This is a genomic window from Longimicrobium sp. (assembly GCA_036389135.1).
Lineage (GTDB): Bacteria > Gemmatimonadota > Gemmatimonadetes > Longimicrobiales > Longimicrobiaceae > Longimicrobium.
On record DASVQP010000070.1, the window covers coordinates 57,205 to 114,875 of the forward strand.

The window sequence follows — 57,671 nt, forward strand, 5'->3', positions numbered from 1 at the left end:
ACCCGCGCAAGCCGATCGGCTCCTTCCTCTTCACCGGCCCCACCGGCGTCGGAAAGACGGAAGTGGCCCGCTCCCTCGCCGAGGTGATGGGGATCGAGCTGATCCGCTTCGACATGAGCGAGTACATGGAGCGCCACACCGTGTCGCGGCTGATCGGCGCGCCGCCGGGGTACGTGGGGTTCGACCAGGCGGGGCTGCTCACCGAAGCGGTGCGGCGCACCCCCCACGCGGTGGTGCTGCTGGACGAGGTGGAGAAGGCGCACCCGGACGTCTTCAACCTGCTGCTGCAGGTGATGGACTACGGCCGCCTGACCGACAACAACGGGAAGCAGGCCGACTTCAGGAACGTGGTGCTGGTGATGACCAGCAACGTGGGGGCGGAGGAGCTCTCCAGGCGCCGTCCCGGCTTCGCCGGCGCCGACGTGGCCCCCAACGACGACGCGCGGGCGTTCGAGCGAACCTTTTCTCCCGAGTTCCGCAACCGGCTGGACGCCCGCATCGCCTTCGCGCCGCTCGGGCTGGAGGTGATGGAGCGGATCGTGGAGCGGATGGTGGCGGAAGTGGGCGCGCGGCTCGCCGCGCGCGGGGTGGAGCTGGAGCTGACCCCGGCGGCGCGGGCCTGGCTGGCCGAGCACGGTCTGGACCCGGCCAACGGCGCCCGCCCGCTGGCCCGCCTGATCGAGGAGCAAATCCTCCGTCCGCTGGGCGACGAGCTCCTCTTCGGGATGCTGGAGCACGGCGGCGTCGCACGGGTGGACGCGCAGGACGGCCGGATCGTCCTGTCCCCTGAGGGACGCCCGAAAACCGCCGCCACGGTTGCCGGAGGACGGGAAGGAAACGGTGTAGACGCTGGCGGGTACTGATAACTGTCAGCACCTGCCAGAGATGTGCAATCGTGGTGCGCCCGGACTCGCTCTGTACAACACGCGTCGGATTCTAAACCGGATCGTCGGGAATTTCGACGGTTCGAGTGCTAAAAATCTGGCGCACGCGAGCCGCGTTGCGTATCGTATACGGAAAGTTTACAGACAGAGCACCCAATGAAGGCACAAGGAGACCGTATAATGAGAGCCACCCGCGCCAAGACCAACGTGCGCGAGCCCCGCCGCTGGCGGACGCCGCCCCCCCTGATCCGCGGTTCGGAGACGCTGGAAGGGATGGACATCCTGCGCGAAGTCGGCAGCGAGGCGGGGGTCCTGCTCTGGCAGTCGTACCGCAACGTGATGTTCTGGGCCACGGCGGAGCCCGGCGAGCGCGCCGGCCTGTTCTCGGCCGAAGCGAGCCGCAAGCGCCTCGCCGAGGTGGGGGCCGCGCGCCTGCCGCACGAGATCACCGAACCGCTGAACGTCATCGGCCGCCTGCTCGCCGCGCCCGAGGACACCCCCGGCGATGCGGTGGCCGCGGCGTGCACGGCAGTTGGGGAGTGGGCCGAAGCTGAGCAGCATGGTGCCACAGCGCTTGCGTTCGCGCAGGCGGCGGCGCTCGCCATGCCGCGCAGCGCGGCCCTGGCGCTCAAGGTGGGGCAGGTGGCGCGCGAACGTGCCGAGATGGCCCGTGCCGAGACCTGGTTCCGGCACGCCATCATGATCTCACGCCAGGTGGGTGACTGGGAGACCTACGCCCGCGCCTACATCGCGCTGGGGAACATGGCCATCAAGCGCGGCAGCTTCCCCGTCGCGCACCGCATGCACATCAAGGCGCTCCGGGCCGCACGCAGGAAGGGCCTTCCGGCGCTGCAGGGTATGGCGGCGCACGACCTGTTCGTGGTTGCCCTGGAGACGGGGCGGCATGCGCAGGCGGAAGAGTACGCTCGGGCCGCGTTCCGCGCGTACGGGCCGCACCACGACCGCCTGCCCGTGCTGGCGCAGGACGTGGCGTACCTCTGGATGCAGCAGGGGCACTTCGCGCCGGCGCTTGAGGTGTTCGACGCACTGAGGCCGCACGCCGCGGGCAAGCGCGACTTCGGCCTGACCGTCGTGTCGAACATCGCGCGCGCGGCGGGTGGCGTAGGCGAGCGCGAGGTGTTCCGGAAGGCATGGGTAGAGGTGAACCGGCTCGCCAAGGAGCCCGAGGTTCGCCCCGTGCTGGCGGCTGCGATGCTGGAGCTGGCGCGCGGCGCGGCTTCGCTGGGTGAGTGGGACCGCGCCGAGCAGGCTGCCGAGCAGGCGAGTGCTGTTGCGACCGAGCTGCGCCAGTCCAAGTTGATGATCAGTGCCGACGCGGTGCTGGACTCCATCCGCAACGGACGCCGCATTGAGCGCAGGGTGGCGGACACCAACACCTCGACGGGGGGATCGCAAGATACGGAAGTATTTGCCGCCAGTCTGGTGCGGACGCTGGAGATGGCGTCGAGCCACTGACTAAGAGAGAACGGGTGGCGGGATTCAGCTCCCCGCCACCCGTTCTCTTTTTCTACTGGACCGTTCAGCCGCCCGAGCCGAGCACACCGCCCTTACCGTCGCCCGCCACGCAGGTAGTCGTGACGTTGCCGCTCGGGTCAGTGGTCACGACAACCGTTCCGGGACAGGGCGGCGGCGGCGTCTCTTCCGAGACAGTGCCATCGTCCGAGTCTTCAGTCGTGCCGGCATCGCCAGTTTCGGGCGCAGTGTCGTGGCGCGGGCCCCCGGGCGCCAGGGAGCCGGTGATTGAATCGTTTCCGCAGGCGGCCAGGGCGGCCAGGGAGAGAACGGCGAGAAGGATGCGGGCGGTCTTCATACTGAGGTTCCAATGTGCAGGGAGTTGGTACGGGCAGGGCGCGGTGGCCACGTGAGGCACAGTATATTTGTGCGTGCGGCCGCCCGACTGCCCATTCTTCTTTCGTCTGGCTCCAGTTAATTCCGGACACGTCATGCCCCCGCCGCGCCGTACACTGCTGATCATGCACCCAAATGGTGCATTCCGGGAACGCGTTCAATCGATTAGCGCAAAGTCCTTCCGTTGCCAATCGGTCTCCGCGTGGCCCGAGCTGCGCGCCGCCGCCGCCCAGGCCCCTCCCTCCACTCTCCTGTTGCTGGATCCCTACCGCAAGAACGCGCGCGGCCTCTGGAAACTGACTCCGGAGCTGCGCGGTTTCCTTTGGGAGTTCCCCTCGATAACGGTGGTGGCGGCGATCGACGTGCGCGCCGGCTGCTCGCACGACCTCCGCACGCTGGGAGAGTGGGGAGTGGCGGACGTCATCTCCATCTACGAGGACGACACCGGCGAGGGAATGCTGCGCCGGCTGCGGCTGGCGCAGGGCCGTCCGCTGCAGAACCTGCTGGCGCGCTCGCTTCCCGCCACCGTGTCTGGCCAGTCGCGCACGCTGCTGATGACGGCGGCTGAGGTGGTCTCGATGGGCGGGAAGGGACGCGACCTGGCGCGCGCGCTTCATCTTTCACAGCGCACCGTGCTGCGCTGGGCCGAGCGTGCCGGCCTCCCCCCGCCGCGCCGGATCCTGGCCTGGATGCGCATCCTGCTGGCTTCGTCGCTGCTCGATGACCCGGGGCGCACCGTGTTCAGCGTGGCGTGCGCGTGCGGCTACGCGTCGGACAGCAGCCTGCGGCGCGCGATGCAGGATTTCCTCGGCACCATCCCCACACACCTGCGACGCGAAGGCGCATTCGAGCGCGCGACGCACGCCTTCATTCAGGAGCTTGCGGAGTTCAAGGAGCTGGGGCCGGAGAGCATCGTCACCGGCCGGGGCCGCGCCGCCACCGACCGCCGCGCCCGCGCTGCCGCGGAAGCCGCCCGAAGAGAGGCGACGAAGTAGCGCGGCTGCTGTCCCCCGACCCGCTCATCACCTCGTTGCTCCTTGTCGGCCGCCGTGCTTACTCGCGCCACACACGAACTCCCTCCGAACACCGCATCCGATCACGATCAACGTAAACCGCGTATGGCTACAAGTCCTCCAAATACCAGCCTTTTGGCGGAAACGCTGGACAAACAGGGATCAACGCGGTAACTTGGAGTGAGTTCTACGTATGACATGATCCGACACGAGTACGTTCATCCAGCCGAGCTGAGGCAGCATGCAACCGATTCTTCGGCCGCTGATCGTGATGCATCCCGACTCCGTGTTCAAGGAGCGGATGCGGCGCATCGGCAGCCAGCGCTTCCAGACCCAGTTCGTCTCCGACTGGGACGTGCTGCGCACGACGCTCCAGGAGTCGCCGCCGGCCGCGCTGGTGGTGGTGGACCCGTACCGGCGCACCTACGGCTCCGAGGCGGAGCTGGCGCCCGAGCTGCGCTCGCTGCTGTGGGAGTTCCCCACGGCGACGGTGATCGCCGCGCTGGAGGTGCAGCGCGGGCGGATGCGCGACCTGCGCACGCTGGGCGAGTGGGGCGTGAAGGAGATCATCGCGCTCGATGAAGAGGACACGCTGGAGGCGATCACCCGACGCCTGCGGGCGGCGCAGGGGCGGCCGCTGCAGAGCCTGCTGGAGCGCTCCCTCCCGGCGAACCTTTCCGGCCGCGCGCGCGCCCTGCTGATGGCCGCCGCCGAAGTGGTGGCCGAGGGCGGCCACGGGCGCGACCTGGCCGCGGCGCTTCGCCTCTCCGAGCGGACGCTGCTGCGATGGGCCGAGCAGGCGGACCTGCCGCCCCCACGCCGGATCCTGGCGTGGATGCGCGTGCTGCTGGCCTGCGAGCTCCTGGACGACCAGGCGCAGACGGTGCTCTCCGTGGCGTACACCTGCGGCTATGCGTCGGACAGCTCGCTGCGGCGCGCGGTGCAGGAGTTCACCGGCGTTCTGCTGACGGAGCTGCGGAAGCGCGGGGCGTTCGCGACCGCATCCGAGATGTTCCTTAAGGAGCTCGAGGAGACGCGCGAGCACGGCCGGGCACGCCGAAAGGCAGCCCGCGCGGAGGCCCGCGCCGCCCTTCAGGCCGAGCGCGCGGCCGCCACCGCCCGTGGCGAGCGAGGCACCCGGGGCCGCCGAGGCGCTCCCCGCAAGCGTGCCGCCCGCCCGGCCGCTTCCTGAATCATCGCACGCGGAGAGGCCCGGGGACCGTAACGGTTTCCGGGCCTCTTCTGCGTCTGTGAACCGGGTCCGCACACCACCCGTACTCCGTGTGAGCAGACTCTAGCCTGTCGCGGTGCAGCCGCGGCGCGGGTCGCGCACGAAGGCGTCGATGTCGTCGAGCACCGGCGCGATCCGCAGGCGGGGCGCGGACAGCGCGACCACGATCTGCACGTGTCCCACGCCCGCGTACACGATGGAGCGCGCGCACCCGCCACGATCCCGAATGCGCGTGGCCAGGCGCACGGAGTTCTCCACCGCTACGGTGCGGTCGCCGCCGCCGTGGAGGAGGAGTAGCGGAGGGTCGGTGCCGTCAACGTGGGTGGTGGGGTAGGTGGCGGGCCAGCCCTCGCGCGGGCCCATCAGCGCCTGAATGTCCGGGTCGGTCCAGGTGGTGTCGACAGGCCCCGCGAGCGAGACGAAGCCCCGCACCGCACCCGCGGGGACTCCGGCGTCGCGCAGGAAGTGCTCGTCGAGGGCGAGGAGCGCGGCGCTGTGGCCCCCGGCGGAATGCCCCACCACGAAGATGCGGGTGCTGTCTCCGCCCAAGCGCGCGGCGTTGTCGCGTGCCCAGCGGACGGCACGCGCCCCGTCTTCCACCCAAGCCGGGAAGCGGGCCGCGGGCGCGAGACGGTAATCGGGGACCACCGTCACCCACCCGCGCCGGGTGAGGGCATCGCCGAGGAGGCGGTAGTCCCCGCGTGTCCCGCTGTTCCAGCGCCCGCCGTGGAGGAACACCACCAATGGTGCGGGTGCGCGTACCGCCTTCGGCCGGTACACGTCCAGCCGCTGCCGCGCTTCCGGCCCGTACGCCACGCCCTCAGTGCGTACGAAGTGGCTCCCCAGCAGCAGCGACTCCGCCGCCCGCCTCGGCGAGCAGCCAGTGGCGGCGAGGGCGGTGATCGCGGCCAGTGCAGGGACGAGAGCAGAGCTCGGGTGCATTCACAGGGTGGTGGGGCGAGTGAACTCGCGGCAACAACGGCACAAGTCCGCCTGCGCGGACTCGGGGGCGGGATTCGTCCGAGTGGCGGGATGGCGGCTCGGACAGGACCAAACCGTAGGGGCGCGATTCATCGCGCCCGTGCCCGGAAATGCGCCGCAACTCCCGCGATCGTTCCGGGTCTCGACCACCACCCTCCACGAGAACCATACGTCATGCGCAGCCCGCCCGGATGCGTCGCAAAGAACGGAGGCGAGAAACCCCGGTGTTGCGGGTCCCTCGCCTCCGTTGCGTTCAGGACAGCGTCCCGCGGGTTACCCCCGGCGCCGGGCCGGCGCGAGATTGTGCTGGATCAGCAGCGCCGCGATGGTGCGCGCCGGAGTGCGGGAGACGAACGACGGGAGCGGCACCAGCATCCGCGGGGAGTCGCTCCCCAGCTTCTGCCGCGCGGCCGGAGTCAGCAGCACGCTCTCCGACGGGTTGAGCGACGCGATCGCGGCCGCATCGTCGGCCAGCACCACGCGAAGGCGCTCGGAGCCGCGCAGGAAGCGGAGACGGGCCGCGTAACCCGCATCGGCCACCACGGCGGTCAACGGACCCTCGGACAGCCGCTCCTCCGCCGCCTGCACCATCTCTGGGCCGGCGGCCAGCACCAGCACCGGGACTCCCAGCGCGCGGCCGGCGGCGTGCGCCTCGGTCGCGTGGAAGGCGGTGGTGACGATCAGCTCCACGCCGTGCAGCGCCTCCGGAGCCCCGCGGCCGTCGGCGCGGAAGGAGCCGGGCGCCACCGGAATGGCCTCCATCCCCCACTGCCCCGCCATCTCCGCCACCAGCGCCGCCCGCTCGTCCTCCACCGACTCCATGCAGGCACAGCGCACGCGGGTGGAGGTCGTCCAGCGGCCCACCACGTCGGCGAGCTGCGGAATGCGGATGCGCAGCCCCGAGGCGCCTTCCAGCACCCCCGCCAGCCAGTCCGCCGTCTCGCCCAGCGGCGGCGCCGCGGGCTCCCAGGCGCCGGCCACGAAGGCGCCCTGCCGGTTGCGGACCTCCACCAGGCCCTCGGCGGCGAGGGCGCGGTAGGCGGCGGCGACGGCGCGGTGCTCGGCCCCGGCCGCGTCCGCCACCTGGCGGATGCTGGGAAGGCGGCTCCCCGGGCGCAGGTGGCCCAGGTGCAGCCCGGACGCGATCCAGGTGCGGAGCCGCTCGTAAACGGTTCCGGCCGCCGCCTCGCCGGCGAGGGCGGAGCGGCACTGCTGAAGGATCGACTCCGCGTCGTCGCGCTCGGTGGTGCGCGCCTCGGGCGCCTCCGCGGCGAAGGTAAGGAGCGTCCCGCGCCGCGCATCTCCGGCCAGGAGCGGCGCCACGGAGGCGCGCAGGCGTACCACCTGGCCGTTGCCGCGCGTCACCTCGGCCGGCACGCCGTCCAGCCGCTCGCGTGTCCGGAGAAGGGCTTCGCCCCCCGACTCCTCGCCCGGAAAGCGCACCGGGCAGGCATCGCCCGCCGTCTCCGGCTCCCAGCCCAGCGCGTCGGTGGCGGCCCGGTTCCAGCGAAGGAGGGTGCCGTCCAGGTCCAGCGCGCAGGCCGGCGTGGCCAGGGCGTCCAGCATCGCCTCCAGCAGCGTGGTCTCGTCCCGGGCCGCGTCCAGCGAATCGGCCAGGCCGCGGAAGACCCATATCAGGGCGGTGCGGCCCTGCGCCTCACGCATCACGCTCACCCGCGCCTTTACGCGCAAGGGGAGGCTGCCGCGCGGGCGCAGGCTCACCTCCCACTCCGCCGTCTCATCCAGCGGAAGCCCTTCCAGGATGCGGTTGCGGAAGTCGCGCCGGTCCTCCTCGCCCACGAACACGGCAAGCGGCTTTCCGCCCAGCGCTTCCGGCCGGGCGCCCAGGAGCTCGCCGGCGGCGCGGTTCGCCTCGCGCACAACCCCGGCCGCGTCGGTCACCAGGCACGGGTCGGGGAGGTGGGTGAAGAAGCCCAGGTAACGCTCACGCTCCGTCTCCAGCGCATGCTGCACGGCGCTGAGCATGTCGCTCTGCACGCGCAGCTCCTCCTCGGACACGCGCAGCTCTTCCAGCGCGAGGCTGAGCTCCATGAGCGCCTCGCGGGTGGCGCCTCGGTCTGCGGAGGGGGTGGATTCGCGGCGTGTGCGGTCTTCCAGAGACCGCAGGAGGGGCGTATGCGCATCGAGAAACTCGCGAATCTCACCAAGAGCCATGCGGAAATCGCCTTTCAGGGGGAGCGCGGCGTAGGGAGGCAGCACGCGTGGAGGTAAACATACGATCCGCGCAAACATGCTGCCATCAATGACCACTTTAACTGCCTTACTCGTAACACGGACGATGCATCTGCGCTCCGTGTCACAACTTTGGTGCAGTATTGCTGCTGTTCTGGGATGTTGCCAAAGGGGCTCCACGTTTCACTCGCCTGGAGCCCCCTCTCGCATCATCCGTTCAGCGCGTCCCGATGCACCCAGGGGTCGCTCTTCAGCCACGTCTTGTCCAGCGGCGAAAAGAGGAAGACCATCCCGCCGTTGCCGATCCTGGGGATCAGCTTCCTGGCGCGCGCCGGGTCCATCGCGGGGCACCCTTCGCTGCGTCCGGCCTCGCTCTCGCTCACGTACGGCGCGCCGTGCACCACGACGCGGCGCTGGCGGGCGGCGTTGTTGAAGCGGCCGGAGACCCCGTCCAGGCGCAGCCCCACCGAGCGGTACACCTCGCCGCCGGCGTGACCGGTGAAGGCGTAGACCTCGCGCGCCTTGAACAGCCCGAGCGAAGAGGTGGCGCTCCCCTCACGATTGGTGAACTTCGTCGGTACGCCGTATTTGGCGCCGGACCCGCGGCCGTGGGCCACGGCGAAGGGTCCGTCCACCACCCGCAGCTTTTCCATGTCGAAGACGTAGCCGCGCCTGGTGCGGCTGTCCAGCCCGTAGTCCACGAAGTACAGGTACGGCTTGCGGACCTCGTCTGGATTCTCCGCCCTATAGTTGTAGTAGGCCTCGAAGGCCAGGCGCAGCGCGTCCGGATGGCTCTGCTTGCGGACGTCACCGGCGAGGGCGGCCAGCGCGGTCTCCGCCTCGGACAGCTCTTCCACGGGCGCGGCCTTTTCGATCCCCACGCCGCTCAGCACGGCCTGGGCGGCAGGCCTGAACGCGGCGGCGGCGGGCGGCGGCGCTTTTTCAGCGGGTGCGGCGGCGCTCTTTGTATCGTTCGGAAGCGACGCGGCGATGCCAAAGATGACGGCTGCGGCCGCGAGTGCCTGAAGGTTGGAGTTCATGTCCGATCTAATCTCGCGTTTCGGGGCGCCCGCACTGTGCAGCCGGCGCCGGGAAGCGAATCCGTGGGAGCGCCGCAATCCATCCGGCGAACCGTCTTAACTGTTTGCAGGTGAACAAGTTAACTGATAAACATCCAGGGATCAACCCTTGCATTCTCGAGGCAAAGGCATCCAGAACCGCGCCTCACACAGAGACACAGAGGGCAAGGAGAGAAGGGCAAAGGGGTTCTCTGCGGCTTGTGGTTCCCTCCGTGTTCTCTGTGTGATGGTTTTCTTCACCAGGGCCGGGCGCGATCGGGAACGCGCAGGGAGCCGATCTCGGTGCGCAGGCTCTCGGGGCTGTTGGCGGCGGCCATCGCCTCGTCCTCCTCTACCCAGCTCTGCACCACCATCAGTGCAAGGGCGCGCTCCAGCGTCTGCATCCCGCTGGCCTTGTCGTTCATCGCGCCCTCAATGAGCGACGGCTTGTTCTCCTTGATGTTGTTCTGCACCGGAGTCGTGTTGAGGAGGATCTCGTAGGCGCCCAGACGGCCGCCGCCGCGCTTCCTCACCAGGCGCTGCGTGACGATGGCGCGCAGCACGTCCGCGAACTGCGTCCTCACCTGCTGCTGCCGCTCGGGGGGCATCATGTCGACGACGCGGTTAGCCGTCTTGGTGGCGCTGCTGGTGTGCAGCGTCCCAAAGACCAGGTGCCCCGTCTCCGCGGCGGAGAGGGCGAGCTGCATCGTCTCCACGTCGCGGATCTCGCCCACCACCACCACGTCGGGATCCTCGCGCAGCGCCGCCCGCAGCGCGCGTGGAAAGGAAGGGACGTCGCGCCCCACCTCGCGGTGCGTGACGATTGAGGTGCGGCTCTCGTGCGTGAACTCCACCGGGTCTTCGATGGTGATGATGTGTCCCGCGCGCTGCCGGTTGATGAGGTCCACCAGCGCCGCCAGCGTGGTCGACTTGCCGGAGCCGGTGGGGCCCGTCACCAGCACCAGGCCGTTGGGGATGCGCGCCAGCCCCGTGATCGCCGGGGGAAGGCGGAGATCCTGCGCGCTGGGGATGACGGCCGGGATCACCCGAAGCACCGCCCCGACGCCGCGCCGGCCCGTGTAGACGTTCACCCGGAAGCGCCCCAGATCCGGCGATTCGTAGGCGAAGTCCAGGTCCTCGGTGTCGCGCCAGCGCTCGCGCAGCGGCGGGTCCATCACCTCCTGCACCACGGCCTGGATGTGGCCGCCCGCCAGCGCCGTCATCTGCAGGGGGATCATCTCGCCGTCCACCCGGATGCGCGGCTCGATTCCGGGGGAAAGGTGGAGGTCGGACCCTTTGTGGTCGATGAGGGTGCGGAGGAGGAGGTTGAGGCGGGGCTGTTCCATGGTCGTGAGCCTGTTCTCTGATTCGGGGTATTTCGAGTGCAGAGGGCTTGATTGCCCGCCGCCACCCGCCCGGCTCCCTGCCGGGGTCCGCCACCGTCCGCACCGCAGGAAGCCATGCCGCGTTCCGCCCATCTCCAGACCGCCCTCCGCATCGGCCCGATCGCCACCGCGCTCCTGGCGCTTTCCGCCTGCGCCTCGGCCGGCGGGCTGCGCCGTGCGGACGGGCCGTTCATGCCGGCAAGCTCCCTCACTGGATACCCCGGGTCCGGGGGGGCGTATCCCGCGCCCGCCGCCGGGCCTCCGCTCCCGGCCGGCCTGGTCAACGAGGGCGGGCTGAAGCCGCTCCCCGGCGCGCGCTACGCCGGCGTGGGGCCGCTGGGGGCACTGGTGATCCCCGTATCCACAGGCAACCGCGTCCCCACCTACGACGAGCGCACCCTCGCGGCTCGCCTCTTCGGCGAAGGGACCGATGAGGGCGGCACCGTGCGCGACCTGCTGACGCGCGAGTCGGGCGGGGCGATGCGCTTCACCACGCGCACCCTTCCCCTGCTGGTGGCGCCGCAGTGGCGCGCGCCCGCGGGGCAGCCGCGCGAGCTGGAGCGCCTGGCGTCGATGGCGCTCGAATCGTGGGCGCGCCAGCTGGACCTGAGCGTCTACGACAATGACGGCCCGGACGGCATCCCCACCTCCCGCGACGACGACGGGGAGATCGACCTGGTGATCCTGACGGTGGAGTCGGACACGCCGTTCGCCAGCCGCATCGTGCACCCGGAGCTGGAGCTGCGCTCGGGCGGGCGCCGGCTGCGCGCGGGGCACGTGCTGGCCGTCCACGTCCCCCGCGGCGCGCAGCCGGACGTGATGGGGACCACGCGCCTGATCCTCCACAAGCTTGGGCTGGGGGAGAGCGAGTGCTTCTTTCCGGAAGGGTACGGCCTCACCCTCTCGTCGCTGGCGCGCACGCGCCTGGGCTGGCTGCCTGCTTCGTCCGTCCCGCGTTCGGGCACGTACCGCGTCCCCGACGGCCACGGCGTCGTCATCCCGCTCGCCGACATGCCCGCCGGGACGGGTTTCTGGCTGCTGGAGCGGCAGGCGGAGCGCATCTATGCATCCCGCGTGGCGCGGCAGGCGGATGGGCGCTTCTTCGCCACGCGGGTGGAGAAGCTGGAAGTGGGCGCCGAGCAGATCCTTCCGCTCACCCGCCAGCTCGGGGTGCGGGGCCCACGCGTGCGCCTGTACCCGGATGAGGGTGGCGAGGCGCGGATGGAGGTGGTGCTCGAGAACCGGAGCGGCCCTGGGGCGGGGTCGCCGCTCCTGCCGATCGACGAGGTGGTGACGGTCCCCACCGCACCCGCGCGTCCCGCCTCGGCGCCGCGCGTGGCGAACACGCCGCTCGACCCGTGATCCCCGCGCGGGCGGCGCTGGCGTGTGCGCTCGTGGTGGCGGCGTGCGGCGCAGGTATTCTGCGCGCCGCCCCGCCTTCGGCCGACGCGGGCCTGTCGCTGCGGCTGGACAGCCTGGAGGGGCGCATCTCCCGGGTGGAGGCGCGTGTAGGGCTGGCGCCCGGCCCGCTGCGCCCCAGCCCGCTCCTGGCGCGCTACGAGGAGCTCCGGAGCCGCGAGGCGCGCATCGCCGCACGCGTGGACTCGGCGCGCCTCTTTATCCCGGACGCGGCGCCGCTGGCAGCGGGAACCATCACCAGCGCCTACGGGCCGCGCCGGTACCACCCGGTGGTGCGCCGCGTCCTGCCGCACTGGGGGCTGGACATCGCGGCCCGGCACGGCGCGCCTGTTTTCGCCACGGCGGACGGCGTTGTGCTCGCCACCTTTCGCTCGCCCACCTACGGCACCGGCGTGGACCTCCGCCACGGTGACACGTTTCTCACGCGATACGCCCACCTCTCCGCCCTCTCCGTGCGCAACGGCGAGCGAGTGCGGCGCGGCCAGCTGATCGGCCGCGTCGGAGCCACGGGGCGCACCACCGGCCCCCATCTCCACTATGAGGCCTACGTGCGGCGCGCGGACGGCTACCACAGCGTCGATCCCATCCGCCTCCTCCCGCCGGATGGTCACCTGCGCCTTTGAAGCGAACGGACTGTCTCACGCGGAGACGCGGAGGAGCCGGTGTGCGCGCAGACGGAGGCACGGAGATCAGTTTCTCCGTGCCTCCGGCTGTTACGTCCCCTCGCACTCCGATCGGCGCACCCGAATCAAGCCCGTCGTCCTGAATCACCCCGCCAGCACGACCTTCCTCAAGAGGAGAACCCTATTTGCTGATCAGGGTATCTATATTTGCAGGATCAGCAAACGTACTCATACCTCCGCCCCTCCCCCTGCCATGCGACCTGCAAAGCGCAACATCCGCGGATTCACCGGAGTGGAGATCCTGATGGTGCTGGTGGTACTCGGCATCGTAGCTGGGGCCGGTTACGCCGCCACGGGCCGGTACCGTGCCCGCGCCGCCGAAGCCGAGATGCGCCAGGACCTGGTGCACTTCGTCAACCAGCAGCAGGTCCTCCGCCAGCGGACCGGCTCGCTCGGGACCCTGGAGCAGCTCGACGGCCAGGGTTTCCGCCGCTCTCCCGGCGTGGTCGTGGAGGAAAATCGCCTGGAGGGCGGCGGCCGGCGCGCGTACCTGCGCGTGCGCCACCTGAAGACGGGGCAGCGCTGCTCCGTTGATTATTCGCCCTACGTCTCCAACGCGCTCAACCGCGTGCAGTGCTGGGCGGGCGAGGACGATCCGGACGGCACGGAGAACGTCGGCGCCCCCGAAGTCGCCATCACCACTCCCGTGCCTACCACTCCCGTGGATACGACGGTGAGCACACCGCCGCCCCCACCCGTCTGCGAGCCGACGCCTAGCCTCGACTCCCCGACCGACCAGAACCTGCGGCCGGGGCAGCCGGGCACGGGCGTGTTCACACTGACCAATCCGGGCGCGCGCTCCCGCAGCTTCTCGCTCGCGTTCTCCTCCAGCAACGCATCGGTGATCCCGGTGGCCACCGGGCCCGCGAGCGTGACGGTGCCCGCCGGTGGCTCCCAGACGGTCACCGCCAGCTTCCAGCTCGATCCCGATGCGGAGGCCGGCCAGGTGTCGGTCCTGCCGGTGGAAGCGAACGACGACCGGTGCCCGGCGCTGAACGGCTTCTTCAGCGTAGCCACGGAACTGGTGCTGGGTCCGCTGGAGCTCTCCGACCCCGCTGACGTGACCGTCACGCCCGGGGACCCGTTCCCGGTGCGCTGGACCTCGACCAGTCACACCAACATGCGGCGGATGATGGTGCTCGCGGCGACGGAGCAGCCGGCCCTCTCCCGCGCACCCTCGGCCGAGCCGGGGAGCCATCCGTACACCCGCGGCGTGCCGCAAACGACTGATCTGGTATACACCCTCGACGACAGCGTCGACGGTTTTGATCATCGCGACGCATGCATGACGTTCTCCGACGCCGAGGCCAGAACGCTGCCGCCGGCGCGCCAGTGCTTCCGCGTCACGGCCCGCTTTCTCCCACGCCCTCCGGCGATCTCCGCGCCGGCCGCGCGTGAAGCCGGCCAGGACGAGCAGTTCACCTCGGAATGGTCGGTGGTCAACAGCTCCAATGCGCGGCGCGACTTCAACATCCGCGCGGAAGCCACAGCCGACCTCCAGGTCGTGAGCGCGCAGGGCACGGGCGCGGCGGTGTCGATCCCGCGCGGCGGCTCGCACCGCGTGCAGGTGACGTATCGGCTCAAGCGCCCCTCGCTGGCCGGCACCGAGAGCCGCGGCAGGCTCCTCGTCGTGGACGTGGATCCGCAGTACGTCCCGCCATCCAGCAACATCGCCGATTTCGTCGTGCGCACGAAGCTCGAGGTCTGCGCCCCCAGCGTGGTCGCCGCGCCGGGCGGCCGAACCGAGCGACCCGGCGCCGCCTTCAGCGTGGTCTGGCAACTCCAGAATTGCACCAACGCGCAGCGCGATCTCACCCTTGCGACGGAGGGGGACACGGACGTGCTCCCGGGCGGCGCGCCACGGACGGAGTCGTTTGCCCCGTTCGAGGTGCGGAGCGTCACCCTGCCCTATCGCATGAAGGACCGCTCCGTGCACCTCACGCGCAGCCGCCCCACGCTCCAGGCGAGCGACGCGGCGTTCGGCTCGCCCTCCAGTTTCGCGGTGACCACGGCGCTCGAGTTGTGCGCGCCGACGCTCGCGGGACCGGCCGGGGTGCCGGCACAACCGCAGGCGCCCGGCACGGCCGCCACCGTCACCTACACGATCGAAAACTGCTCCAACGCACCGCGCACGTTCTCCGCCCCGGTGAGCTCGTCCAACCCCGCCGCCATCCCTGACCCCGGCGATCCCGCGAACCAGACGATCCCGGCCTACGGCTCTGCCAGCGTGTCGTTCACCTACGGGATCCCGGCGAACGCGTATGGCGGCGTCCCCTCCGACCTCTCGATCCGGGTGGAAGACACGGGCGATCCGTCGCTCTTCGCGCCCGGCGGCTTCCGGGTTACTCCGCGGATCATCCGTGCGGCGCCCCTCCTCTCCGCCTTCCCGGCGCAGACCTTTCTCCCCGGCCAGAGCGGGAGCGGGTCGGCCACCCTGACCAGCCAGAGCAACGTGGCGGTGAGCTACTGCTTCACCGCCACGGTCGGCGCCGGATCGGCCGCCGCCGGCAGCGTCGTCTCCCCGTCGCCCTCCCCCGCGGCGTGCGTGGAGATCGGCACCCCCTTCGGCACCGCAACGGTGGCGCAGTCCGTCTCCGTCGCCGCGGCCGCCGAGCACCCCTGGACAAATCAGGTAACCGTCACGGCCGTGGACCAGGCCGGCAACCACACCGCCGCGCAGACGTTTACCGTCACCGCGGCTCTGCTGCTGGTCAACCCGACGCTTCAGGTGCCGCCTACCCCTCCGGATTTGTACTGGTTGGAAGGAGAGGTTAAGACGATCAGCTATCTAACGAGCAACCAAAGCAACGCCACTCGAACACTCTGTCTCACCGTCACTCCCGAGAACCCGGTGATGGTGGCGGGAGCGCCCAACCCTACATGCGCCCGAGTCGAGGCGAGGAAGAACCACACGTTCGTTACCTCGCTCCAAGCCCGATCGGCCAATACACTGTTCGTGAGGGCGAGGGTGAGAGTCTATGATGAGTATGAAGACAGATTCCAGGCGCAGGACAGCTTTCGCAATCGGATCACAGATGCGGCGCCGGTCGCCAAATGGACCACGCGTGGTTCTGTGTACATGCGCAAGTGGTTTGATCTCGACGCGAGCAATTCATCGAGTCCAATCGGCCGCGCCATTTCGAAGTACATCTGGAGTTGGGGTTTGGACGGAATGCGCTGGGATGGCAACCGGTTCGTGTCCGGCGGGACGGGGGTGGCGACCGATGAATTGAGCTCGTCCAGCGCTCGACGGGCATATGACACGACAGGGATCTTCCGCGTCTGTCTGAAAGTGGTAGACGCGGACGGCCGGATAAGCCCAGAGAATTGCCAGGACATCAGGGCGCTGAAGATGACACGCGCTCGGCTGAAGTGGCGTTACCGCGGGTGGTGGCACGACCCGAGAGACTTTTGCTGGGACGTCGCCTGGGACAACCAGTGCCCCAAGGAGTCAGGAAACGCACGATGGGAGGTCCTGCTGGACGAATCCGTGGGAGACGTACCTATCGTTCGTGCCTGGGCCGAGTTCCAGGTCGAATTTTGGCAAACGGACGACAAGTTCGAGCGAAAGTTCTCCTACAGCGGAAACGGAGATGAGATCGCGCCCTACAGGTACGCCTCCAGAAATGGGGCGAGCACCTACAACTTCTTTAGCAACGACCAGAAATCGTCAGGCAACGTCCAGAGGGGGATCTGGCGTGTGCTTACAACAGAGGGGAGCAGCGCGGGAGGCTGGCCCCAGTCACCCAACCTGGCGCAGCACCCACTCGTGCTCAACGCGAACCTCGGGAGCGCAACGGGCGCCTTCGACAATGGCCCCCACTGGGTGCCAGATGAAGCGTGGGTGACCCTCTACGTGCTGGATGCGAACGGCCAGACCACCTCCCAGAGCGGCTTCTACGATCACACTCGCTCCGAGTGGAGAGGCAGCGACTGCATCAACGGAACTGGCCCTCTCTTCTTCACCTGCACGAGGGGCTTCGAGCAACTAGTGCCGCCACCCTCCACCCCGACGGGAGCCATCGCCGCGGAGGTGATCAATGGGACGCACCGGCTGACCGGCTCGGGTGAGAGCGTAGACGGCCGTATTGTGGACATGTTCTGGGAAGTCTACGTGCAGCCGCTCGACCTCACCTCCGGACCCGGAGGGAGCTATCAGTCGCGCGCCTCGGTTCTGGAGCTGTCTCCGGAGCAGTGCGCATCGCAGGACGTAACGCTCTACATCGTGGACGACCGGAGCCGGGTTGGCGCTGCGTACTATTCGATTCCCAGCAGTGGCAGCTACTCGGACTGCATAGGCTCAGGCGGTCCCGGCGGGCCACAAACACCGCTCTGAGGAGCACTCCGATGACCAAGCCAGGCTTAAAGATGGTTTCCGCGATCGCCATTCTGGCACTGGGTGTGGGCGGGTGCCAGGCGGGAGAGGAAAGCGAGGCCCGGAGCGGCAAGGAGACGGCGCGCGCAGCCGATCGGCCGATCCTTGCTCCGGCCCCGGCGGCGGCCGCTGTCGCCCGGATGCTCTACGAGGAAAACTTGGTCAGTGTGCCGGAAGTCAGCGAGAGAACCAAAGAAGCGGTACTGCGTGTCGCGCGAGACAACCACTCACGGGACTCAGTGATGCCGGCCCTCCATCGGTGGTTGGAGAATTGGGCGGCTGCGCACCCGGTGGAGGCAAAGGCGGCACGGCTGGCGGGAGGCAACTCCAAGGCGCAAGCACACGGAACCGATGCGCACGCCCCTCCTTCTGTTAGGGCGCAGACTGACTCGATCCGTCTCCTCGTCCGCATCCGGGCCAGGCGCCGTATCGAGGCGGCACGGCTCGCCCACGACTTGACCGGTCGGCACGCCGGAACGGAGTAACGGCGCGGCAAAGGGTGCCCTCTCCCGTGGGCACCCTCTGTGGGATGAGGTGGAGACGTGAACAAGGCGGCCCGAAGGGGACCGGCGGTTTTGTTCAATCCAAAACGTGCTTCCTACTTGACCCGGGTAATTCGGGCGATGAACGGTGCCGAACCGAACCCGCTGAACGTGAGCGAGATACCCTTCCCCGCGTCCGCATTGTAGTCCCACGCGTAGACAGCTGCGTAATTGCCGCGCCCTACCACCAGCCGGCGCGCCGTGTTAGCAGTCTTGGAGATCGCTGTACTTGACAGAGGCCCATTGTCCTGCGGCACCCACGTCTGTATCTGCGGGAGGCTACGTGCAGCCACAACTGCGGGGTCCACGATGTCGTCAATCGCCTCAGCCAGGCTCCAGCGATCGAGAGCCGTGGTCGCATCCATGCCGACAAGGGCGGCCATATCCGAAATGCCGTATCGGGGAATCGCCAGCACACGCGCATAGTAGCGCTCCTTGGTGCTGCCGAGAGTAGCATCGCCCCATTGCTCTCGGAGGAACATCAGAAAGCGGGCACCCTGGTCGTAGACTCCCCCTCGGTCACCGGCCACGGTACCCCAGGGACTCTGCAGCGGGCTCTCGCCATATCCGTTCAGGTAGAAGTCGGCGTACGGCACACCGGTGACAAGGCCGCTGTACCGGGCAGCAGTGGGCTGATTGCTGGCAAGCCTGGCCGCGGTTTCCTGGAAGGACTGAGCCCAGGCCTCGTGCGCGGCCCAGTGGGAGAAATGCTCGCCGAAGGTGCCCCAGCGCCGTACTTCGAATACGTCCTCCACGCTGTGCCCGTACTCATGGATCAGGAGACCCGCGAGATATTCCATCTGTGAGTCATGCTGCGGTGGAAGATCGTGAGAGATGGTCGCGATCAGTTCCGAAGCATTGGGGCAGATCGAAACTGGCGCACCGACTCGCCCGTCCGACGTCCAGCCCGGGATGTCGCTCCGGAAGACGTGCCACCACCTGCCTCCGGCACCTTTGGGAGGCTGGAAGTCGGCGCCCAGGATCTCACGGGCGGCGGGGAGCGCCCACCGCTCCATCATGTCCGCGGCGCGGGTGAGGCGATTCCGGGTCTCAACGGAACTCCAGCCGGCGCTGTGTCTAGTGCGAGAGTCGTAAGCCAGCACCGTCTTCCCGGAAGTCGATGTCGCAGCGACGACGATTGGGAAGGTGGGTACCTGGTTGCGCGGCTTGTCGCAGCCGTATGGGTCGTTCCAGAGGTCCGCCCAGATCACCGTGTCGCCGACGGTGGCGGTGGCGTACCGTGGGTCGAAAGAGGGCGGATTTTCCGAGTAGGTGATAGGACCGGCCACACTCCGCTGCCGTGGGTACTCGCGGTTGTGCAGCGCGGCGTGCTGATCGAGACGGGCCGCGAGGGCCGACGCTCCAAGGCGGGGTGACACCGTGGACGAGACGCTCGCCGCGGACCCGCCCGCGCCAGTCCAGCCGTGGACGGTGAAGAGCGTGTCCGGCGCCGGGCTGTACACGAGGCTCGGGTTCAGTGCCGTGAAGACGTAGCGGTTGGTGCCGGCGGGGAGCTGCAGGCAGAGGGTGGCGAGCTGCTCGCGGGTGAGGACGCGGCTCTCGCCAACCTGGAGGTCGATCGTGGAGGCGACCTTCAGGGCACCCGTGTGGCTCATCGTACCCGCCTGTACCACGATCGGGCGGCCGTCCACCTCGCAGGGGCGGGCGGCGGGCATGGCGAAGCGCGCCTCGGTGGCGGTGCGCGACGTCCAGGTGACCGCGACGCCGTCGACGGTGATGCTCGCCGGGAGCTGGTCCAGGTGGGCACCCGTGAGGACGCCGTCGCCGCCGGCGGTGAGGACGGCGCCGCTGATCGAGGGCGTTTTGACTTCGGGGGGCTTCTTGTCGCCGCCGGCTGGGTTCTGGCAGCTGGCCTGCACGCCCAGGACGATGGCAAGGAAGAGCGGGGTGCGGACCAGGTGCTTCATGCTCGGTCGCTGCTGCGGGTGGGGGAGCCGCACGCGGGCGCGATTGGCTCGGAGGAGAGTGGCGGGTAGCGGACGGACGGAACGTGCGGCTCGCCAGTGCGTACCGCGCGTTCGAAACATAACACGCTTCTATTTGCCTGAAAAGCGTGCTCGCATGCCGCCGCGGCTACAGGTGCGGCCCGTCGGTCATCTCGGCGCGCAGGTGGCCGAGGCGCTCGCGAAGCTGCGTTCGCGCGCGGTGCATCCGGCTCTTCACCGTTCCCACGGGGACGCTCAGCGCCTCGGAGATCTCCTCGTAGGGCTGCCCCTCCAGCTCGTGGAGGCGGAACGGCTCGGCGAAGATGGCATCCATGCGCCCCAGCTCGCGCTCGACCTGCGCGCGGATCTGGCGCCGATAGGTGAAGTCGTCCGGCCGCACCTCCATCGACTGCCCTTCGGTGAGCGCCTGCACCGCGGCGGGCTCGCCCTCCAGATCCGTCATGGTGTGCACGCGGCGGCGCGACTCGGTGCGCCCCTCGTTGATGGTGAGGTTCCCGGCGATGGCATGGATCCAGACTGAGAACGGCTTGGTGGGATCGTAGCGCTCGCGGTTGTTGTGCACGCGCATGAAGACGATCTGCGTCAGGTCGTCGGAACGGGTGCGGTCGTTGATCCGCTTGAAAAAGTAGCCACGGATGCGCGAGCGCCAGCGCGTATGGAGGATCTGGAAGGTCATCTCGCACCCCGTCCTGCCATAGTGCGCCATCAGCTGCTCGTCGGCGGGGCCGGTCCTGGCCTCGCCGCCGAACGGCAGGGGAGCGTCTTCGACCAGGTGAAGAGCGGCTCGTGGTGGAAGGGGGGCGGGCTCGTGGAGGTGGAGGCGGTCCGTTTGCATCGGGGTTCTCCGGGGTTACCGCTGGTCCGGCGGGGGAGATTGTGTGGCGCGAGAGGTGGGCCTGAGTATACATACCCCGTTCACTTTGCGCAATGGGGTAGTTGGACTTTCCGTTTTGGGAAGCGATGCGAGTGGTCCTAGGTGTCGAGTCGCGGGTCCAATCTTCGGCATTATTCTTTCCCGAGAGGAGTCTATGTTTGCCGAGCGATTGGCGAAGCGAGACGGATAACGGTGTGAGAAGTTGCCGAGGACGGGATTCGAAGTTTCGGATGCGGCAAGCGCCGTCATCGGACGGGGGGAAACTTTGGAGAATGGTGCGGCGTATCCCCGCGGAAGGGGCGGATGGTTGTGCGATCCTCCCCCGCCCCCGATACTTCTGCTGCCCCGACGCCCCGGGGGTGGGACTGCGGGGCGCGTCCCCCAACCGTACCCGGATTCGTGGCTTCCCCCAACACCCGGAGCGCCGCGGGCGTGGCCAAGCGCCGCACCCCCGCCAGGGCCTCCGCCAAGAACGAGACGCTGGAGTGGGTCAAGTCGGTCGGCATCGCCGTCGTCCTGTTCCTCTTCATCCGCACCTTCCTGGTGCAGGCGTACTCCATTCCGTCCGAGAGCATGGAGCGCACGCTCCTGGTGGGCGACTACCTGATGGCCAACAACGCCATCTTCGGCGCGCATCTCCCCGTGGTGGACGTGGCGCTCCCCGCCATCCGCGACCCGCGGGCGGGGGAGATCGTGGTATTCCGCCCGACGTACAACAACCCCGTGATCGACGTGGTGAAGCGGGTGATCGGCACGCCGGGCGACACGATCCAGATGAAGGACCGGGTGATGTTCCGCAACGGCAAGCGGCTGAACGAGCCGTACGCCATTTACGAGCAGGGGCCGGACGAGCCGCTGGAGGTGCAGGACCCGGAAGCGCCCACCTGGCACCGGCAGGCGCTGGCGCCCGGCGCCGACCCGCGCAGCTACCAGCCGACGCGCAACAACTGGGGCCCGCTGGTGGTTCCCGCCGGGCACTACTTCCTGATGGGCGACAACCGCGACCACTCGCTGGACTCGCGCTTCAAAGGCTTCATTCCGCGCGACGTGATCCGCGGGAAGCCGATGTTCCTGTATTACTCGTACGACAAGACTTCGCCGGACGCGCTGCCGTTCGTGACGGAGGTGCGCTGGGGACGGATCGGGAACCTGATCCGCACCGCCAGCGGCAACTAGGGCGTGAGATCCGGGCCCGCCGCCGCGGACGTCCTGCACCCGCCCGGCCCGCGGGGAGGCGCGCCCGTCCGCTCCATCCTCGCGCTTCGGCGCGACGTGCTGGGGATGCTGGAGCGGATGCACCGCCGTTACGGCGACGTGGTGCGCTGGCGCGTCGGCGCCATCCCCTTCTATCTCGTAGCGGACCCCGAGGGTGTGCGCGACGTGCTGGTGACGAGGCACCGGCTCTTCATCAAGAGCCGGGCGCTTCAGCGTGCCCGCGTGCTGCTGGGCCACGGGCTGCTGACCAGCGAGGGCGACTTCCACCTGCGGCAGCGGCGGCTGGCGCAGCCCGCCTTTCACCGCGAGCGGATCGCGGCGCTGGCGGGGGAGATCGCCGCGCTCTCTGCGCGGATGGCGGAGGGGTGGACGGCCGGCACCACGCTGGACGTGGGCCGCGAGATGAACCGGATGACGCTCGCCATCGCCGGGCGCACGCTGTTCGGAGCGGCGGTGGAGGAGGAGGCGGACGAGATCGGCCGGGCGCTGACGGATGCGCTCGGCCTTTTCACGCGCCTGAGCAACCCGCTGGCGCCGCTCCTGGACCGGCTTCCGGTGCCCGGCACCCTCCGCTTCCACCGAGCGCGCGAGCGGCTGGACTCCACCATTCTGCGCATCATCGAGGAGCGGCGGAGGAGCGGGGTGGACCGGCCCGACCTGCTGGGGCTGCTGCTGGCCGCGCGCGACGAGGAGGGGGACGGCGGCGGGATGACCGACGAGCAGCTCCGCGACGAGACGCTGACGCTCTTTCTGGCCGGTCACGAGACGACGGCCAACGCGCTCGCCTGGACGTGGCACCTGCTGGGCGCCCACCCGGAGGCGGAGGCGCGCTTCCACGCGGAGATCGACGACGTGCTCGGCGGCCGCACGCCCGGCGCGGAGGACGCCGCGGCGCTGCCGTACACGCGCGGGGTGTTCGCGGAGGCGATGCGGCTCTTTCCGCCCGCGTACCTGATCGGGCGGGAGCCGAAGGAGGACTTCGTGCTCGGCGGCTTCCGCATACGGCGTGGTTCGGTGGTGCTGCTCAGCCCGTGGCTCGCGCACCGCGATCCGCGCTTCTGGGATGCGCCGCTGGAGTTCCGTCCGGAGCGGTGGACGCCCGAGGCGGAGGCGGCGCTTCCACGATTCACGTACTTTCCGTTCGGCGGGGGGCCGCGGAAGTGCATCGGCGAAGGGTTCGCGTGGATGGAAGGGATCCTGGCGCTGGCGACGCTCGGGCAGCGGTGGCGGCTGCGGCCGGTGCCGGGCGCGGTGCCGAGGCCCGAGCCGCTGATCACGCTGCGGGTGAAGGAGCTGAGGATGATGCTGGAGCCGCGGCGTGGGGTGCGCGGGGCGGGATCGTAAAGGGTCTCGCGCGGAGACGCAGAGAGAGGCGCTGAGGAAAGCGTGCTCCGGTTGCCGGTTGGGTACAACTTACAACTCGTGATTCTGATGTCTGGGGACGATTCGGTGTGGGAGGCGGGGGAGGTGGCCGCGGCGCTGGAGCACTACCTGGGGCTCGGTGAGGTGACGGCGGAAGCGCTCGAGGAGCGGCTGCTGGGGGCGGGTGTGCTGGAGAGGGCCCCGGTCCGCGAGGGTGCGGACGAGGCGGCGCGCTTCCAGGTGCTCGCGCTGGCGGCTCAGGATCTTTGGCTGGCGGAGCGCTTCCGCGGGAGGAGCGCGGACGTGGCGCACTTCGGGCGGCTGCGAGGGCGGTTCTTTGCGGCGCTGCGCGTGCTGGGCGAGCACGGGGCGGCGCTGGAGCGGGCCGGGCTCGTCATCCTGCGCTCCGACCAGCCCTGGATCGCGCCGCTGCTGGCGGAGGCGTTGGCGTCCGCGCCCGTCCACGTCGACGCACAGGGCCCCATGCTGGTGATGATGAAGCCGGAAGAGAAGTAGGCGGCCTTCGCGATGGAAGTTCGAGGCGCGCACACATCGGGCACGCATTATGCGCCGCAATGTCACAGACGCGAAGTACGGAAAACCTTTACAGGAGGCGCAAGATGAACCGTTCCACTTTCGGCAGGGCCGTACTTACGGTCACGGTGGTTCTGGGGCTCGGCTTCGGGCTACAGGAGGCGGTGGCGTCCGAGGCGCAGCGGCCGTTCTGCGAGGACGACTTGGATTGCGAGCAGACCTGTCAGCGTATATACGGCCCGGACGCGGCCGGGATCTGCAGTTCCGGCCACACCTGCTACTGCTACTACTGAGAGGCTAACACAGAGCTACAGAGCGAACAAACACGACTTCCTGAACGGAGCGCCGAACCGCGCCTGCGCCTGCGCGACCGCAGGCGCGCAGTGAAGGAAGGGGCTCTCCCACGTGCACCACCACATCCCATGTTCGGATGCGTGTACGTGTGGTCTCCGTAGCCTTGCAGTTCCCTCTGTGTTCTCTGTGTGAGGCTTTTTCTGTCGCCGGGCCGTTCAGACTGACGGGGTGCCGTCCAGTTCGGGGGGATTTTCGGGGGTGGGGGGTGGGGCGTTCAGCGCCGCCTCCTGCTCCCGTCTTTCGTCGGTCTGCCCGGCGGAGGCGATCTCGCACCACTGGCCTAGGACGGGATCGGTGTGGACCAGCTCCACGAGGCCCGGGTCGAACTGGCGGCCGGCGCCTTTCCTCAGCCGGTCGAACGCCTCGTCCACCGGCATCCCCTCCTTGTAGGCGCGCGGCTGGGTCATGGCGTCGAAGGCGTCGGCGATGGCGATGATGCGCGCGCCCAGCGGGATCTCTTCTGCGCCGCAGCCGCGGGGGTAGCCGCTGCCGTCCCAGCACTCGTGGTGCGACGCGACGACTTCCGCGATGCCGGGGTGGATCGGCTCCAGCGGCTCCAGGATGCGGGCGCTGAGGTGCGGATGGAACTCCATCTCCGTGCGCTCGTCCTCGCTGAGCGGGTCGCGCGAGTGGACGATGTGGAAGAAGCGGTCGTCGATCTTCCCCATGTCGTGCAGCAGCGCGCCCACGCGGAGCGTCGCCAGCTCGCGGCGCGGCATCCCGAACCGCTGCGCCAGCGCGAAGCTCAGGTCCGCCACACGGCGGCTGTGGCGCGCGGTGATGGCGTCATCGGCTGTAAGGGCGTTGAGGAGCACGTCCACCAGGATGCGGTGCGTGACCCTCTCGCGCCGCGACCGGCGAAAGGAATCCGCCAGCCACGCGGCGCCCACCACCACCACCCCGGCGATCCCCCCCCACGCGATGCCGCGCCCCGCTTCATCCTTCCTCATTCACCTTTTCCGGTTGAGTGCCGGTGGCGCGGCAGTGCAGAAGATGCGCCACGGAACCGTTCGTGCGCTGGCGGCGACCCGCGTGGCGTGCGCGGGGTACAATGGCGACGGAGCCGGCCGGGCCGGCGCTACACGACGAACGATTGGAGGCCAGGAATGTCCGAGACAACGCAGGACTTCACGCCGCTGGAGAAGCCGCACGACGAATGGCGGCGCGAGCTGACGCCGCAGCAGTACGCCGTGCTCTTTGAGGAGGGAACGGAGCGCGCCTTCACCAGCCCGCTCAACGACGAGAAGCGCCCGGGGACCTTTGCGTGCGCGGCGTGCGGGCTTCCGCTCTTCACGTCGGACACCAAGTTCGACAGCGGCACGGGGTGGCCGAGCTTCTTCGACCCCATCCCCGGGCACCTGGAGACGAAGCGGGACTTCAAGATGATCTGGCCACGCACCGAGTACCACTGTGCGCGCTGTGGCGGGCACCAGGGGCACGTCTTCACCGATGGGCCGGCGCCCACGGGGAAGCGCTACTGCAACAACGGGGTGGCGCTCCGCTTCGAGCCGCGGGAAGGCTGACGCCATGCGCGCCGCTCCTTGAATGGGGCGGCGCGCTGCTTTTCCACGGAGAGACCCACGTGCACTCGATCCCCCTTACCTTTTCAGGCGCATCCGGGGCGCGCCTTTCCGCCCGGCTGGATCTGCCGCCGAGCGGGGAGCCGCGCGCCTGCGTGCTGCTGGCGCACTGCTTCACCTGCTCCAAGAACCTGAACGCCGTGGTCAACATCGCCCGCGCGCTCAACGGCGAGGGGCTGGCGGTGCTGCGCTTCGACTTCACGGGGCTGGGGGAGAGCGAGGGCGAGTTCGCGGAGACGAACTTCTCCACCGCCGTGGCGGACCTGGTCTTGGCGGCGGAGTTCCTGGCGGCGCGCGGAATGGCGCCCGCACTCCTGGTGGGCCACTCGCTGGGCGGCGTCGCGGCGCTGGTGGCGGCCGGGCGCATCCCCTCGCTGCGCGCCGTCGCCACGCTGTGCGCGCCCTCCGATCCGTGGCTCGCGATGGGTCTTCTCGCGGAGTCGCGGGAGCGGATCGAAGCGGACGGAGCGGCCACCGTGCAGATCGGCGGGCGTCCATTCGTCGTCAAGCGGCAGCTCATGGACGACCTGCGCGGCTCCCGCATCGAGGAGGCGCTGGCCCAATTGGAACTTCCTCTGCTCGTCCTCCACTCCGCCGAAGACCAGGTGGTGGCGCTGGAGCACGCGATGAAGATCTTCCAGGGGGCGCGGGGGAGCCGCAGCTTCATCTCACTCGACGGCGCGGACCACCTGCTGAGCAACCGCGACGATGCGCGCTACGCCGGCCGTGCGATCGCGGCGTGGGCATCGCGCCACCTCCCCGAGCTCCCCCACCCGAAGCTCGAGGAGCTTTCCGACGCCGGCGAGGTGCTGACGGTGACGGGTCCGTCCGGATTCCGCACCGCGATCTCGGCCGGGCGGCACGTCTTCGTGGCGGACGAGCCCGTCGCGGTCGGCGGCGCGGATGCGGGGCCGACGCCCTACGACTACCTGATGGCCGGGCTGGGCGCGTGCACCGGGATGACGGTGAAGATGTACGCGGAGCGGAAGGGCTGGCCGCTGGAGGAGGTCTCGGTGCGGATGCGTCACGGCAAGGTGCACGCGCTCGACGAGGCCCGCTGCGCATCTGGCCAGCCGTGCGTGGACCACATCCGGCGCGAGCTGGTCCTGGAAGGGCCCCTGACCGCGGAGCAGCGCGAGCGCCTGCGCGAGATCGCCGACCGCTGCCCCGTGCACCGCACCATGACCGCGGCGGCACAGATCGAGACGGCGCTGGTGGGGTAGGCCCTCACCCCCGTCTCGTTACACTCGACTGCCCCCTCTCCCGATAACAGGAGAGGGCTGCGCCCTCCCGTCATCGAGAGAGGGGGCGTGGGTACCTCGTGGGGCGCGATCCAGGAACGGACGGTTGCGGCGTACCAGCGTCTCTACCGTGTGCCGTACCAGTAGAGCGCGGCGCCAAGCGGAGCGAACATCCAGTAGTCGCGCGGGGCGATCCACCACCACGTCGGCGCGTGCCACCAGATGTGCTCGCGCGTGAAGCGGCGCAGGCCGAAGGCGGGGTTGAAGACGAACCAGAGGAAGTCTTCGGCGATCCAGAAGAAGATCAGGAATGCGAGGATCCGCGCCTCGCCGCGCAGCGACGGGAGCGCGAAGCCGAGCGCGAAGGGGAGGTGCGCCATCACCAGCACCCACGCGTGCACCCACAGGTGATAGCCGGTGAGCGGGCGCCCGCTGAAGAACAGCTTCGTCCAGCGGTTCTCGATCCGCCACGTCGGGAGGTTGGAGGCCCAGCCGCCCTCCTCTCCCTCGATCTGGATCTCGAGCAGGGCGAAGGCGGCCGCGGCGGCCAGCACCGCGCCAAAGAACCAGAAGTGCGTCAATCGAGGGGCCCGGTGCGTGGGGGCGTATTCACGGACACCCGGCTGCGGGGGCACGCCGCGTGCCGCGGCGATCCTGTACAGCGAGTCGTGCCCACTGCCGCGGAGAGCCCATGGAGAGACCCGGCGTCCTGATCGTTTCCGCCTCCACCGGCACCGGGCACCTGCGCGCGGCGGAGGCACTTCGAGCCGCCTTCACCGAGCTGGACCCCGCGCTCCGGGTGGAGCACGTGGACCTGCTGACGCTGGCTCCACGCTGGGTGCGCGCGCTGTACGGCGCGGGGTTCGAAATGATCGCCGCGCGGGCGCCGCGGGTGTGGAAGGGGATTTACCACCTCACCGACGGAATGGACCACGACCGGGCGCACTGGGCTCCGGCGGCCCGCCGCATCCTCTTCCGCGCCTTCCACGATCTCGTGCTGACGCATCCGTGGAGCGCGTGCCTGTGCGCCCACTTCCTCCCCTGCCAGCTCGCCGCGGGGCGCCCGGGGTGGCCGCCCTTTGCGCTCGCCATCACCGACTTCACCCTGCACCGCGTCTGGGTGCAGCCCGGCGTGCGGCGCTACTTCGTGGCCACGGATGCGCTGGCGGCCGAGCTGCGGCCACGGGCGCGCGGGGCGGCGGTGGAGGTGACCGGCATCCCCATTGACCCGTCGGTGGCGCGGGTCCCCGCGTGGGCGGATGCGCGGGTGGAGTGGGGGCTGCACCCGGAACGGCCGGTCGCGCTGGTGGCCGGCGGCGGGCTGGGGATCGGGGTGGAGGAGGCCGTCTTCGCCGCGCTCGATGGGGCGGATCCCGCGGCGACCATCGTGGCGGTGTGCGGCAGGAACGACGCGGCACGCGCACGGCTGGAGACGCTGCGGCTTCCGCCCGAGCGCCTGCGGGTGCTCGGCTACGTGCGCGGGCTGCCGTCGCTGATGGCCGCGGCGGATGTGGTGGCGACCAAGGCCGGTGGGCTGTCGGTGAGCGAGGCGCTCGCGCTGGGTCGTCCCCTCCTCCTCACCCGCCCCATCCCCGGCGCGGAGGAGGGGAACACGCGCACCCTGGAGCGAAGCGGCGCCGCACTCGCCGGCCGTAACAGGGTCGAGATGACCGCCGCCTTCGCCCGCGTCTTTTCTGAGCCGGGCCTTCTCCCGCGCCTGTCCGCCGCCGCGACCGCGCTGGGCCGGCCGTTTTCCGCCCGCACGGTGGCGGAGAGCGTGCGGCGGGAGTACGTGCGGTAGGGCGATGGACAATGGGAGGATAGCTTCGGCCCGCCAAGACGAGTGTAGTAGCAGGCCGAACTATCAACGCAGCGCGCGGAAGAAGAGGCGGAACGCCTTCTTCGCGGCGGGCGTGAGGCGGGTGCGGCTCCAGGCGTCGGCGGCTTTGCGGATGACCTCGGCCTGGGTGGGGTAGGGGAAGATCGTCTGGCCCACTTTGCCCAGGCCGATGCCGGCGGTCATCGCCTGGGTGATCTGGCTGATGAGGTCGCCGGCGTGGTCGGCGACGAGGGTTGCGCCGAGGATGCGGTCCGTGCCGGCCTTCAGGTGCACGCGGAGGAAGCCGTCTTCCTCGCCATCGAGGCGTGCGCGGTCCACCTCGCGCATGGGGATGGTGATGGTCTCGGCGCCCTGCTCCTTTGCCTCGTCCGCGGTGATGCCGACGTGCGCCACCTCCGGCGCGGTGTAGGTGCACCAGGGGATCACCAGGTCGGACGCCTTGCCGCGGCCGAAGAAGAGGGCGTTCCGCACCACCATACGCGCCTGGGCATCGGCGGCGTGGGTGAAGCGATACTTCGACGCCACGTCTCCGATGGCGTAGATGCGCGCGCTGGTGGTGCGCATGTGCTCGTCGACCGTGACGCCGTGCTCACCGAACTCGACGCCCGCGGCTTCCAGGCCGATGTCTTCCACGTTCGGCGCGCGGCCGGCGGCGACCAGCAGGTGGCTTGCCTCGGTGCTCGCGGCCGCTCCGCCCCGCGTCCAGCGAACGGTGACCGTCGCACCGATGCGCGTCACCCGCTCCACCTTCGCCCCCAGCACGATCTCCACGCCGTCGCGGCGGAGCGCTTCCGCGACGGTGGCCGCGGCGTCGGGGTCGTCGTGGGGGAGGACCTGGTCCTTGTCGTCCAGTATGGTGACGCGGCTGCCGAAGCGCACGAACGCCTGCGCCAGCTCGCACCCGATCGGCCCGCCGCCGATGACGACCAGGTGCTCCGGGCGCTGCGTCAGCGAGAAGATCGTCTCGTTGGTCAGGTAGCCCGCCTCCGCCAGCCCCTCGATGCGCGGGACGGCGGGGCGCCCTCCGGTGGCGACCACCGCGCGGCGGAAGCGGAGGCGCGCGCCTCCCACCTCCAGTGCATCCCCGGACACGAAGCGCCCCTCACCGAGAAAGACGTCGACCCCCAGCTCGTCTCGGAAGCGGCGCGCCCCGTCCACCGGGCTCAGGTCGGCGCGGATGCGGCGCATGCGCTCCATCGCCACGGCGAAGTCGCCGTCGCCTGCGGAGGCCGGGCCGCCGAAGCGCTCCGAAGCCTCGGCGGCGGCCTTCCACCCGCGGGCGGCGCGGATCAGCGCCTTGGAGGGGACGCACCCCACGTTCAGGCAGTCGCCGCCCATCAGCGCGCGCTCCACCAGCGCCACGCGCGCGCCCAGCGCCGCGCCGATGGCCGCCGTCACCAGCCCCGCCGTCCCCGCGCCGAGCACCACCAGGTGGTAGCTGGACTTCGGAGTGGGGTTGCTCCACAATGGCGGATGCACGGTCTCCAGCAGGCGACGGTCATGCTCCCCCACGGGCGCTTCGGCGAGCGGGAGCGGCGCGGCGGGATCGGGCGTACTCATCGATCGAATCTCCAGAACGGGCAACCGGGGTCTATCACGGATCTACGAATCCTCGTCGGTACCGGATCGTGCCGCGTATCCAGTGAGACGGCACCTTGCGCCCGCGCGGCCGGACAGCTAACCGAATCGGCGGACGCACGGAAATCCTCGTTCCACACACCATCGATGACATCAAACATGCTGACCGTCGCCATCGCGCAGGCGGAGGTCGCGCCGGATCTGGAGGCCGGGCTCCAGCGCAGCGCGCAGCTGGCGCGGGAGGCGGCGGAGCGCGGCGCGCAGCTCGTCGCCTTTCCGGAGACCTGGCTTCCGGGCTACCCGGCGTGGCTGGACGTGTGCCGCGACGCCGCGCTCTGGGACCACGCGCCCACCAAGGCCGTCTTCGCGCGGATGGCGCGGGACAGCGTCGCGATCCCCGGCCCCGCCGCCGACTCGCTCGCCGCCATCGCGCGGGAGGCGGCGATCACGATGGTGGTGGGCGTGAGCGAGCGCGTGGAGGCGGGGCCCGGCCGTGGAACGCTCTTCAACTCGCTCCTCACCTTTGCGCCGGACGGGCGGCTGCTGAACCACCATCGCAAGCTGGTGCCCACCTACACCGAGCGCCTGGTGTGGGGCCCCGGCGACGCCGAAGGCCTCCGCGCCGTCGACACCCCCGCCGCCCGCGTGGGTGGCCTGGTCTGCTGGGAGCACTGGATGCCGCTCGCCCGCCAGGCGATGCACGACTCGGGCGAGGACGTGCACGTGGCCGTGTGGCCCACCGCTCACGAGATGCACCAGGTGGCCAGCCGGCAGTACGCCTTCGAGGCGCGCTGCTTCGTCCTGGCCGTGGGCGGTCTGATGCGCGCCTCCGCCCTGCCCCCCGAGCTGGAGCCGCACCCCGGCCGCATCGCATCGCCGGACGCGTGGGTGCTGCGCGGCGGGAGCTCCGTCATCGGTCCCGACGGCCACTACATCGTGGAGCCGGTGTACGACGAGCCCCGCCTGATCGTGGCGGAGCTCGACCTCGGCCGCATCCGCGAGGAGTCCATGACGCTGGACGTCACGGGCCACTACGCGCGCACCGAGCTCTTCGACTTCGCCCCGCGCCGCTCCGGCAAGCGCAGCGCGGGCGAGGGTTGAACGACGATCTCACTGGAGGCCACAGAGAGACGATGACGACCATCCTGCTCCTGATCCTATCCAACGTTTTCATGACGTTCGCGTGGTACGGGCACCTCAAGCACCGCTCGGCCCCGCTGGTGACGGTGATCCTGGTGAGCTGGGGGATCGCCTTTTTCGAGTACTGCTTCCAGGTGCCGGCGAACCGCATGGGCTACGGGCGGTACAATGCGGCGCAGCTCAAGACGATCCAGGAAGTGATCTCGCTGACGGTCTTCGCCATCTTCTCGGTGCTCTACCTGCGCGAGGAGTTCCGCTGGAACTACGCGGTGGGGTTCGCGCTGATCGTGGCCGCCGTCTTCGTGATCTTCCACGAATGGTGACGCTCGTCTTCGTCCGCGCGCCCGTGGCGGGACGGGTGAAGACGCGCCTGGCCGCCGCCCTCGGCGCGGAGGGGGCGCTGCGCGTCTACCGGCGCCTGGCCGAGCACACGCTCCATGAGGCGCGGGCGCTGGGTGGCGAGGTGCGCGTCCACTTCACCCCCGCGGATGCCGGGGCCGAGGTGCGCGCCTGGCTCGGCGAAGGCCCGCTCTACCTCCCGCAGTCCGCCGGCGATCTGGGCGCGCGCATGGAGGCCGCCTTCCGCGCCGCGTTCCATGACGGGGCGGATCGCGTCGTCATCATCGGCTCCGACCTTCCTGATCTTTCCACGGCGCTGCTGCGGCGAGCCTTCGATGCGCTGGAGTCGCACCCCGCGGTGATCGGCCCGGCGCGCGACGGGGGCTACTATCTCCTCGGGATGCGGATGATGATCGAAGGCTTGTTCGATGGCATCCCGTGGAGCACGGACGAGGTGCTCGCCCGCGCGCTGGAGCGGTTGCACGCGGCCGGCATCGAGCCCGCCCTCCTCGACACGCTCTCCGATGTAGACGAGCTGGACGACCTCCCCGCCGGCTGGGCGGAGTGGGCGCGCGATGAGGCGTCACCGTGAGTATGATCGAGTGGATCGCGGCCGCATTCGGTGTTGTAAGCGTCTGGCTGAGCGTGCGCGAGAACGTGTGGAGCTGGCCCACGGCCATCGTCAACACGGCGCTCTACGTCCTCGTCTTCCGCGACGCGCGGCTCTACGCGGACATGGGGCTGCAGGTGATCTACATCGCCATCTCGCTGTACGGCTGGTATCACTGGCTGCACGGCGGCACCGGCCATGGCGAGCTGCGCGTATCCCGCATTCGCCGGCGCGAGCTCCTCTACCTGCCCGTGCTTGCGGTGGCGGGCACCCTGGCGCTCGCGACGCTCCTGAGCCGCTATACGGACGCCACACTCCCGTACCTGGACTCCGCGCTCACCGTGTGCAGCCTGATCGCGCAGTGGCTGATGACGCGCAAGGTGCTGGAGAACTGGATGCTGTGGGTCGCGCTCGACGTGGCGTACGTCGGGCTCTTCATCCACCGCGCGCTCTACCCGACGGCGCTCCTCTACGCCGTCTTCCTCGTTCTCGCCGCGATGGGCCACGTGCAATGGACCCGCTCGTACCGAGCGCACGCACCAGGCTGAACCCTGGCGATTTCGTGCCCATCAACGCGGACTCACCGTGCGCCGAGCTCCGCGGCACAATAGGAGGCACGAGCCGCCACGGCGCGTGCCAACCGCTGGAGGTACTTCGCGTCGAGCCCCTCCTCGTCCACTAGCCGCTCGGCCACGGATGGCGCGGCATCGGCCGATGTTTGCGCCAGCGCCGCGATTCGCTGTGATGTGCTACGGGATAGACGGCTGCGTTGCGTCTCACGCGCCCACGCGTCACGGCCGATCTGATCCAGAGCGGTATGCCCCCCGACCGCCATGGCCATGCGCAGGTTTCGCATCTGCCGGCCCCGCGCCGCGAGGCCGAGGGCGCTCGATAGGTCGTAGAGCGGCGCCAGTGCCGCCTTCGCTCCAGGTTCGATCAGGAGTGAGAAATTCCGAAGGTGCGCATCAGTTCCGGCGGTCAGCCAGGCGTATCCCACGCCCTTGATGAAGTCGTCCACATCACCAGGAGAGGCATAGTCACGCAACAGGTCCACGATTTCCTTGATCCCCGCTCCAGTGTGTGACGCGTACTTGAATGCGGGATCCAGCCCCAGCGCCTGCGCCATATCCTCCTGATGCAGGCGCCGCACGTATCCATCGGCGTCCGCGGATCTGTCGTATCGCTCTACCGCGATCGCACTCTGCCTCTCGAATCGGATTACCCGTGACGCCGCTGCGGGCAATCCCACGGCGCGAGCCAACTGCAGGCAGAAGTGCTCGTTCTCGTTGTGGCCCGTCACCCCCGGCACGGGAGGCTTCAGGATGTGTGTGCTGGCGCGCCACCCGGACGGCCGGCCCCACCGCTGTCCTTCCACATCCCACACCAGAGCGACCTTGCCCAGTGCTCCTGGAAGGCTGAACTGGCCGGTGTGCACGATGCGCCGGTGAGGCGACGCGCGCGCTGCCACTTCTCTCAACAGAGTCTCGATCGCAGCTTCATCCAACCACTCGACCGAGGAGACAACGCGGCCATCCATGATCTCGGCCGCGCGTTCGGGTGCCGCGAACTGGACCGCCCCCACGCAGTCCTCCCCTATCGCTGCAAGCACCGCATACGGATCGTCACGCGACACGCCGAACTCGGCTTCGATCTCCTGAAGCCTCGCCTCGTTGTCCGGGAGCAGGCCGCGCAGCCAGTAGCGGACCCGGGTCCCTTCGTACTCCGGCGCGAAAAGCGAAAGGGCGAGAGATACCGGGTACGCATCAGGATCGCTGAGCCAGCTCTCCGCGTATCGGAAGCGATAGGTATGGGTATCGGCCGTCCTCACCAGGTGGCCCGCGAGGTGTCGGTCGAGAAGCACCGTGAGTTCGCGCGGCACGGTCATTCAGCACCCCCATGGCTCTCATTCGGCCCCCGCGCGTCCAGACGAATACCGAGCGCTCCCAGGGTTCGAAGCACGAGAGCGATCTCCAACCTCTCCCGTCCTCCCTCCAGCGCGGCGATCCACTGGCGAGTGCACCCAACTCGCTCAGCTACCTCCTGCATGCTGAGCCCCTGACGCTTGCGCTCAGTGTGCACCAGGAGCCCCAGCTCACGAATGGTTCTAAGCCTCATGGTTTCGCATCAGTTAACGATCACTAACAATCATCGGTATGTTGATGATCGCTGACATTATCTCCGATGTCAACGTTCGTTAACTTATTCGAGAATGGTAGAGATCAGCGACGCGACGGGTTAGCGTACCGCCGCGCCAGCTCCGCCGGGTCCGCGCCGCGGAAATAGGACCAGCGCAGGCGCCACATCAGCAGGATGGTGCGCGCGACTCCGCGCTCCTCCCAGCGGCGGCTGGAGGTGGTCACGCATGCGCGGAGGCAGAGCGGCGGGCCCAGGCGCTTGAGGGCGCGGGTGATGGCGACGTCCTCCATCAGCGGCACGTCAGGGAAGCCGCCGACACGTCGGAACCACTCGCGCCGCACGAAGATCGCCTGGTCGCCCGTCGCGATCCCGCTCAACCGCGAGCGGATGCCGATCATCCGCTCCACCACGCGCAGGAGCGGATGGCGGCCGGAGAGGCGCACGTCGAAGCGGCCCCATCCCCGCCCCGTGCGCCGCAGCCCGTCGAGCACCAGGGCGTCGGCTCCGTCCGGGAGCTCGGTGTCGGCGTGGAGGAAGAGGAGGACGCCGCCGGACGCGGCGGCGGCGCCGGCGTTCTGCTGAACGGCACGTCCGCGTCGCGACGGGATCACCTGGTCCGCCAGCGGCGCGGCCAGGGCCGGTGTGCCGTCGGTGCTTCCGCCGTCCACCACGATCACCTCGTGGCCACGCTCGCGCAGTGGCTGAAGAGGGGCCAGCGCCTCTCGGATGCCGGCGGCCTCGTCGAGCGCCGGTACGATGATGGAGATCCGCCCGCTCACCTCGCGCCGAGCTCGCCCAGCCTCCGCTCCACCTCGGCCGCGGCGGAGCGTTCGTCCTCGGTGCCGCGCGGGTTCAGCTGCAGCGCCTGCCTGTACGCGGCCACGGCCCGCTCGCGGTCACCCGCGGCGCGCAGGGCGTCGCCCAGGCGCGTCTGCGCGCGGAACGAGCGCGGGAAGAGCTCGGTGGCGGCCGCAAAGATCTCGGCAGCGTCGGCGGCCTTGCCCCACGCCAGCCATTCGCCGCCCAACCCCAGCACCCCTCCCTCGGCCGCCGCGAAGTTGCCCCCCGCCGCCAGCCGCCGGGCGAGCGCCGCGACCTCAGCCGCGCTCCGGCCGGCCTGGAGCGAGTCACGCATCGCCACCTCCAGCGGCACGCGGGCGCTGGAGTAGAAGACCAGCCGGTCGCCGCGCGGGCTGACGACGTACGCGGTCACGTTCTGGAGCTCGGGCCCGGCGAAGCTCCTCACCGGACGCCACACGGTGTCTCGCCCGGGATCCAGCGTGTAAAGCGTGTTCCCCTTCCCCATCAGCAGCGTGCCGCGCGGCGTCCACGCGTGGCTGGTGCGGCCGAGCACGGTGGGCGCGACGTCCGTGACGCGACCGGTCGCCACGTCCACGCGGCGGATGCGGTTGTGGCCGGACGAGTCGGTGCGCGTAAAAGTGACGGCGCGCGCACCCGGCACCCGTTGCGGGGGCAGCGGCGCGGCGGGTGACTCCACATCCCTCGTCTGCCCGGTGCGTGCGTCGAAAAGCGCCACTCGGAAGCGCGACATCGGGCGCATCAGCGCAAAGGTGTTGCGGTCGATGCGCGTGTAGTAGCCCACCGTGTCCGGCCCGGGGAGGAGACCCCGCCGCGGCACGCCGTCCGGACCGTACACCCAGGGGCCGAACTCGCGAAAGAGCGTTTCCGGTTTCCAGCGCACCGCCAGCAGCTCGCCGCCGGGCTCGACGGTGGGACTGTTCTCGTTCTCCGGCGTGCGCGTCACCTGGGTCTCCGCGCCCGTCGCCAGGTCGATGCGGAAGACGTCCGTCTGGCTGGTCGGCCCGCCCCGCTGGCCGGAGAAGACGATGGCGCGCCCGTCCGGGGTGAAGGAGGGCTGCGTGTTGCGCCCTCCCCTCGTGAGGCGCGCCGGCTCGCCCACCTCCAGCCGCCCGCCCCGCCAGCGGAGCTCACTCACGTACAGGTCCACTGGATTAGCCTCCTGCGCGGCCGCGGGCGCGGAGGCGAGGCAGAGGAGCGCGACGGATGCGAAAACGCGGTTCATCGGAAGGTGGTTGGGGACACGTGCCTGGGTAAGGGCCGCCTTCGCCGGAAGCAGCCGACCAGTTCCGTCTTGAGAGCAGCTCCTACTGACTCGCCCGTTCCCGCCTGGCCTGGAGAATGGCGGCGGCGCGCTGGAGCACGTCCATCTCTTCCGCCAGGCGCTCGCTCTTTTCTCGAAGGCGATCGCTGACAAGCGACAGCTCCCGTTCCTTTTCGAGTGCCTCTCGCGCCTTTTTGACGTTTTCGGTCTCAAGCATGCGGTCCTTCCGGGGTGTCGGTTACGTCCAGATAGGGGCTGAGTACCTCGCGCAGTTGCCGAATACGAATCTCCAGAACGCCCACCCGTTGCTCGACCAGGGTAAGACGATCGTTCCGCTGTGAATCGATTTCCGCATTCAGCGTGACCTCCTGCCCCAGCACCTTTGCGGTGCCTTCAACTCGAGTCAGCGCGGGCAGGCCACCTGAATACAGTGCTCGTGCGTTCGCGGGCCGCAGGAAGCGAGCCAGGTACAGGGTCGAGATATAAAGGATTCCTCCCGTGAGCACGAGGAGGAGGAACCGGACGGTCCACAGGAGCGGAAGCCAGAGGAGGATGTGTCCCATGGCCGGAACGCTAGGCGCTAAAATGGCCTTCGGCAATGGAAAACGGGTCCTCCCACATACCTCCGCCACGTCCTGCGCGCGGCCGTGCAACTGCTGGCGCGTAGCGTCCGCGCCGGCACCGACAGCACGGAGTCAGGTAGACCCGCGTCGTCCGGGATCAGAGCGGCGAGGGGTCTAGTCTACGTCGCCGCCACCGCGCGCCAGTCCGGAGAGGCGCGAGCCGACGCATCCGGCAAGGCCCGGCACGCGGTTGTAGATCCAGTTCCGTGTGAGCCGCGTACCCTTTGGCAAGAGACAGTCTGAACGAACCTTGTACAAGGATGGAAGAAATGAAGAAGATGATCGCGATGGTGATGGTCGCCACGGCCATGACGGCGGGAACCGCTTCCGCGCAGGCGAGCCGTGCCAATGCGGCGGGCATGTCGCGGGCGGCGGTGATGGTGGGCGGGCAGTCGATGCTCCCGTCGCGCGACATCGTGGACAACGCGGTGAACTCGGCGGACCACACCACGCTGGTGGCGGCGGTGAAGGCGGCGGACTTGGTGCAGACGCTCAAGGGTCGCGGGCCGTTCACGGTCTTCGCGCCGGTCAACGACGCGTTCGAGAACCTCCCCGAGGGCACCGTCACCACGCTGCTGCGCCCGGAGAACAAGGCGGCGCTCGCAAAGGTGCTGACCTACCACGTCGTCCCGGGCCGCCACACCGCCGCGGACCTGATGCGCATGATCCGCCAGGGGAACGGCAGCGCCACCCTGCGCACCGCCAGCGGCGGCACCCTCACCGCCATGATGAACGGGCCGATGAACGTCTCGCTCCGTGACGAGTCCGGGAACGTCGCGAGCATCTCCACCTACGACGTGCTCCAGTCCAACGGCGTCATCCACGTCATCAACAAGGTCCTGCTGCCGAGATAGTCGCAGGAGCGGGCAAGTGCAGCGGGCGCGCCGGGAACTCTCCCGGCGCGCCCCGCTCTTTTTGTGTGACCCTAAGATGCGCTACGCCATGCAGTTGGCGCATCTGGTGCGCTCTGAAACGACGGCTGTTTTTCAGCGCCTCCCTTCGTATCTTCCGGGGTATGATTCGAATCTACCTCGACAGTTGCTGCTTCAGTCGCTTGTTCGACGAACAGACCCAGACTCGCATCCGGGCAGAGACCGAAGCGATCCGACTGATCCTCAGCGTCGTTGCGCGTGGGGAGTGGGAGTTGATCCACAGCGAAGCGGTCGAAGCGGAGGCCGCGACCATCCCGGACCCGGAGCGACGACGTGAGGTTCTGGCACTCGCGGCCACGGGCACTGTTCGCCTTCCATTCACCCCAGAGCACATCGAGCGAGCCAGGGTACTGAAAATGCTGGGATTCAAAAGCTTCGACGCGCTTCATGTGGTGTCCGCCGAAGCCGCGGGGGCTCACGTGCTGCTCACGACCGACGATGGAATGATACGAAGAGCCCGGCGCTTCACTGACAAGCTGTTTGTGCGCATAGACAACCCGCTCACCTGGTTGCAGGAGGTTGCTCCGAGATGACTGCTCCGACGATAAAGTCCGCGGAGGGGATCCTGTGCAGAGTCATGGAGGAAATCGAGCGCGATCTGGGCCCCGAGGGGACGATCGAATTCCTCGAACGGTTCAAACCCGGGAAAGGCGACTATACGGCTGAGCGGCACAAGATCCTCGACCGGATCGACCTCTCTGAAGTGCCTGCGCTCGTGGCGGAGCTACGACGCGATGGCCGCCTTCCCTGTGTGGAAGACGACAACCGGGAGTCCTGAGTCGAGAGCGGATCGCACTCTCCGGTTCTAGCCTGATCTGCTCGCTACGCAACCACCCCGACGTAAGCCTGCCCTTTCGTCGGCTCAGGCACCGGCAGGCCTTCCAGACGCAAGCCCTCAAGGCGGAGATCCACCGCTTGCCGCACGTTCGCTTCCACGTGTCGCCCCGGTGCTGATGCAGGCTGGCAGATCGGGTGAGTGCGTGGAGGAGCCGGTCCCCGTCTCTTCGACAACGATCGGATAGCGCTTCATTGCTTGGTCGTTTGGGGATGCGGGGGAGGTCCCCAAAGTGACTCGGCCGCCCAGGCTATGCGGCGCAATGTCTCGTGGACGAGCATAACACACAGTCATCCGAAAACCGGTTCGTACGGTGGTTCAGAGCGCGCGCTGCACGCTCCTTTCGCTGACGGTTACGCCGTTGCCCCACGGCGTGTCAGGAGGGCGAGCGCGTGAAGATCAGCAGGCGGAGGCCAGAGGTTCGGTAGCTTTGCCTACTGTGTGGGCCTAGGGGAAGGGGTATCGTGCGGACGAAAGTCAACCGCTTCCACCGCACGGGAGGATGGGCCATGAACGCGCTCCGCTCTCACATCGCGCACGCCGCGCGCTGGCTCTTCGCCAGCCGACTCGCATCGCCGCTCTGGCTGGGGGTGCGCATCTACCTGGGGTCGGTCTGGCTCCAATTCGGGCTCGCCAAGGTCCGGGGAGGGTGGCTCACCGGCAATCCGCTCTATGGGCTGCTGGACGCGGTCGCACGCGGACAGACGCCGGCGCCCGTCCCCGCGTACCGCCACATCGCGCGGGCGCTGATCGACTCCGGCGCGGACCGCATCCTCTCCGCCGCCATTCCGCTGACCGAGCTACTGGTGGCCGCCGCCTTCTTCAGCGGTCTCCTGCTGGTTCCCGCGGCCGTCGGCGCCGTGCTCCTCAACCTGAACCTGATCCTCTCCGGCATCGCGACCTGGCAGTTCGACGGGCGCATCATCGTGCTCCAGCTCCTTCTGCTGGTTGCGTGGCGTGTGGCGGGATTCCTGGGGCTGGGGCAGGTCGTCGCCGCAAAGGCGCCGCGACGGGTGCGCAGAACATCCTTGCTTCTCGGCTATCGACCAGCATGACATCAGGGGTCCGGCGTAGTGCGCCGGACCCCTGATGTTCTTTCTCGTGTTCTCTGTGGTCTCTGTGTGAGCCCGCAGTTGCCGTTCTCCGCGTGAGACCGGCCGATCCTCACCCCGGCGCCACCGCCGTAAGCAGCCGCACCGCAAGCGCGTGGGCCGAGAGCGGCGAGTCGGGCCGCAGCTCGGCGAGGAGCTCGCGGAGGGCGCCCATCTCGCGGCCCCGCTCCTCCTCCAGCGCGGCGAGGGCGCGGGCGGGGGATGCCCCGTCGGCGCGCGCCTGCGTCTCGGCGACCAGGCGGCGCTGAGCAGAGGCGACGTCGTCGGCCAGGGCCTGGGCGTGGCGCCGGTCCCAGGGGTCGTCGCCGGCGGCGGTGCGCAGGCTCTCGCGCAGGCGCGCGGTGCCGACGCGCTCCGAGACCAGGTAGTAGGCCTCGGCGGTGCGCAGCGTCTCCGTGCCCGCGGCGCGGGCGGCGGCGACGATCTCCAGGAGCTGCGGGAGGAAGCGCAGGGTGATGAGCCGCTCCGCCATCGTGCGGTCCACCCCCAGGTCCTGCAGCTCGCCCAGGCGCGACAGGAAGAGGCTCCGGTCCTCGCCCGCCACGAAGCGCGCAAATCCACCGCGCAGCGTCGCCAGCCCCGCGCGCGCCTCGTCGATCAGCGCGGGGGTGGGAGTGTCCGGCGCCGTGTTGGCGAGCACCCAGTGCGTGGTCGCCTCCAGCACGCGCGCCAGCCCGGAGAGCCAGCGGTACACCGTCTCTGACGGGAAGCGCCCTTCCAGCGTCGCGAGGTCCGTGCGGATCTCCGGCGCGCCGGCGATGCGCGAGGCAACCAGCCATGCGCGCACCACCCGCGGAATCGCCACCCCCGAGTCGCGCGAGACGCGGTGGAGGAACGACGAGCCCATCAGGTTGCCAAGATCGTTCACCAGCTCCGTCGCCACGATCTCGCGGCGGAGCTGGTGGGCGTGCACCAGCGACTCCCCCGCGGCTTCGACGGCAGCCGGCGGGAAGTAGTGCACCAGGTAGCTGTCCATCGCCGGATCGTCCAGCACGTCGCTCTCCAGGAGCTGCGCCTTGGCGTACAGCTTGGAGTGCGCCAGCAGGACGCTCAGCGTGGGGCGGGTGAGCCCCAGCCCCTCGCGCGCCCGCTCGCGGATCTCCTCCGGCGCGGGGATCCCCTCCTGCTCGCGGTTGAGACGCCGGTCGCGCTCGAGCTGGCCGATGAGCGCCGCGAAGTCGTCCAGCGCTTCCCTGGAGCGCGTCTGGTCGAGCGACACGGCGAGCGACTGGCCGATGTTGTTGCGCAGCACCAGCTCGCTCACCTGGTCCGTCATGGAGGCGAGGAGCTCGTTGCGTCCGTCCAGCGTCAGCCCGCCTGCTTCGACCACGCGGTTGAGGAGGATCTTGAGGTTGACCTCGTGGTCGCTCATGTCCACGCCGGCCGAGTTGTCCAGCGCGTCCGTGTTGAGGCGCACGCCTTTGAGCGCCGCCGAGATGCGCGAGCGCTGGGTGAAGCCGAGGTTGCCGCCCTCGCCCACCACCTGGCAGCGGAGCTCCTGCGCGTTCACCCGCACCGGATCGTTGGTGGTGTCGCCCGCGTCGGCGTGGGTCTCCTCGGCGTCCTTGACGTAGGTGCCGATGCCGCCGTTCCAGAGCAGCTCCACGGGCGCGGTGAGCACCGCGCGCACCAATCCTTCGCCGTCCAGCCGCTCCACATCCTCGGGGATGCCCAGCGCGCGCCGGGCTTCGGGGGTGAGCACGACCTCCTTGGACGCGCGCGGAACGAGCATGGCGCCCGGCGACCAGAGGGCGCGGTCGTAGTCCTCCCACGACGAGCGCGGCAGGGCGAACATCCGCTTCCGTTCCGCGAACGACGCCGCCGGATCGGGGCTGGGGTCGATGAAGACGTGGCGGTGGTCGAAGGCGGCCAGGAGGCGGATCTGCTCGGATAGGAGCATCCCGTTGCCGAAGACGTCGCCGCTCATGTCGCCCACGCCGGCCACGGTAAAGGGCGTGCGCTGGATGTCCTTGCCCATCTCGCGGAAGTGGCGCTTGACGCACTCCCACGCGCCGCGGGCGGTGATCCCCTCGCGCTTGTGGTCGTAGCCGTGGCTGCCGCCGCTGGCGAAGGCGTCGCCCAGCCAGAAGCCGTACTCCGCCGCCACCGCGTTGGCCGTGTCCGAAAGGTGCGCCGTGCCCTTGTCCGCGGCCACCACCAGGTACGGGTCGTCGCCGTCGTGGCGCACCACGTCCGGCGGCGGCACCACCTTCCCCTCGACGATGTTGTCGGTTAGGTCGAGCAGGCCGCGCATCAGCGTCATGTACTGCTGGCGCGCCTCCTCCATCTGCGCGTCGCGCTCGGCGAAGACGCGCTTGGTGATGAAGCCGCCCTTGGAGCCGCTGGGTACGATGGTGGCGTTCTTGACCACCTGCGTCAGCACCAGCCCCAGCACCTCCGTGCGGAAGTCGTCCGGCCGGTCGCTCCAGCGGATGCCGCCTCGCGAAACGGAGGCGCCGCGCAGGTGCACCCCCTCCATGCGCGAGGAGTGCACGTAGATCTCGTAGAGGAGCCGGCTCTTCTTCAGCTCCTCTACGTCCGCGTTGCGCACCTTGATGGAGACGTACGGCACGCCGCCGCTGCGCCCCGTGGGGGTGGCCGCGCCGTGGCGGAAGTAGTTGGTGCGGACGGTGGCGTCGATCAGGTTCATCAGCCGCCGCAGCGCGCGGTCGTCCGCCAGCGAGGTGACCCCCTCCAGCTCGCGGATCAGCTCGCCGTGGATGGTCTCCTGCGCCTCGTCGCGCCCCGTGCGGGCGGGGTCGAAGCGCGTTTCGAAGGCATCCACCAGCAGGCGGGCGATGCGCGGGTGGGCCGATAGCGCGCGCACCGGCGCCAGCCGCGAGGGCACGGCGCCGATCTGCGACGCGTAGTTGGCGTAGGTGCGCAGCACGTCCGCCTGGCGCCAGCGCAGCCCGGCGCGCAGGATCAGGGCGTTGAACGGGTCGCGCGGCGCGTCGCCGGCGCGGGCGGCCAGGAGGCACTCGGCGAGCGCGGGGGCCAGATCGTCGGGGATCGGCTCGCCGTCGCGCGTCTGCACGTTGAAGGAGTAGACGCGCAGCGCGGGCTCGCCGGCGTGCAGGAGCTCAAAAGTGTCCACCTCCAGCACGCGCACCCCGGTGTCTTCCAGGATGGGCATGAAGTCGGAAAGGACGAGCCGCTCGTCCTGCAGGTACAGCTTGAGGACGGTGGCGCCGGGGCTCACCGTCTCGCCTTCCACCGGCTGGCGGATGGCGAGCCCCACCGTCTCGCCCCGGGCGCGCATCCCTTCCAGCTCCATCACGTCGTGAACCGCCGCCGCGGGGATGTTGGCGGCGCGATACTCCTCCCCGAAGCGGGCGCCGTAGGCGGTAGCCAGCCGCCGCGCCTCGCCGGGCTCCACCACACTCGCGAGCGACTCTTCCAGGCGGTCCGCCCAGGTGCGCAGCAGGACGTTCAGCTCGCGCTCGAGCTGCCGCTCCGTCGGCGCCTCCACCGGAGCGTCCTCCGCGTGCAGCGAAAGGTAGAAGTGGAGGCGCGCCTGATCGCCCGAGGAGAAGGCGACGTGGTGCGAGCGCACCGTGCCCCCCAGCCGCTCGGAAAGGAGCGCTCCGATCTGCGCGCGCATGTCGGCGCTGTAGCGGCCGCGGGGGAGGATCACCATGGCGGCGATCTCGGTGCGCAGCGGGTCGGGGCGCAGCACGACGCGCACCTCGTTGCTGAAGAGCTGCCCGAGGACCGCGTTGACCTCGTCGTGGAGCTGCTCGGCCGATGCCTGGAAGAGCTCTTCCTTGGGCATCGACGCCACGATGGAGATGATCTCCTTGTAGTCGTGCGAGCCGGGACGCGTGCCGCTCGCTTCCAGGATGCGGCGCAGCTTCAGCCGCAGCACGGGGACTTCGGACGGGCTCTGCGAGTACGCCTGCGAGGTGAAGAGCCCCAGGAAGCGCCACTCGCCCACGATGTTCCCCGCCTCGTCCAGCTTCTTCACGCCGACGTAGTCCATCCGCGCGCGGCGGTGCACCGTGCTCTCGCGGTTGGCTTTGCTCACCACCAGCAGCGGCCCGCCCACCACGCGAGCGCGCAGCTCGTCCGAGAGCTCCGCCAGCGGCCTGGGCGCGGCATACTGCGACGACTCCGTGTCGGCCAGGATACCGAGCCCGGAGCCGGGGTCGACCGAGAGGACCTCGTCGCGCACGTCGTAGCCGCGGAAGCCCAGGAAGACGAAGTTGCCCTCGCGGATCCAGTGCAGGAAATCCACGTACTCGCGGTACTCGTCCGTGTGCTCGCCGCCGCGCGCGGCGTAGCCCTCCATGGCCGCCGTGGCCGCATCCACCGCCGCCAGCATGCCGTTGAAGTCGCGGGTGGCCTTCACCACGTCGGTGAGGCGGCGGGCGACCTCGTCGCGGATCTCGTCGCGCCGCTCCGGACGCGCCACGTGCGGCACCTCGCAGTGCACCAGCGCCTCCAGCGATCCCGCCCCGCCGCCCGCGCCCGCACCCACCGCCACGATCGCCCCCGCGCCGTCGCGCTCCACGCGCAGCACGGGGTAGATGTAGTGCAGGATGGGGATGTTCTCCGCGTTGAGGTACTCGCGGATGGTGTCCACGATGAAGGGGCGGTCCCCCACCTCGGCGCGGATGGCGGTGACGGGGGCAGGCCACCCTTCCTCGCTGGGATCGACCAGCTCGACGTTCACCTGGTCGGGCCGCGAGCGGAGGAGGAACTCCCACGCCCCCACGGTCATCGCCGCCAGCTCTTCGGGCGAGCGCTCTTCGGCGATGGAGCGCGGCACCTTGGCGAAGAAGAGGCGCGCGAAGTCGCACAGCACGCCCCTGTCGGCGCGCTGCAGGTTGCCGAGGTGGGCGCAGAGGCCGTCCACGGTGACTGCCGGGGCGGCGCCCGTGGCCGCCGGATTCGTCGTGCTCATGCAGGCTTCGGTTCTCGGGGTCGTCCGTTTTTGCCGATCGGGCGCCCAATGTAGTGCGTTGGGCTGGCTTTGGCACGGGGCCCTCACCCCCGCTCGTTCCTCGCTGCCCCCTGCGCACGCCGCGCAGATGCCTCGTAGGGGCGCGATTCATCGCGCCCGTGTCACGGGCCTGCACCGTGACCGCCGAAACACACCGATCCCCCGTAGGGGCAGACCCGCGTGTCTGCCCGTGCCTGCCGCCGCGCCTGAACCGTCCATCCCACACCAGCCCTGCCCCGCAAGAACACGAAGGCACGGAGAGACGCTCTCTCCGTGCCTCCTCATCTCCGCGGCCTCCGCGTCTCCGCGTGAGATCCGTTGTTCAGGCGCTCAGAACCGGAACGTCACCCCAAGCACGGGGAGGATGGGGAACCCGCCGACGGCGGTGCGCGAGTCTTCGCCGTCGGGGCCGGGCTGGTAAAAGAGGGGCTCGCGCTGATCCAGGGCGTTGATCACGCGGAAATAGGGGGTCAGCTCCGTGCGGCGCCCCGCCAGCAGCGGCGTCCAGGTGCGCGAGAGCTCCGCGTCCAGGCGCAGGTACGGTTCTTCGCTGGAACCGGCCAGGAGGGGCTCGGAGGCGGTGGCGAGGGCATTCTGCGACTCGGTCCGGAATGCGCTGCGGTCGGTGCTGCCGGGGAGGATGCGGGAGGCGGAAAGGCCGGAGCCGTACTGGAAGCGCGCGCTGAGCTTCGCCGCGCGCCCCAGCGGAGTGGCGAGCCCCGCGCTCAGCACCTGACGGCCCACGATGTCGTCCGCGGAAAGGCCGTCGTCCTCCAGCGACCATGCCCACGTCAGCGTGTACCCGATCCACCCCGTCAGCCGGCCGGTGCCGCGGCGTACCCACAGCTCCATCCCCGAGTTGTACGCCGCCTTGCCGGGAAGGGTGGGGACGTCGCGGAAGCGCTTGTAGAAGCCCTCCACCCCAAGCCGCACCCCGTCGGCCAGTTCCTGGTCCAGCCCCACGGATACGTGGTTGGCCGACGCCACCACCAGCTCCGAGGCCACGTTCCGCCGCACCGAATCCGCAAAGGAGGGCGGGGGATCGCCGTCGCTGAAGATGCGGGTGCGCACGTACTGGTGGTAGCGCCCGGCCGCCAGCGTGAGCGCCGCGCGGTCGCCTACCAGCCAGGTGACGGACCCGCGCGGCGACAGCGTGGTGCGCGGCGAATAGCGGTAGGAATCGCCGCGGACGCCGCCGCGCAGGCTCACCCGCGCGCTCGGCTGCCAGGTGGCGTCCACGTACACGGCCGTCGCCCCGCCGTACGTGTGGGTGCGCACCAGCGGGGACCATCCCAGCGCCGCCTCGTCCACCTCGTAGCGCAGCCGCGTGTACTCGTACGCGGCGCCGTAGCGCAGGCGCACCGCCCCCGCGGAGCGCCCCAGGTCCAGCGCCACGCGCGCGCGTTCCGTAAGGCCGCGCTGCCGCAGCACGTGGTTGCCATAGTGCCGCAGCGCCGCCGTGAAGCCGCCGCCGGCCACCGTCAGCTCGCCGTCCTGCCCCAGGCGGCCGCCGCGGTAGCGGACGGAGCCCGCGACGTTCTGCCAGCCGGCGAAGCTGCGGTCGCGGTCGGCCGTGGCGCCCTCCTGGTTGGCGAAGCCGGTGGCGCGCAGCACCCCGCCGGCCAGAGGCACGTCCACGCGCGCCACCCCGTCCTTGTAGAGGTAGGGGAAGTCGTCGCCCTCCAGCCCGCGCATCCAGGCGCCGTGCACCACGCGGCCAGAGACGAGGTAGGTGGCGCCGCGGGGGAGCGGCCCCTCCAGCACACCGCGCGAGCTCACCACGTCCACCGACCCGGCCAGCGAGTGGCGCTCCGAGTTGCCGCCGCGGGTGGCGAGGTCCATCACGTAGCTGAGCCCGCCGTCGAACCGCGCCGGGGCGCCTCCCAGGTAGAGGCGCGCCGAGCGGAGGACGCCGGGCTCGAACGCATCCATCAGCCCCCCCATGTGGAAGGGGGCGTACACCGGCGCACCGTCCAGCAGCACCAGCTTGAGGTCCGCCGCGGAGCCGCGGACGTGGAACACCTCCCCGGGATCGGGCGGGTCGCTCCCCTCGGGCGGGTTGGCGAGGGCCTTGTCCAGCCCCGGTCCCTCCTCCAGCGCGCGCGAGTCCACCCATGCCACGTCCTGCCGCTCCGCCGCCACCGTGTCGCCCATGCGGATCTCGCCGGGGCGGCGGGCGCGCACCGTGTCCAGCGCCAGGGGGCGGTAGCGGAGCGCCAGGTCCAGCGTCACCACGCCGCCGCCGGGGACGAGCACCTCCATCGCCAGCGGCGTGTGCTCCAGGTGGTGGACGCGCAGGGTGTGGCGCCCCGGCGATATGCCGCGGAGCTCGTATGCGCCGGTGCTGTCGGTGATGGAACGGGCGGCGGGGTGGGCGGCGCCGTTGCGCACCTCCACCACCGCCATCGCCACCGGAAGCCCGCTGCGGTCGCTCTGCACCACGCCGCGCACCGCCCCCGTGGGGACGGTGTCGGCCGGGGCGGAGGCCACGGCCAGGGCGAGCGCGAAGTGGAGGAACACGGGGACCGCCGCGTCAGCCTTCCACGCGGAACTCGGCCTCCGGGGCGGTGGCGGAGGGGGCGCCCGGGGGCGTCACCCGCAGCTCGGCACCTTCCTTGGCCACGTACACGCGGCCGTCCACCTCCACCACGGCCGCATCGGCGCCGCGGGGGAGGGCGATGCGGATCTCGCCCGCGCCGGCGTCCAGCACTTCGATGCGGCCCGGCGCCGTGCGGAAGCGGGCACCCGCCGCCGCGCCGCTGGCCGAGACCTCCACCAGCTCGCCGCTGGTGAGGCGGGCGTGGACCACCAGGCCCGGCGCGGCGCCGTTCAGCACCACGCGCACCGCACCGCCGTCAGGCAGGATGGAAACGCCGGCCGCAGGCGCGGGCGCGGCGGGCGCCGGAGCGGCCTTCGGCTTCAGCGCGGGGAGCTCGGCGTGCGCTGGGGCGGCGGGGGTGTCGCCCGCGATCCAGCCGCGCAGCGGCGAGCCGGGGACGGCCGCGAAGGCCACCCCGCCCAGAGCCACCAGGAGCATGGCGGCGCGCAGCATCGCCCGCCGCCCCTCGTTGGCCCACTGCGCCGCGGCGCGCCTGCGCCGCAGCGACATCTGCGCGGCGGCGGTGGGGGGCGCCACGTCGGCGCGGGCCAGTGCGGCGCCCAGCGTGGCGTGGTCCGCGCGGAGGTCCGCCAGCTCCGCGGCGCACGCGCCGCAGCCGGCCAGGTGGGCATCCGCCGCGCGCCGCTCGCCCCCGGCCAGCTCGCCGTCGGCGAGTGCCTGGAGGGTGCCCTCATCCAAGTGCTTCATCGTCCTTCTCCTCGTGTCTCTCGTATACCGCCGCGAAGCGCCGCGCTGCCCGGGCGAGCAGGGTGCCCACCGAGCCGGGGGCGACCCCCGCCGCCTGCGCGATCTCGTCGTATCGGAAGCCCTCCTCGCGCATCAGCAGCATCTGCCGGTCGCGGGGGGCGATCTGGTCCAGTGCACGCCGCACGCCGTCCACCGCGCGCGAGCGCTCCAGCAGCTCGTCCGGCCCGGGAAGGGCCGCCGGCCGCCAGGGGTTGGCGGTCAGGATCCGCTCGCGCCGCTTGGACATGCGCGTGCGGTCGCGAAAGAGGTTCGTGGCCACGGTAAAGAGCCAGAGCCGTGCCTCGTCCTCGGGAAGCTTGCGGCCCAGCAGGCGCACGAACGCCTCCTGGGCCATGTCGTCCGCCGCGTCCGTGTCACCCGTAAGCCGGTGCAGGTAGCGGAAGAGCGACGGATACACCCGCCGGAAGAGGGCGTCGTAGTCCGCGCCGGCCTCCGGCGCGCTCAACTTCGCGCCTCGCCGCGGCGGGCCCGCCACACCGGGGGTGGAAAGGGATGGCAGGGGGTGCACAGCTTTCGGCCCGGCATCGCGTGGAAGTTGGGCGCCGCGCAGGGCCGGGCGGTGAGGGAACCCGGCCCGGCCGCCGCGTGGTGCGTCAGCGGGTGGTAAACGAGCGAGGGGCCGCCGCTGTGACAGCGGTCCGGCCCGCGCCCGGGAGCCGCCCGAGCCCGCGGCGGGGGAATCAGGGTGCGCGGCGGGCGCCGGTGCTGTCCGCGGGCTCGGGCGCGGCGCGGGGCGCCTGTCCCGCGGGGCGCCTGGGCGCGCCGTCGCGCGTCCACACGATGATCAGCCCGCAGCTGTTCCGCTGCCGGAACTGCAGCGGCGCCAGCGCATCGCGGCCGTACACCTCAATCCCCTCGATCTCCCCCGGGGGGATGAAGTTGAGGTTGATGGCGGGGTCGTGCGGTTGCCCGTCGATGACGATGCCGGGGAGGCAGTCGGGCATAGACGTGGGATCGCCCCCCGACTCCTGCGAGGGCGCGGCGAGCACGGCCTTCATGGTGCCGGGGTCGGTGACGAGCTGCTGGGCGCGGCCACGCAGCCGCACCCCTTCGGGCGTCACTTCCAGCGCGGGGACGCTGCGCAGCAGCTCGGTGGTCTCGGTGGCGTGCCTCCGCGCGATGTCCGCACGGGTGATGAACGTCCCCACGCTTCCCCGCGCGCGCTGGTAGAAGCCGCCGTGGCTGTACGCCGCCCGCGCCGTCACCCCCGGCAGGGCGACAGGCGTCTCGCCGTTTGCGGGGCGGCGCGGCGCGGCGGCGGCCACGGCCGGCGGCGGCGCGGGCGTCGCGAGCGCGACGTCGGCGGGCGGCGGGCCCCCGTCCGCCAACGTCACCCGCTGCTGGGGCGGGATGGTCCCGAGCGTCTCCAGCCGCGGGTGGGTGAACGATACGGTGTACTCCCCGGCAGGCACCCCCTCGATGCGAAAGCTTCCCGCCGAGTCGGCGACCGCCTCGAAGCTGGTGCCGGAGAGGAAGACCCGGGCGCCGGGGAGCGGTGCCCCCTCGTGGTCGGCCACGCGCCCGGCCAGGGCGCCGCGCCGGGGCTCCGCCCGCAGCGGCGCGCCGTCTGCACCCAGCACGGCCGTCACCTCGCCGCCCACCTCGCGAATCCCCACCAGCCGCGCACGCCGGCTCACCTCCACGCCCGACGACGACTGCGCGGAGCGCACCTGCTGGTCCACGGCCAGCGCAGGCATCCGCACCCACCAGCGGCGCACGATCCACCCTCCGCCCGGCGAGCGGTCGAAATCCACCCGTCCCCCCAGCTGCTCCGTGGGGACGGTGACGTCCAGGTTGGTGTACCGGTACTCCAGCCGCAGCAGCTCGCGCGTGGAGGGCTCCACCCACAGCACCCCGGCCACGTCGGGAAGGCGCTGCCCGCCCACCGGCTCGAAGGCGAGCCCCACCAGCCCCGCGGCCTCGCCGGTGCCCTGCTGCACGTGGAAGCAGTGGCCGTCCAGAAACGCGTCGGAGAGAAGGGACTGCGCGTCCGGCGCGTGGTAAAAGGTGCCGGCCTCGCTCGTCTGCACGTAACCGCCGCGGCTCAGCTCCTCGGCGGAGAGGCTGCGGAAGGGGTGCGCCCCAACGGTGGAGCCCGTCTTCCGCTGCTCGGCCGTCACGCGCAGGCTGCCCGGCTCCAGATCGCGCGTGTACTCGTCGGTACGGAACCGAAGCGCCCGCCGCTCCTGCAGATACGCCGCGGCATCCAGCGCCTTGCGCACCTCGTTCCACACCGCCGCCGCCGCGGTCCCCTCTCCGGGGCGAACCTCGCAGCGGCGCCGTCCCCCCTGCGCCACCACGGCGTCCAGCACCACCGCGCGCCCGCCGCCCTCCAGCCGGTACGACCTGGCTTCCCCCTCGGCGAGCTGCAGCGGCGGCGACTCCGTCCCCCCGTAGCCGATCCGTTCCGCGCGCAGCCGGTAGCTCCCCGCGCTGGGCGCGCGCAGCACGAAGCGCCCGGATTCGTCGGTCAGCACCCGGCCGAGCGACTTGCCGGCCGCATCCAGCAGCACCACCATGGCGCCGGGCAGCGGCTTGCCGGCGGCATCCACCAGCTCGCCCTGCACCGTCTGCGCCGCCAGCGGCCTCGCGGCGACGAGCAGCGCCAGGAGCGCCAGGATGCGCGGAAAGGGGATGGGACGCATGACGGCCCTCGACGTTGCGGAGAAGGCGGGTAGAGCGGACCCGGTGGAACGCACGGCGCACGCCCCTTTCTGACAGGCTATTGCCAGCGAAACGTCTTCAGCGCCAGGAGAAAGGCGCCGGCCGTCCACGCCAGCATGATCGCGGCCTCGGGCGCCACGGCCGCCATCCCCTGCCCCTCGTTGTAGACGGCGCGCAGCGCGTCGTTGAGGGCAGTGAGCGGAAGCGCCTGGATGATGGGCTGCAGCGCCGCCGGGTAGCGCGACGCCGAGAAGAATACACCCGAGAGCACGAACATGGGGAGCATCACCACGTTCAGCACCCCGCTCACCCCTTCGATGGTGCGCGCCCGCGACGCCGCCAGCAGCCCGATCCCCGCAAAGGTGAGCGCCCCCAGGAAGACCAGCGCCGAGAGCAGGACGACCGACCCCTGCGGCCTCACCCCGAAAGCCAGCCAGGCAAAGATCACCAGCGGCGGCACTTCGAGGAGGAGAAAGCAGAGCCGCGCCGCCATCTGCGCCACGAGGAAGTCGCCCCGGCGCATTGGGGTGGAGACGAGGCGCTTGAGCTGCTTCTTCTGCCTCATCTGCACCAGCCCGAAGCCCAGCCCCCACATCCCCGTGCTCATCAGGTTCAGCCCGATCAGCCCGGGGATCACCCAGTCGATGTACCGCCCGCCCGGCATCCGCACCCCGTCGTCGCGCGTGGCGACGGGCCGCGGCGCGCCGGCACCCCGCTGCAGCGCGTCGTCGGCCAGCAGGCGGGCGACGCGGCTCTCCTCGCGCCCCGGATCGTAGCGGAAGACGACCGCGTCCTTGCCCGCGAGCACCACCGCCACCTCGCCGCGCCGCAGCGCGCGCTCGGCCTGCGCGGGATCCAGCAGCCGCACCTCCACCTCCCGCGCGTCCCGCAACGCCGGCAGGAAGCGCTCCGCCGCGCTCCCCCGCTCCACCCCCACGGCGGCCCGCTGCACCGGCTGCTCGCGGAACGCGACCCCCAGCCCCACCGCCATCAGGATCGGGAACACGAAGGTCCAGAACAGCGCCTCCGGCTCGCGCAGGAACGAGCGTATGCGCGCAAGCATCAGCTCGCGCATCGGGCTCAGTCGTTCGAGTGGGGCGGCGACGGGGGGCGTCATAAGCGGCAAACCCGACACGCGCGCGAGGTTCTCACCCACGGCTGAACACGGCCGCAAGTTGGATGTTCGCGCCGCGGTTGCGCGAAATGCCCCCGGTGCTCATCCGAACCTCAAGCGATGAAGTCCTGCATCGAGACTGCAACCGTTGGGAATTCGCGCAGCATGCGCTTGTCGGAGGTGACCAGCGGCAAGCTTAACTCCTTGGCCAGGTGGACGAACTCACAGTCGTACGCGCTACACCCCGACTGTTCCGCAAGGCGGAGCACCGGAGCGGACTCAACCTGGTACTCGTTCCCCCGGAGCAGCCCGTCGGCTTCCTGCACGTACTGTAGGGCATCCGCGAGTGAGAGGTGCTTCTGCCGAAGGAAGAGCGCGAGCACGTTCCGGAACTCGCTCCTCCAGAGCAGAGGAGCCGCCCACACGGGATCGCGCTTCAGCACGGCCTGCGCCGTGGAAGTCTGATCCCCTTCAATCATGAGGTACACGACGAGGTTGGAATCGGCGACGATCACGGGCGCCTGTAATTCATCGCTTCCTCCAACATATCATCCGTTAGCGGCGGGAGCTTCGTACGCTCCTGGAGCCGGCGAACTCGGCTGATGAAAGCTTCAGGATCAATGGGCTCGCTCCCGATCGAGCGCTCCAGCCGATAGATCACCTCACTGTTGAGGCTGCGGCGGTGCTCCTCCGCACTTTGGCGAAGGCGCTGCAGAACCTCATCAGGAATCCCTTTGATGGTCAAGCTGGGCACGGCGACATTCCGGTTGCATTATGGAACCACGCTGCAACTTACATCCAGGGGAACGAGCGTCAAGGCGTCCGTATACGCGCTTTGACCGTGCTTCAGCGAACGTCACGGCTCTATTTGTGACCGCCCGACCCGCACCGCCGGGAGATGCTGAAGACAACGTAAGAACCCTCCCGCTGTGGCGGCGGAGGCGTTGCGCTGGGGACGTCACCAGAGCGTCCTCGGCGGACCGGCGGGGGGGTGAACCCGACTACGTGCGCGCCGCCACGATCAGCTCCGTCGGGTTACCCGGCCCGATACTCGGCGTGCACACTCATCGATCACGACTTTGAGTGTGGATTGTACCGCCTCTTCGCGTACCGGGCGCAGCAAACGGAGGGGGAACATCGACACGATCGGAGTGCGCATGCCCCGCTCCAGCGCCTGCCCTACAAAAGCCGGAGTCAGCCCCGGATCGATCTGAAGCACGTCGTCGATCAATGCACCGACTCGTTGCAGGGCAATCTCCGGATCCGCCCCACCGTCCGGGTGGCGGACGATGGCGTCCAGATCGATGAAGTCGCGTGGCTCGAACCGGTCACAGATGGCGTGCATCTTCCCTGCGCAGAGATCGCGGTACGAAGCTACTTTCACGCCCTCCTGGCTCAGTTCCAGCGGCTCTAATAGGAAGGGCGAACTGCGCGCAAGGTCGAGCCGGACGGGATCGCCCTCACTATCCCGATCCGGGTCCACGATGAACCGCGCGAATCCCTGAGTCGCCGGCCCGGCGGGTCGAAGCTCGAGACCTTCGGACATCAGACGCTCGCGCAGAGCGGCGCCGAAGTCCCGTGCATCCATCTGCGGATCGCCGAAAAAGTCGAGATCCTCGGACTCGCGGTGCCGAAGGTGATACGCGGCGAGCGCGGTTCCGCCCTCCAGCCGGAGTCCGACTACGCCGTAGGCCGCCTCCGTTTCGGCGACGATGCGCATGACGTGCAGATGGAGCGGACGGACCACCCTCGGATCGGCGCTCAGCACGCGGCGTCCCTCTGCTCTAATCGGCGGAGGTGCTCCAGCACGACGTTCCAGAACCGGCGTGAGTGCTCAGGGATGACCAGCGTGGGCAGCAGACGCTCCAGCGTTTCGGGGCGCACGAGCTTCGCCAGGGCGTCCTCGCTCCCCTGGGTCAGCACCCGCGCGAGCACGATGGGGTTCTCCGGATCGATCACCTCGTCCGGCCGCGCGTCCCAGAACAGCTCCGGGAACTCGCCGTATCGGTACGTGGGATCGGACTGCTCGGGTACTTCCACGGTTGCCTCCTCCCGGATCGGCGTCTCGGACGTGACCTTCCTATGATAGCGCCCCGTGCGGCCCCCGGGGAACCCGCCTCGGGTCCCCTCAGTCCTCGCGCAGGTCGCGGCCCGTTAGGGAAAGGAACACGTCGTCCAGGGTAGCGCGATGGGTGGTGAGGGCCGTCAGCTGCCCGCCCTCCGCGGCCACGAGGGCGAGGAGGGGCGGAAGCGAAAGGTGCGGCTCGTCTACGGTAAGGAGGATGGAGTCGCCGCGGCGGCGGAGGCGGGTGACGCCGGGAAGGGCGCGCAGGGCGTCCTCGGCGGGCGGCGCGGTAGTGGCGAAATCGATGACGTGCGCGCCGCCCAGGCCGTGGATCAGCTCGGCCGGGGTGCCCTCCGCGATCGTTTCGCCGTGGTCCAGGATGGCGATGCGGTCGGCCAGGTACTCCGCCTCGTCCATGAAGTGCGTGGTGAGGAGGATGGTGCCGCCGCGCGCCTTGAACGCCTCGCACACGTCCCACAATTGCCGGCGCGACTGCGGATCGAGGCCGGTGGTGGGCTCGTCCAGGAAGAGGATCGCCGGGTCACCGGCGAGCGCGCACGCCACCGACAGGCGCTGCCGCTGCCCGCCGGAGAGGTGGCGCACCTGGGTGGCGCGCTTCTCCTCCAGCTGCACGAAGGCGATCAGCTCGCCGACCGACGGCCCTTGCGGATAGAAGGAGCGGAAGAGGCGCACGATCTCCTCCGCCGTGGCGCGGTCGGGAAATTCGCTCTCCTGAAGCTGCACCCCCAGCCGCTCGCGGATGCGCTGCGGCTCGCGCTCCCACGCCATCCCCAGGATCTCCACCTCGCCGCCGTCCCGCTCCTGCAGCCCTTCCAGGATCTCGATGGTGGTGGTCTTTCCCGCCCCGTTCGGCCCCAACAGCCCCAGGCACTCCCCCCGGCGCACGTCCAGGTCCAGCGCCCTCACCGCCACCGTTTCGCCGAACCTCTTGTGCAGCCCACGGCAGCGGATGGCGAGCGCGGCTTCAGGAGCGAGTGCATTCATTCTTCTGAGCAGTCCCGTGCAAACGAAAATGTCACGCGTGAGGCACTGTCAGGTAAAATTCACCGCCGGATGGGGGCGGCGTCCAGCTTCTGGGGCCGTTGAGCATGTCGGAGGCGTAGACGTGGGCGCCGACGTGCCGTCCAGCGCGCGTCCCACCTAGCGCCCGGCCTTGCGCAGGTCGCAGCGGCCGTCAGCGAGGATTCTCGGTCGAGTTACGAAAATCACCTGGTCGTCACATCCTGCGACCAACGAACTTGTTGCTTCCTTCAGTTCTTGCGCCTTATCACCTACCGGTTTTTCCCCGTTGCGCCTTGCGCGCGAATGATGTGCGCAAGCGCTCTCGTACATGCTCGGGGAATTCCTCTATCATATTATCCTTCACGACCGACCCAGCTCCCATTGCCTTGATCCACTCAATCACCCCACCGGCGGTGCTGTCCAGAGGATAATCCGGGAAGCCGGCGAGGAGAGTTCTCGCGAGCGAGTTCCTGTCGGCTAGTCGAGGGAGTAGCGCCGTGATTGTCGGAGCACTCTCCAGCACCGCGCGTGTGGTCTTCGGGAGATCGGACCGACTCAAAATCGGGACCAAGACTCGACCGAAGAATCCAGGTCCAAGCTGCTCCGACCGCGTGGTGATCTGAGCCCATACACGCAGTCGTTGCGCGTCGTTCAGCGCATTATCGAACAACAGGTCGGAGAGAAGTCGTGCCTGATCCTCGTTGACCTCAATCCAGAGCCATAGTGCCCAGTCCCCTTGCGGGAATCCTCCGGCCATTCGTGCTGACTCTGCTAGAATGGAGGCCGCCACCGCGCGCTCCGTTGAAATCGAGCACTCGGCAGCTGCGTGGGCCCAGACCCTGCGAAGATCATCCATCGCGAGCGAATCGGCAGGGTCAATCGAGTCCGCCAGCGATGCGAGTGCCACGGCGGACGCGATCTCGCGGAAAGCCAACATCACATCGCGCGCCTCGGTGCGTGCGTTCGGCCAAACTGCACCAGCAAGTTCCAGCAGAGACGGCACACGATCTCTCGGCACAACTCCGCGCTCCACCATCGATTGGAGTGATGCAAGGAGCGCCCCCACGTTCTCCACATCGGGGTCGCGCGTCCCGCACGCTACGCCCCAATCGAAGATGCGGCCGGGGTCATAATCCCCGTAGTCGCCCCCGGTCTTGGGCCAAGCATCTACCATCTTGGAGTGGAACAGGGCCGTCCCAAGGTTGTTCTGGGCCAACATGGCAAAGGTTTGCTCCAGCGCGGGTGCTGCCCCCGGCACCGGATCCCTGCGCATCATAGCCGCAACTACTTCGAAGACCTGGACAGCGAGCGGCGCCGTCGCGGGGGATTGATGCATCCTGGCGAGGGCTCGGCTGACGTGATTCGAAATTGGTGTCGCAAGCAGATGCTTCCACGGGAGCGCGCGCATGAACGTGCTGTAGTGCTCGAACTCTTCAGCATCCATTCCGCCCGGCTTCAGAAGTGCGGTAAGCGCGGTGCTGACCGCCGTCGCTTTATCCGTCGACAGATCATCGAAATGTTCAGCGACCCACCGCACGCACGGGAGCGGAAGCGACTCCATCGCGCGGTTGGCCCACTCGTCTCTGATCCGAGCACGGACCGGTGCTGGAACGAGATCAATCGCCCGAACCGCGAAGATTGCGGTGGAGACGTTCCCTGACCAAACGAGGATCAGCTCCTCAAAATCTGTGAGGAACCCCTCATCCATCACGTTCCGTTGGGTACCCACAAGGGACAGCAGAACCTCCGCACCTTCCTTCCAGTCGAGACTCCAATCCTCCGGTTCGTTCATTTCTCGGGTGAGTCGCCGTGCAAGACTGATCATGCAGGAGGCGAGTGCCCGATCATCGGCGTGCCGAACGCGGTCCCTGGTAAAGGTCCACGCGTATTGTACGGCATCGGCATTTCTGACGTCGAGCAAGGAAGACATCTGCTCCCAGAGCGTGGCTTGCGACGCCTCCGGACCGTCGAGCATTTCGGCAAAGACGCGCTCAGCCCGAGCCTGAAAGGCAGGCTTCCAAGATGCAGCCGGACTTGCTTTAAGATGACGTATCAGCAACTCGGTGTACGTGGGACCCCAAACCGCGAGGAGCGGCGCTTCCGCCGACGCAATCCACGCCTCGAGATCCTCGAATTCGAATTCATACCCCTGGCCATCCACGCTGACGTGCCGAACCTCGAGCCAGTTCAACAGGTGCTCTCGATCCGCGTCTTCCAGACCGTCCCGACGAAAGGTCACGAGCGCAAAATCAACGGCCTCCCGAACCGTAGTGACCGCCTCATCAAGCGTGAGCTTTCGCCCGTTTCGTACGCGCAGCTGCAAATCACCATTGGGGAGCAGCAGATCTCGAATGTAGGCGCCAGTGAGTCTGCGCCGGTCGGCCGGCAGCAGCGCATCCGCGACCATCGATGCCTTTGCTACTGGAATACGCTCACGGAGAGTATCGGAATTCTCAAGTGAGCGTGACAGGGGTGTGAGCAGCAGTCTGGCTTCTTCGGACGGTA

General features: G+C 69.6%; 50 protein-coding genes (2 of these 50 only partly in view). 23 read left to right on the top strand and 27 right to left on the bottom strand.

The window, feature by feature from the left end; translation table 11 throughout:
- Both VF584_16780 and VF584_16785 read left to right on the top strand, forming a co-directional pair.
- On the top strand, positions 1-863 hold the 3' end of the coding sequence (locus VF584_16780; protein ID HEX8211833.1) for an AAA family ATPase. It extends 1,444 nt beyond the left edge of the window; only the last 863 of its 2,307 coding nucleotides appear in the window; its start codon lies off the left edge, out of view; it ends in the stop codon at positions 861-863.
- 201 nt (positions 864-1,064) lie between these two features.
- Entirely contained in the window at positions 1,065-2,360 is a 1,296-nt protein-coding gene (locus tag VF584_16785) for a tetratricopeptide repeat protein (protein HEX8211834.1), read from the top strand.
- Positions 2,361-2,424: 64 nt separating this feature from the next.
- Here the strand turns inward: VF584_16785 and VF584_16790 are convergent, their stop codons facing one another.
- A complete protein-coding gene (locus VF584_16790) occupies positions 2,425-2,715 on the bottom strand; it encodes a hypothetical protein (GenBank protein ID HEX8211835.1) in 291 nt (96 codons plus the stop codon).
- A 292-nt stretch (positions 2,716-3,007) separates the two neighbouring features.
- Between VF584_16790 and VF584_16795 the strand changes: the two genes are divergently transcribed.
- Positions 3,008-3,748: a helix-turn-helix domain-containing protein gene (locus VF584_16795; GenBank protein HEX8211836.1), complete on the top strand. Its 741-nt coding sequence runs from the start codon at positions 3,008-3,010 to the stop codon at positions 3,746-3,748.
- Between the two features lie 259 nt (positions 3,749-4,007).
- Positions 4,008-4,958, top strand: a complete 951-nt coding sequence (locus tag VF584_16800) for a helix-turn-helix domain-containing protein (protein HEX8211837.1) — start codon at positions 4,008-4,010, stop codon at positions 4,956-4,958.
- A 102-nt stretch (positions 4,959-5,060) separates the two neighbouring features.
- Here VF584_16800 and VF584_16805 read toward each other — a convergent pair whose 3' ends face one another.
- The 4 genes from VF584_16805 to VF584_16820 all read right to left on the bottom strand — a co-directional run bounded on the left by VF584_16805 (position 5,061) and on the right by VF584_16820 (position 10,575).
- Complete coding sequence (locus VF584_16805) at positions 5,061-5,939, bottom strand: alpha/beta hydrolase (protein HEX8211838.1); 879 nt, start codon at positions 5,937-5,939, stop codon at positions 5,061-5,063.
- 312 nt (positions 5,940-6,251) lie between these two features.
- Positions 6,252-8,030, bottom strand: coding sequence for a PAS domain-containing protein (locus VF584_16810; protein HEX8211839.1), 1,779 nt, complete (start codon positions 8,028-8,030; stop codon positions 6,252-6,254).
- 350 nt (positions 8,031-8,380) lie between these two features.
- Positions 8,381-9,211: a murein L,D-transpeptidase catalytic domain family protein gene (locus tag VF584_16815; GenBank protein HEX8211840.1), complete on the bottom strand. Its 831-nt coding sequence runs from the start codon at positions 9,209-9,211 to the stop codon at positions 8,381-8,383.
- 275 nt (positions 9,212-9,486) lie between these two features.
- Positions 9,487-10,575 carry a PilT/PilU family type 4a pilus ATPase gene (locus tag VF584_16820; protein ID HEX8211841.1) on the bottom strand — a complete coding sequence of 363 codons (1,089 nt, stop codon included), beginning with the start codon at positions 10,573-10,575 and terminating at the stop codon, positions 9,487-9,489.
- Between the two features lie 114 nt (positions 10,576-10,689).
- Here VF584_16820 and VF584_16825 point away from each other — a divergent pair, with 114 nt between their 5' ends.
- The 4 genes from VF584_16825 to VF584_16840 all read left to right on the top strand — a co-directional run bounded on the left by VF584_16825 (position 10,690) and on the right by VF584_16840 (position 17,576).
- A complete protein-coding gene (locus tag VF584_16825; GenBank protein ID HEX8211842.1) occupies positions 10,690-11,976 on the top strand; it encodes a hypothetical protein in 1,287 nt (428 codons plus the stop codon).
- Positions 11,973-12,656 carry a M23 family metallopeptidase gene (locus tag VF584_16830; GenBank protein HEX8211843.1) on the top strand — a complete coding sequence of 228 codons (684 nt, stop codon included), beginning with the start codon at positions 11,973-11,975 and terminating at the stop codon, positions 12,654-12,656. Before VF584_16825 ends, VF584_16830 begins: the two co-directional genes overlap by 4 nt.
- 292 nt (positions 12,657-12,948) lie before the next feature.
- Positions 12,949-17,052 (top strand): hypothetical protein, encoded by a 4,104-nt coding sequence (locus VF584_16835; GenBank protein ID HEX8211844.1) that lies wholly within the window; start codon positions 12,949-12,951, stop codon positions 17,050-17,052.
- 11 nt (positions 17,053-17,063) lie between these two features.
- Positions 17,064-17,576 carry a hypothetical protein gene (locus VF584_16840; GenBank protein ID HEX8211845.1) on the top strand — a complete coding sequence of 171 codons (513 nt, stop codon included), beginning with the start codon at positions 17,064-17,066 and terminating at the stop codon, positions 17,574-17,576.
- Positions 17,577-17,689: 113 nt separating this feature from the next.
- Here the strand turns inward: VF584_16840 and VF584_16845 are convergent, their stop codons facing one another.
- Positions 17,690-19,561: a hypothetical protein gene (locus VF584_16845; protein HEX8211846.1), complete on the bottom strand. Its 1,872-nt coding sequence runs from the start codon at positions 19,559-19,561 to the stop codon at positions 17,690-17,692.
- A 166-nt stretch (positions 19,562-19,727) separates the two neighbouring features.
- A complete protein-coding gene (locus VF584_16850) occupies positions 19,728-20,435 on the bottom strand; it encodes an RNA polymerase sigma factor (protein HEX8211847.1) in 708 nt (235 codons plus the stop codon).
- 471 nt (positions 20,436-20,906) lie between these two features.
- Between VF584_16850 and lepB the strand changes: the two genes are divergently transcribed.
- The 4 genes from lepB (at position 20,907) to VF584_16870 (ending at position 23,878) form a co-directional block, all read left to right on the top strand.
- Positions 20,907-21,650: a signal peptidase I gene (lepB, locus tag VF584_16855; protein HEX8211848.1), complete on the top strand. Its 744-nt coding sequence runs from the start codon at positions 20,907-20,909 to the stop codon at positions 21,648-21,650.
- 3 nt (positions 21,651-21,653) lie between these two features.
- On the top strand, positions 21,654-23,033 hold the full coding sequence (locus tag VF584_16860) for a cytochrome P450 (protein ID HEX8211849.1): 1,380 nt from the start codon (positions 21,654-21,656) through the stop codon (positions 23,031-23,033).
- 87 nt (positions 23,034-23,120) lie between these two features.
- Positions 23,121-23,567, top strand: a complete 447-nt coding sequence (locus VF584_16865) for a hypothetical protein (GenBank protein ID HEX8211850.1) — start codon at positions 23,121-23,123, stop codon at positions 23,565-23,567.
- Between the two features lie 104 nt (positions 23,568-23,671).
- Positions 23,672-23,878: a hypothetical protein gene (locus VF584_16870; protein HEX8211851.1), complete on the top strand. Its 207-nt coding sequence runs from the start codon at positions 23,672-23,674 to the stop codon at positions 23,876-23,878.
- 216 nt (positions 23,879-24,094) lie between these two features.
- Here the strand turns inward: VF584_16870 and VF584_16875 are convergent, their stop codons facing one another.
- Positions 24,095-24,889 carry an HD domain-containing phosphohydrolase gene (locus tag VF584_16875; GenBank protein ID HEX8211852.1) on the bottom strand — a complete coding sequence of 265 codons (795 nt, stop codon included), beginning with the start codon at positions 24,887-24,889 and terminating at the stop codon, positions 24,095-24,097.
- A 156-nt stretch (positions 24,890-25,045) separates the two neighbouring features.
- Here VF584_16875 and msrB point away from each other — a divergent pair, with 156 nt between their 5' ends.
- Together msrB and VF584_16885 are read left to right on the top strand one after the other, a co-directional pair.
- Complete coding sequence (gene msrB / locus VF584_16880; protein ID HEX8211853.1) at positions 25,046-25,462, top strand: peptide-methionine (R)-S-oxide reductase MsrB; 417 nt, start codon at positions 25,046-25,048, stop codon at positions 25,460-25,462.
- Positions 25,463-25,521: 59 nt separating this feature from the next.
- Positions 25,522-26,742, top strand: coding sequence for an alpha/beta fold hydrolase (locus tag VF584_16885; GenBank protein ID HEX8211854.1), 1,221 nt, complete (start codon positions 25,522-25,524; stop codon positions 26,740-26,742).
- Between the two features lie 143 nt (positions 26,743-26,885).
- On the opposite strand, the gene VF584_16890 is transcribed toward VF584_16885, so the two are convergent.
- A complete protein-coding gene (locus VF584_16890) occupies positions 26,886-27,341 on the bottom strand; it encodes a hypothetical protein (GenBank protein HEX8211855.1) in 456 nt (151 codons plus the stop codon).
- A 110-nt stretch (positions 27,342-27,451) separates the two neighbouring features.
- Between VF584_16890 and VF584_16895 the strand changes: the two genes are divergently transcribed.
- The gene (locus tag VF584_16895) at positions 27,452-28,561 is read left to right on the top strand and encodes a glycosyltransferase (GenBank protein HEX8211856.1); all 1,110 of its coding nucleotides are present in this window, start codon (positions 27,452-27,454) and stop codon (positions 28,559-28,561) included.
- 63 nt (positions 28,562-28,624) lie between these two features.
- Here VF584_16895 and VF584_16900 read toward each other — a convergent pair whose 3' ends face one another.
- Positions 28,625-30,160, bottom strand: a complete 1,536-nt coding sequence (locus VF584_16900; GenBank protein HEX8211857.1) for a mercuric reductase — start codon at positions 30,158-30,160, stop codon at positions 28,625-28,627.
- Between the two features lie 165 nt (positions 30,161-30,325).
- Between VF584_16900 and VF584_16905 the strand changes: the two genes are divergently transcribed.
- The 4 genes from VF584_16905 to pnuC are packed head-to-tail and all read left to right on the top strand — an operon-like array spanning position 30,326 to position 32,815.
- On the top strand, positions 30,326-31,279 hold the full coding sequence (locus tag VF584_16905) for a carbon-nitrogen hydrolase family protein (GenBank protein ID HEX8211858.1): 954 nt from the start codon (positions 30,326-30,328) through the stop codon (positions 31,277-31,279).
- A 32-nt stretch (positions 31,280-31,311) separates the two neighbouring features.
- Positions 31,312-31,641, top strand: a complete 330-nt coding sequence (locus VF584_16910; protein HEX8211859.1) for a DMT family protein — start codon at positions 31,312-31,314, stop codon at positions 31,639-31,641.
- A complete protein-coding gene (locus tag VF584_16915) occupies positions 31,635-32,249 on the top strand; it encodes a TIGR04282 family arsenosugar biosynthesis glycosyltransferase (protein HEX8211860.1) in 615 nt (204 codons plus the stop codon). Before VF584_16910 ends, VF584_16915 begins: the two co-directional genes overlap by 7 nt.
- Positions 32,250-32,251: 2 nt before the next feature.
- Entirely contained in the window at positions 32,252-32,815 is a 564-nt protein-coding gene (gene pnuC, locus VF584_16920) for a nicotinamide riboside transporter PnuC (protein ID HEX8211861.1), read from the top strand.
- 32 nt (positions 32,816-32,847) lie between these two features.
- Here the strand turns inward: pnuC and VF584_16925 are convergent, their stop codons facing one another.
- The 5 genes from VF584_16925 to VF584_16945 form a co-directional block, all read right to left on the bottom strand.
- Entirely contained in the window at positions 32,848-34,152 is a 1,305-nt protein-coding gene (locus VF584_16925; GenBank protein ID HEX8211862.1) for a HipA domain-containing protein, read from the bottom strand.
- Positions 34,153-34,486: 334 nt separating this feature from the next.
- Entirely contained in the window at positions 34,487-35,182 is a 696-nt protein-coding gene (locus tag VF584_16930; GenBank protein ID HEX8211863.1) for a TIGR04283 family arsenosugar biosynthesis glycosyltransferase, read from the bottom strand.
- Positions 35,179-36,447 (bottom strand): hypothetical protein, encoded by a 1,269-nt coding sequence (locus VF584_16935; protein ID HEX8211864.1) that lies wholly within the window; start codon positions 36,445-36,447, stop codon positions 35,179-35,181. Before VF584_16935 ends, VF584_16930 begins: the two co-directional genes overlap by 4 nt.
- Positions 36,448-36,529: 82 nt before the next feature.
- Positions 36,530-36,703 (bottom strand): hypothetical protein, encoded by a 174-nt coding sequence (locus VF584_16940; protein HEX8211865.1) that lies wholly within the window; start codon positions 36,701-36,703, stop codon positions 36,530-36,532.
- Positions 36,696-37,049 carry a hypothetical protein gene (locus tag VF584_16945; GenBank protein HEX8211866.1) on the bottom strand — a complete coding sequence of 118 codons (354 nt, stop codon included), beginning with the start codon at positions 37,047-37,049 and terminating at the stop codon, positions 36,696-36,698. The genes VF584_16940 and VF584_16945 overlap by 8 nt, the downstream gene beginning before the upstream one ends.
- A 329-nt stretch (positions 37,050-37,378) precedes the next feature.
- Between VF584_16945 and VF584_16950 the strand changes: the two genes are divergently transcribed.
- From VF584_16950 to VF584_16965, 4 genes are all read left to right on the top strand, one after another.
- Complete coding sequence (locus tag VF584_16950) at positions 37,379-37,963, top strand: fasciclin domain-containing protein (protein HEX8211867.1); 585 nt, start codon at positions 37,379-37,381, stop codon at positions 37,961-37,963.
- A 161-nt stretch (positions 37,964-38,124) separates the two neighbouring features.
- Positions 38,125-38,574 (top strand): PIN domain-containing protein, encoded by a 450-nt coding sequence (locus VF584_16955; protein ID HEX8211868.1) that lies wholly within the window; start codon positions 38,125-38,127, stop codon positions 38,572-38,574.
- A gap of 44 nt (positions 38,575-38,618) precedes the next feature.
- Entirely contained in the window at positions 38,619-38,819 is a 201-nt protein-coding gene (locus VF584_16960) for a hypothetical protein (GenBank protein HEX8211869.1), read from the top strand.
- Positions 38,820-39,385: 566 nt separating this feature from the next.
- Positions 39,386-39,931, top strand: a complete 546-nt coding sequence (locus VF584_16965; protein ID HEX8211870.1) for a hypothetical protein — start codon at positions 39,386-39,388, stop codon at positions 39,929-39,931.
- A gap of 109 nt (positions 39,932-40,040) precedes the next feature.
- On the opposite strand, the gene VF584_16970 is transcribed toward VF584_16965, so the two are convergent.
- The 12 genes from VF584_16970 to VF584_17025 form a co-directional block, all read right to left on the bottom strand.
- On the bottom strand, positions 40,041-44,894 hold the full coding sequence (locus VF584_16970) for an NAD-glutamate dehydrogenase domain-containing protein (protein ID HEX8211871.1): 4,854 nt from the start codon (positions 44,892-44,894) through the stop codon (positions 40,041-40,043).
- A gap of 369 nt (positions 44,895-45,263) precedes the next feature.
- Positions 45,264-47,453, bottom strand: a complete 2,190-nt coding sequence (locus VF584_16975; protein HEX8211872.1) for a TonB-dependent receptor — start codon at positions 47,451-47,453, stop codon at positions 45,264-45,266.
- A 13-nt stretch (positions 47,454-47,466) separates the two neighbouring features.
- Positions 47,467-48,240 carry a zf-HC2 domain-containing protein gene (locus VF584_16980; protein ID HEX8211873.1) on the bottom strand — a complete coding sequence of 258 codons (774 nt, stop codon included), beginning with the start codon at positions 48,238-48,240 and terminating at the stop codon, positions 47,467-47,469.
- Entirely contained in the window at positions 48,224-48,745 is a 522-nt protein-coding gene (locus VF584_16985) for a sigma-70 family RNA polymerase sigma factor (protein HEX8211874.1), read from the bottom strand. The genes VF584_16980 and VF584_16985 overlap by 17 nt, the downstream gene beginning before the upstream one ends.
- Positions 48,746-48,980: 235 nt before the next feature.
- Positions 48,981-50,945 carry a carboxypeptidase-like regulatory domain-containing protein gene (locus VF584_16990; protein HEX8211875.1) on the bottom strand — a complete coding sequence of 655 codons (1,965 nt, stop codon included), beginning with the start codon at positions 50,943-50,945 and terminating at the stop codon, positions 48,981-48,983.
- Positions 50,946-51,022: 77 nt separating this feature from the next.
- Complete coding sequence (locus tag VF584_16995) at positions 51,023-52,039, bottom strand: ABC transporter permease (GenBank protein HEX8211876.1); 1,017 nt, start codon at positions 52,037-52,039, stop codon at positions 51,023-51,025.
- 152 nt (positions 52,040-52,191) lie between these two features.
- A complete protein-coding gene (locus tag VF584_17000) occupies positions 52,192-52,593 on the bottom strand; it encodes a type II toxin-antitoxin system VapC family toxin (protein ID HEX8211877.1) in 402 nt (133 codons plus the stop codon).
- Entirely contained in the window at positions 52,590-52,832 is a 243-nt protein-coding gene (locus VF584_17005) for an Arc family DNA-binding protein (GenBank protein ID HEX8211878.1), read from the bottom strand. Before VF584_17005 ends, VF584_17000 begins: the two co-directional genes overlap by 4 nt.
- 267 nt (positions 52,833-53,099) lie before the next feature.
- On the bottom strand, positions 53,100-53,846 hold the full coding sequence (locus VF584_17010) for a nucleotidyl transferase AbiEii/AbiGii toxin family protein (protein HEX8211879.1): 747 nt from the start codon (positions 53,844-53,846) through the stop codon (positions 53,100-53,102).
- Positions 53,840-54,118: a hypothetical protein gene (locus tag VF584_17015; GenBank protein HEX8211880.1), complete on the bottom strand. Its 279-nt coding sequence runs from the start codon at positions 54,116-54,118 to the stop codon at positions 53,840-53,842. Before VF584_17015 ends, VF584_17010 begins: the two co-directional genes overlap by 7 nt.
- A gap of 88 nt (positions 54,119-54,206) precedes the next feature.
- Positions 54,207-55,148, bottom strand: coding sequence for an ABC transporter ATP-binding protein (locus VF584_17020; protein HEX8211881.1), 942 nt, complete (start codon positions 55,146-55,148; stop codon positions 54,207-54,209).
- Between the two features lie 283 nt (positions 55,149-55,431).
- Positions 55,432-57,671, bottom strand: partial view of a P-loop NTPase fold protein gene (locus VF584_17025; GenBank protein HEX8211882.1) — the 3' portion only. It continues 1,801 nt past the right edge of the window; the window shows 2,240 of its 4,041 coding nt (coding positions 1,802-4,041); its start codon lies off the right edge, out of view; the stop codon is at positions 55,432-55,434.

What these genes read in the sequence shown, in the direction of transcription:
- VF584_16785 (HEX8211834.1), top strand. Translation starts at nt 1,065, where the DNA reads ATGAGAGCCACCCGCGCCAAGACCAACGTGCGCGAGCCCCGCCGCTGG.
- VF584_16790 (HEX8211835.1), bottom strand. Translation starts at nt 2,715, where the DNA reads ATGAAGACCGCCCGCATCCTTCTCGCCGTTCTCTCCCTGGCCGCCCTG.
- VF584_16800 (HEX8211837.1), top strand. Translation starts at nt 4,008, where the DNA reads ATGCAACCGATTCTTCGGCCGCTGATCGTGATGCATCCCGACTCCGTG.
- VF584_16805 (HEX8211838.1), bottom strand. Translation starts at nt 5,939, where the DNA reads ATGCACCCGAGCTCTGCTCTCGTCCCTGCACTGGCCGCGATCACCGCC.
- VF584_16810 (HEX8211839.1), bottom strand. Translation starts at nt 8,030, where the DNA reads ATGGAGCTCAGCCTCGCGCTGGAAGAGCTGCGCGTGTCCGAGGAGGAG.
- VF584_16815 (HEX8211840.1), bottom strand. Translation starts at nt 9,211, where the DNA reads ATGAACTCCAACCTTCAGGCACTCGCGGCCGCAGCCGTCATCTTTGGC.
- VF584_16820 (HEX8211841.1), bottom strand. Translation starts at nt 10,575, where the DNA reads ATGGAACAGCCCCGCCTCAACCTCCTCCTCCGCACCCTCATCGACCAC.
- VF584_16825 (HEX8211842.1), top strand. Translation starts at nt 10,690, where the DNA reads ATGCCGCGTTCCGCCCATCTCCAGACCGCCCTCCGCATCGGCCCGATC.
- VF584_16840 (HEX8211845.1), top strand. Translation starts at nt 17,064, where the DNA reads ATGACCAAGCCAGGCTTAAAGATGGTTTCCGCGATCGCCATTCTGGCA.
- VF584_16845 (HEX8211846.1), bottom strand. Translation starts at nt 19,561, where the DNA reads ATGAAGCACCTGGTCCGCACCCCGCTCTTCCTTGCCATCGTCCTGGGC.
- VF584_16850 (HEX8211847.1), bottom strand. Translation starts at nt 20,435, where the DNA reads ATGCAAACGGACCGCCTCCACCTCCACGAGCCCGCCCCCCTTCCACCA.
- VF584_16865 (HEX8211850.1), top strand. Translation starts at nt 23,121, where the DNA reads ATGTCTGGGGACGATTCGGTGTGGGAGGCGGGGGAGGTGGCCGCGGCG.
- VF584_16870 (HEX8211851.1), top strand. Translation starts at nt 23,672, where the DNA reads ATGAACCGTTCCACTTTCGGCAGGGCCGTACTTACGGTCACGGTGGTT.
- VF584_16875 (HEX8211852.1), bottom strand. Translation starts at nt 24,889, where the DNA reads ATGAGGAAGGATGAAGCGGGGCGCGGCATCGCGTGGGGGGGGATCGCC.
- msrB (HEX8211853.1), top strand. Translation starts at nt 25,046, where the DNA reads ATGTCCGAGACAACGCAGGACTTCACGCCGCTGGAGAAGCCGCACGAC.
- VF584_16895 (HEX8211856.1), top strand. Translation starts at nt 27,452, where the DNA reads ATGGAGAGACCCGGCGTCCTGATCGTTTCCGCCTCCACCGGCACCGGG.
- VF584_16900 (HEX8211857.1), bottom strand. Translation starts at nt 30,160, where the DNA reads ATGAGTACGCCCGATCCCGCCGCGCCGCTCCCGCTCGCCGAAGCGCCC.
- VF584_16905 (HEX8211858.1), top strand. Translation starts at nt 30,326, where the DNA reads ATGACATCAAACATGCTGACCGTCGCCATCGCGCAGGCGGAGGTCGCG.
- VF584_16910 (HEX8211859.1), top strand. Translation starts at nt 31,312, where the DNA reads ATGACGACCATCCTGCTCCTGATCCTATCCAACGTTTTCATGACGTTC.
- VF584_16915 (HEX8211860.1), top strand. Translation starts at nt 31,635, where the DNA reads ATGGTGACGCTCGTCTTCGTCCGCGCGCCCGTGGCGGGACGGGTGAAG.
- pnuC (HEX8211861.1), top strand. Translation starts at nt 32,252, where the DNA reads ATGATCGAGTGGATCGCGGCCGCATTCGGTGTTGTAAGCGTCTGGCTG.
- VF584_16925 (HEX8211862.1), bottom strand. Translation starts at nt 34,152, where the DNA reads ATGACCGTGCCGCGCGAACTCACGGTGCTTCTCGACCGACACCTCGCG.
- VF584_16935 (HEX8211864.1), bottom strand. Translation starts at nt 36,447, where the DNA reads ATGAACCGCGTTTTCGCATCCGTCGCGCTCCTCTGCCTCGCCTCCGCG.
- VF584_16940 (HEX8211865.1), bottom strand. Translation starts at nt 36,703, where the DNA reads ATGCTTGAGACCGAAAACGTCAAAAAGGCGCGAGAGGCACTCGAAAAG.
- VF584_16945 (HEX8211866.1), bottom strand. Translation starts at nt 37,049, where the DNA reads ATGGGACACATCCTCCTCTGGCTTCCGCTCCTGTGGACCGTCCGGTTC.
- VF584_16950 (HEX8211867.1), top strand. Translation starts at nt 37,379, where the DNA reads ATGAAGAAGATGATCGCGATGGTGATGGTCGCCACGGCCATGACGGCG.
- VF584_16955 (HEX8211868.1), top strand. Translation starts at nt 38,125, where the DNA reads ATGATTCGAATCTACCTCGACAGTTGCTGCTTCAGTCGCTTGTTCGAC.
- VF584_16960 (HEX8211869.1), top strand. Translation starts at nt 38,619, where the DNA reads ATGGAGGAAATCGAGCGCGATCTGGGCCCCGAGGGGACGATCGAATTC.
- VF584_16965 (HEX8211870.1), top strand. Translation starts at nt 39,386, where the DNA reads ATGAACGCGCTCCGCTCTCACATCGCGCACGCCGCGCGCTGGCTCTTC.
- VF584_16970 (HEX8211871.1), bottom strand. Translation starts at nt 44,894, where the DNA reads ATGAGCACGACGAATCCGGCGGCCACGGGCGCCGCCCCGGCAGTCACC.
- VF584_16980 (HEX8211873.1), bottom strand. Translation starts at nt 48,240, where the DNA reads ATGAAGCACTTGGATGAGGGCACCCTCCAGGCACTCGCCGACGGCGAG.
- VF584_16990 (HEX8211875.1), bottom strand. Translation starts at nt 50,945, where the DNA reads ATGCGTCCCATCCCCTTTCCGCGCATCCTGGCGCTCCTGGCGCTGCTC.
- VF584_16995 (HEX8211876.1), bottom strand. Translation starts at nt 52,039, where the DNA reads ATGCGCGAGCTGATGCTTGCGCGCATACGCTCGTTCCTGCGCGAGCCG.
- VF584_17020 (HEX8211881.1), bottom strand. Translation starts at nt 55,148, where the DNA reads ATGAATGCACTCGCTCCTGAAGCCGCGCTCGCCATCCGCTGCCGTGGG.